This is a genomic window from Streptococcus sp. HMSC061E03 (genome assembly GCF_001813505.1).
GTDB lineage: Bacteria > Bacillota > Bacilli > Lactobacillales > Streptococcaceae > Streptococcus.
Genome location: NZ_KV812801.1, coordinates 34,316 through 91,986, shown reverse-complemented (window position 1 = coordinate 91,986; position 57,671 = coordinate 34,316). Strand labels below are relative to the sequence as shown.

The 57,671-nt window shown below is 43.1% G+C and carries 55 protein-coding genes, 1 tRNA gene and 1 other RNA gene (1 of these 57 cut by a window edge); 13 read left to right on the top strand and 44 right to left on the bottom strand.

The features are described from left to right. The 3 genes from essA to HMPREF2917_RS09305 all read right to left on the bottom strand — a co-directional run. Positions 1-390: the 5' portion of a type VII secretion protein EssA gene (gene essA / locus HMPREF2917_RS09315; RefSeq protein WP_045759059.1), read on the bottom strand. The gene continues 66 nt to the left of window position 1, outside the view; 390 of the gene's 456 nt are visible here — the first part of the coding sequence; it begins with the start codon at positions 388-390; its stop codon lies beyond the left edge, outside the window. Beyond that, positions 387-3,410, bottom strand: a complete 3,024-nt coding sequence (gene esaA, locus HMPREF2917_RS09310; RefSeq protein ID WP_070590419.1) for a type VII secretion protein EsaA — start codon at positions 3,408-3,410, stop codon at positions 387-389. The genes essA and esaA overlap by 4 nt, the downstream gene beginning before the upstream one ends. Before the next feature lie 131 nt (positions 3,411-3,541). Next, the gene (locus tag HMPREF2917_RS09305; RefSeq protein WP_031576577.1) at positions 3,542-3,829 is read right to left on the bottom strand and encodes a WXG100 family type VII secretion target; all 288 of its coding nucleotides are present in this window, start codon (positions 3,827-3,829) and stop codon (positions 3,542-3,544) included. Between the two features lie 477 nt (positions 3,830-4,306). On the opposite strand from HMPREF2917_RS09305, the gene HMPREF2917_RS09300 reads away from it, so the two are divergent. Next, complete coding sequence (locus HMPREF2917_RS09300) at positions 4,307-4,858, top strand: hypothetical protein (RefSeq protein WP_070590417.1); 552 nt, start codon at positions 4,307-4,309, stop codon at positions 4,856-4,858. Between the two features lie 54 nt (positions 4,859-4,912). Here HMPREF2917_RS09300 and HMPREF2917_RS09295 read toward each other — a convergent pair whose 3' ends face one another. From HMPREF2917_RS09295 to HMPREF2917_RS09195, 21 genes are all read right to left on the bottom strand, one after another. Beyond that, positions 4,913-6,763, bottom strand: a complete 1,851-nt coding sequence (locus HMPREF2917_RS09295; RefSeq protein WP_003009975.1) for a proline--tRNA ligase — start codon at positions 6,761-6,763, stop codon at positions 4,913-4,915. A gap of 15 nt (positions 6,764-6,778) precedes the next feature. Next, a complete protein-coding gene (rseP, locus tag HMPREF2917_RS09290) occupies positions 6,779-8,038 on the bottom strand; it encodes an RIP metalloprotease RseP (protein ID WP_070590414.1) in 1,260 nt (419 codons plus the stop codon). A 36-nt stretch (positions 8,039-8,074) separates the two neighbouring features. Next, on the bottom strand, positions 8,075-8,878 hold the full coding sequence (locus tag HMPREF2917_RS09285; RefSeq protein ID WP_023919527.1) for a phosphatidate cytidylyltransferase: 804 nt from the start codon (positions 8,876-8,878) through the stop codon (positions 8,075-8,077). 9 nt (positions 8,879-8,887) lie between these two features. Continuing rightward, a complete protein-coding gene (locus HMPREF2917_RS09280) occupies positions 8,888-9,637 on the bottom strand; it encodes an isoprenyl transferase (RefSeq protein WP_003009971.1) in 750 nt (249 codons plus the stop codon). Between the two features lie 154 nt (positions 9,638-9,791). After that, entirely contained in the window at positions 9,792-10,118 is a 327-nt protein-coding gene (gene yajC / locus HMPREF2917_RS09275) for a preprotein translocase subunit YajC (protein ID WP_003004444.1), read from the bottom strand. A 156-nt stretch (positions 10,119-10,274) separates the two neighbouring features. Further along, a complete protein-coding gene (locus HMPREF2917_RS09270) occupies positions 10,275-10,520 on the bottom strand; it encodes a hypothetical protein (protein ID WP_003009969.1) in 246 nt (81 codons plus the stop codon). Between the two features lie 225 nt (positions 10,521-10,745). After that, complete coding sequence (locus tag HMPREF2917_RS09265; RefSeq protein ID WP_023919529.1) at positions 10,746-12,875, bottom strand: AAA family ATPase; 2,130 nt, start codon at positions 12,873-12,875, stop codon at positions 10,746-10,748. A gap of 354 nt (positions 12,876-13,229) precedes the next feature. Then, positions 13,230-13,529, bottom strand: a complete 300-nt coding sequence (locus HMPREF2917_RS09260; RefSeq protein WP_070590413.1) for a hypothetical protein — start codon at positions 13,527-13,529, stop codon at positions 13,230-13,232. An 18-nt stretch (positions 13,530-13,547) separates the two neighbouring features. Beyond that, positions 13,548-13,928 carry a type III secretion protein gene (locus HMPREF2917_RS09255; RefSeq protein ID WP_070590411.1) on the bottom strand — a complete coding sequence of 127 codons (381 nt, stop codon included), beginning with the start codon at positions 13,926-13,928 and terminating at the stop codon, positions 13,548-13,550. Then, on the bottom strand, positions 13,907-15,523 hold the full coding sequence (locus HMPREF2917_RS09250; RefSeq protein ID WP_070590407.1) for an alpha/beta hydrolase family protein: 1,617 nt from the start codon (positions 15,521-15,523) through the stop codon (positions 13,907-13,909). The genes HMPREF2917_RS09255 and HMPREF2917_RS09250 overlap by 22 nt, the downstream gene beginning before the upstream one ends. Before the next feature lies 1 nt (position 15,524). Continuing rightward, positions 15,525-15,911, bottom strand: coding sequence for a DUF1310 family protein (locus HMPREF2917_RS09245; RefSeq protein ID WP_003013650.1), 387 nt, complete (start codon positions 15,909-15,911; stop codon positions 15,525-15,527). Positions 15,912-16,077: 166 nt separating this feature from the next. Then, positions 16,078-16,467: a DUF1310 family protein gene (locus HMPREF2917_RS09240; protein ID WP_070590405.1), complete on the bottom strand. Its 390-nt coding sequence runs from the start codon at positions 16,465-16,467 to the stop codon at positions 16,078-16,080. Between the two features lie 14 nt (positions 16,468-16,481). Then, positions 16,482-16,889, bottom strand: a complete 408-nt coding sequence (locus tag HMPREF2917_RS09235; protein ID WP_070590402.1) for a DUF1310 family protein — start codon at positions 16,887-16,889, stop codon at positions 16,482-16,484. A 21-nt stretch (positions 16,890-16,910) separates the two neighbouring features. Then, positions 16,911-17,309 carry a DUF1310 family protein gene (locus HMPREF2917_RS09230; protein WP_070590398.1) on the bottom strand — a complete coding sequence of 133 codons (399 nt, stop codon included), beginning with the start codon at positions 17,307-17,309 and terminating at the stop codon, positions 16,911-16,913. Between the two features lie 108 nt (positions 17,310-17,417). Then, the gene (locus HMPREF2917_RS09225) at positions 17,418-18,182 is read right to left on the bottom strand and encodes an amino acid ABC transporter ATP-binding protein (RefSeq protein ID WP_003016067.1); all 765 of its coding nucleotides are present in this window, start codon (positions 18,180-18,182) and stop codon (positions 17,418-17,420) included. Between the two features lie 19 nt (positions 18,183-18,201). Next, complete coding sequence (locus HMPREF2917_RS09220; RefSeq protein WP_013904552.1) at positions 18,202-18,888, bottom strand: amino acid ABC transporter permease; 687 nt, start codon at positions 18,886-18,888, stop codon at positions 18,202-18,204. A 3-nt stretch (positions 18,889-18,891) separates the two neighbouring features. After that, entirely contained in the window at positions 18,892-19,584 is a 693-nt protein-coding gene (locus HMPREF2917_RS09215) for an amino acid ABC transporter permease (RefSeq protein WP_003004525.1), read from the bottom strand. A gap of 66 nt (positions 19,585-19,650) precedes the next feature. Next, positions 19,651-20,529 (bottom strand): transporter substrate-binding domain-containing protein, encoded by an 879-nt coding sequence (locus HMPREF2917_RS09210; RefSeq protein WP_003004175.1) that lies wholly within the window; start codon positions 20,527-20,529, stop codon positions 19,651-19,653. A gap of 27 nt (positions 20,530-20,556) precedes the next feature. Continuing rightward, a complete protein-coding gene (locus HMPREF2917_RS09205; RefSeq protein ID WP_070590395.1) occupies positions 20,557-21,558 on the bottom strand; it encodes a uroporphyrinogen decarboxylase family protein in 1,002 nt (333 codons plus the stop codon). A gap of 98 nt (positions 21,559-21,656) precedes the next feature. Next, the gene (locus HMPREF2917_RS09200) at positions 21,657-21,857 is read right to left on the bottom strand and encodes a hypothetical protein (protein WP_070590392.1); all 201 of its coding nucleotides are present in this window, start codon (positions 21,855-21,857) and stop codon (positions 21,657-21,659) included. Between the two features lie 17 nt (positions 21,858-21,874). Continuing rightward, the gene (locus HMPREF2917_RS09195; protein ID WP_070590389.1) at positions 21,875-22,876 is read right to left on the bottom strand and encodes a uroporphyrinogen decarboxylase family protein; all 1,002 of its coding nucleotides are present in this window, start codon (positions 22,874-22,876) and stop codon (positions 21,875-21,877) included. Between the two features lie 435 nt (positions 22,877-23,311). Between HMPREF2917_RS09195 and HMPREF2917_RS09190 the strand changes: the two genes are divergently transcribed. Then, on the top strand, positions 23,312-24,169 hold the full coding sequence (locus tag HMPREF2917_RS09190; protein ID WP_049491025.1) for a 5'-nucleotidase, lipoprotein e(P4) family: 858 nt from the start codon (positions 23,312-23,314) through the stop codon (positions 24,167-24,169). A gap of 58 nt (positions 24,170-24,227) precedes the next feature. On the opposite strand, the gene glmS is transcribed toward HMPREF2917_RS09190, so the two are convergent. The 10 genes from glmS to HMPREF2917_RS09140 all read right to left on the bottom strand — a co-directional run bounded on the left by glmS (position 24,228) and on the right by HMPREF2917_RS09140 (position 38,162). After that, a complete protein-coding gene (gene glmS, locus HMPREF2917_RS09185; protein ID WP_070590387.1) occupies positions 24,228-26,036 on the bottom strand; it encodes a glutamine--fructose-6-phosphate transaminase (isomerizing) in 1,809 nt (602 codons plus the stop codon). 373 nt (positions 26,037-26,409) lie between these two features. Beyond that, positions 26,410-27,795, bottom strand: a complete 1,386-nt coding sequence (locus tag HMPREF2917_RS09180; protein ID WP_070590385.1) for a glycoside hydrolase family 1 protein — start codon at positions 27,793-27,795, stop codon at positions 26,410-26,412. Between the two features lie 134 nt (positions 27,796-27,929). Continuing rightward, positions 27,930-28,625 carry a gamma-glutamyl-gamma-aminobutyrate hydrolase family protein gene (locus HMPREF2917_RS09175; protein WP_070590382.1) on the bottom strand — a complete coding sequence of 232 codons (696 nt, stop codon included), beginning with the start codon at positions 28,623-28,625 and terminating at the stop codon, positions 27,930-27,932. Between the two features lie 178 nt (positions 28,626-28,803). Further along, positions 28,804-30,324 (bottom strand): ABC transporter permease/substrate-binding protein, encoded by a 1,521-nt coding sequence (locus HMPREF2917_RS09170; RefSeq protein WP_070590379.1) that lies wholly within the window; start codon positions 30,322-30,324, stop codon positions 28,804-28,806. Next, the gene (locus HMPREF2917_RS09165; protein WP_070590377.1) at positions 30,317-31,045 is read right to left on the bottom strand and encodes an ABC transporter ATP-binding protein; all 729 of its coding nucleotides are present in this window, start codon (positions 31,043-31,045) and stop codon (positions 30,317-30,319) included. Before HMPREF2917_RS09165 ends, HMPREF2917_RS09170 begins: the two co-directional genes overlap by 8 nt. Beyond that, positions 31,045-31,893, bottom strand: coding sequence for an SDR family oxidoreductase (locus HMPREF2917_RS09160; protein WP_070590374.1), 849 nt, complete (start codon positions 31,891-31,893; stop codon positions 31,045-31,047). The genes HMPREF2917_RS09165 and HMPREF2917_RS09160 overlap by 1 nt, the downstream gene beginning before the upstream one ends. Positions 31,894-31,911: 18 nt before the next feature. After that, positions 31,912-32,361, bottom strand: coding sequence for a MarR family winged helix-turn-helix transcriptional regulator (locus HMPREF2917_RS09155; RefSeq protein WP_070590371.1), 450 nt, complete (start codon positions 32,359-32,361; stop codon positions 31,912-31,914). 333 nt (positions 32,362-32,694) lie between these two features. Then, on the bottom strand, positions 32,695-33,366 hold the full coding sequence (locus HMPREF2917_RS09150; protein ID WP_070590368.1) for a DUF4352 domain-containing protein: 672 nt from the start codon (positions 33,364-33,366) through the stop codon (positions 32,695-32,697). Between the two features lie 194 nt (positions 33,367-33,560). Next, complete coding sequence (leuS, locus tag HMPREF2917_RS09145; RefSeq protein ID WP_070590365.1) at positions 33,561-36,062, bottom strand: leucine--tRNA ligase; 2,502 nt, start codon at positions 36,060-36,062, stop codon at positions 33,561-33,563. Positions 36,063-36,185: 123 nt separating this feature from the next. Then, positions 36,186-38,162, bottom strand: a complete 1,977-nt coding sequence (locus HMPREF2917_RS09140; RefSeq protein ID WP_070590362.1) for a peptide ABC transporter substrate-binding protein — start codon at positions 38,160-38,162, stop codon at positions 36,186-36,188. Between the two features lie 165 nt (positions 38,163-38,327). Here HMPREF2917_RS09140 and HMPREF2917_RS09135 point away from each other — a divergent pair, with 165 nt between their 5' ends. Beyond that, positions 38,328-39,650, top strand: a complete 1,323-nt coding sequence (locus HMPREF2917_RS09135) for a DUF1958 domain-containing protein (protein WP_070590359.1) — start codon at positions 38,328-38,330, stop codon at positions 39,648-39,650. A 58-nt stretch (positions 39,651-39,708) separates the two neighbouring features. On the opposite strand, the gene HMPREF2917_RS09130 is transcribed toward HMPREF2917_RS09135, so the two are convergent. Beyond that, positions 39,709-40,800 (bottom strand): glycerol dehydrogenase, encoded by a 1,092-nt coding sequence (locus HMPREF2917_RS09130; protein ID WP_070505338.1) that lies wholly within the window; start codon positions 40,798-40,800, stop codon positions 39,709-39,711. Between the two features lie 399 nt (positions 40,801-41,199). Beyond that, positions 41,200-43,095, bottom strand: coding sequence for a M13 family metallopeptidase (locus HMPREF2917_RS09125; RefSeq protein ID WP_049491044.1), 1,896 nt, complete (start codon positions 43,093-43,095; stop codon positions 41,200-41,202). Positions 43,096-43,243: 148 nt separating this feature from the next. Between HMPREF2917_RS09125 and HMPREF2917_RS09120 the strand changes: the two genes are divergently transcribed. From HMPREF2917_RS09120 to tpx, 4 genes are all read left to right on the top strand, one after another. After that, a complete protein-coding gene (locus HMPREF2917_RS09120; protein WP_003009916.1) occupies positions 43,244-43,966 on the top strand; it encodes a metal ABC transporter ATP-binding protein in 723 nt (240 codons plus the stop codon). Continuing rightward, entirely contained in the window at positions 43,963-44,805 is an 843-nt protein-coding gene (locus HMPREF2917_RS09115; protein ID WP_049491045.1) for a metal ABC transporter permease, read from the top strand. The genes HMPREF2917_RS09120 and HMPREF2917_RS09115 overlap by 4 nt, the downstream gene beginning before the upstream one ends. 11 nt (positions 44,806-44,816) lie before the next feature. Beyond that, entirely contained in the window at positions 44,817-45,746 is a 930-nt protein-coding gene (fimA, locus tag HMPREF2917_RS09110; RefSeq protein ID WP_023919586.1) for a metal ABC transporter substrate-binding lipoprotein/fibrin-binding adhesin FimA, read from the top strand. Between the two features lie 78 nt (positions 45,747-45,824). Continuing rightward, a complete protein-coding gene (gene tpx, locus HMPREF2917_RS09105) occupies positions 45,825-46,319 on the top strand; it encodes a thiol peroxidase (RefSeq protein WP_049491046.1) in 495 nt (164 codons plus the stop codon). 34 nt (positions 46,320-46,353) lie between these two features. Here the strand turns inward: tpx and HMPREF2917_RS09100 are convergent, their stop codons facing one another. Next, positions 46,354-47,379, bottom strand: a complete 1,026-nt coding sequence (locus tag HMPREF2917_RS09100) for a DUF3114 domain-containing protein (protein ID WP_070590357.1) — start codon at positions 47,377-47,379, stop codon at positions 46,354-46,356. Between the two features lie 124 nt (positions 47,380-47,503). On the opposite strand from HMPREF2917_RS09100, the gene HMPREF2917_RS09095 reads away from it, so the two are divergent. Beyond that, the gene (locus HMPREF2917_RS09095; protein ID WP_031574880.1) at positions 47,504-48,157 is read left to right on the top strand and encodes a metal-dependent transcriptional regulator; all 654 of its coding nucleotides are present in this window, start codon (positions 47,504-47,506) and stop codon (positions 48,155-48,157) included. A 21-nt stretch (positions 48,158-48,178) separates the two neighbouring features. Here HMPREF2917_RS09095 and dtd read toward each other — a convergent pair whose 3' ends face one another. The 7 genes from dtd to HMPREF2917_RS09060 form a co-directional block, all read right to left on the bottom strand. Further along, a complete protein-coding gene (gene dtd, locus HMPREF2917_RS09090; RefSeq protein ID WP_031574877.1) occupies positions 48,179-48,622 on the bottom strand; it encodes a D-aminoacyl-tRNA deacylase in 444 nt (147 codons plus the stop codon). 311 nt (positions 48,623-48,933) lie between these two features. Continuing rightward, positions 48,934-51,153: a RelA/SpoT family protein gene (locus tag HMPREF2917_RS09085; protein WP_070590355.1), complete on the bottom strand. Its 2,220-nt coding sequence runs from the start codon at positions 51,151-51,153 to the stop codon at positions 48,934-48,936. Between the two features lie 162 nt (positions 51,154-51,315). Continuing rightward, positions 51,316-52,059, bottom strand: coding sequence for a 16S rRNA (uracil(1498)-N(3))-methyltransferase (locus tag HMPREF2917_RS09080; protein ID WP_070590352.1), 744 nt, complete (start codon positions 52,057-52,059; stop codon positions 51,316-51,318). Position 52,060: 1 nt separating this feature from the next. After that, positions 52,061-53,011 (bottom strand): 50S ribosomal protein L11 methyltransferase, encoded by a 951-nt coding sequence (gene prmA / locus HMPREF2917_RS09075; RefSeq protein WP_070505334.1) that lies wholly within the window; start codon positions 53,009-53,011, stop codon positions 52,061-52,063. A gap of 137 nt (positions 53,012-53,148) precedes the next feature. Next, positions 53,149-53,622, bottom strand: a complete 474-nt coding sequence (locus HMPREF2917_RS09070; protein ID WP_070590347.1) for a GNAT family N-acetyltransferase — start codon at positions 53,620-53,622, stop codon at positions 53,149-53,151. Beyond that, complete coding sequence (locus HMPREF2917_RS09065; protein ID WP_070590345.1) at positions 53,619-54,059, bottom strand: NUDIX hydrolase; 441 nt, start codon at positions 54,057-54,059, stop codon at positions 53,619-53,621. Before HMPREF2917_RS09065 ends, HMPREF2917_RS09070 begins: the two co-directional genes overlap by 4 nt. A gap of 12 nt (positions 54,060-54,071) precedes the next feature. Next, positions 54,072-54,542, bottom strand: coding sequence for a DUF3013 family protein (locus HMPREF2917_RS09060; protein ID WP_045759019.1), 471 nt, complete (start codon positions 54,540-54,542; stop codon positions 54,072-54,074). Between the two features lie 114 nt (positions 54,543-54,656). Between HMPREF2917_RS09060 and HMPREF2917_RS09055 the strand changes: the two genes are divergently transcribed. From HMPREF2917_RS09055 to HMPREF2917_RS09035, 5 genes are all read left to right on the top strand, one after another. Further along, the gene (locus tag HMPREF2917_RS09055) at positions 54,657-55,928 is read left to right on the top strand and encodes a replication-associated recombination protein A (protein WP_070590342.1); all 1,272 of its coding nucleotides are present in this window, start codon (positions 54,657-54,659) and stop codon (positions 55,926-55,928) included. Positions 55,929-55,994: 66 nt separating this feature from the next. Then, a non-coding RNA gene (gene ssrS / locus HMPREF2917_RS09050) (6S RNA) lies at positions 55,995-56,187 on the top strand. Between the two features lie 5 nt (positions 56,188-56,192). Continuing rightward, positions 56,193-56,265, top strand: a tRNA-Lys gene (locus tag HMPREF2917_RS09045). Between the two features lie 95 nt (positions 56,266-56,360). Further along, complete coding sequence (locus HMPREF2917_RS09040) at positions 56,361-56,774, top strand: helix-turn-helix domain-containing protein (RefSeq protein ID WP_227038370.1); 414 nt, start codon at positions 56,361-56,363, stop codon at positions 56,772-56,774. Positions 56,775-56,996: 222 nt separating this feature from the next. After that, positions 56,997-57,512 carry an HdeD family acid-resistance protein gene (locus HMPREF2917_RS09035; protein ID WP_042361342.1) on the top strand — a complete coding sequence of 172 codons (516 nt, stop codon included), beginning with the start codon at positions 56,997-56,999 and terminating at the stop codon, positions 57,510-57,512. Positions 57,513-57,671 lie beyond the last annotated feature (159 nt).

The following is a 57,671-nucleotide window of genomic DNA, read 5'->3' as shown; positions in this document are numbered from 1 at the left end:
AGCCAGCATTTGCAAGGCTGGAATAAAATCCGACAAACTGGCCGAATTGTCCTCCACATTGGACTCGAATTTAGATAATTTTTGATTTTCAGGCTGGAACAGGTCCGCTTCAGGCCCCGTTTTTTTCTTTCCCTTTATAGCAGAAAACAACTGGCCGTCTGAATCGGTCAATTGTTTCTCTTGCTTGCGTTTTTCATCTGCTAATTTTTTCTGATCCTTCTCATTGAAAAGAGACTCAGTCGCATCCAATTGGCCCCCAAGTGTCTTTTCCTGCTCTGTCTCAAGACGTGAGTTGTTGACCTGCAGACGATTATCAATAAAATCATCTGCAGAAACAACAGCTACTGGCAAGAGACTAAAGACAAAGAGAAGATACATCATTTTTTTCATAAGCTTGATTCAATTTCCTTTGTTTGAGTAAACTTCTTTGGAATGAAGATATTGGCAACCGCCAAAAGGCCGAAGAAGACCAACAATCCGAAGAAGACGCCGATACCGGCTGTTTGTCCATCAAAGTAACCCGCAAACTGTCCTTCTAAAATAGAAAGGAGGTTGACATTTTTCACCAGTGCTGGAAGGCCTGATAAGGTCGCGGTCGTTCCGATCGCACTTGATAGGTAGACATAGCTGATCAACATGAAGAAGGCCAGTCCCATTCCGATCACACGGAAGTGTTTCAAGAGAAGGTATTGCAGTTGTACCAAGACAAAGCTTGCTAGAACCGCTAAGAATACCCAAGAAGGTACATATTCACGACCAACAGAGAGTTGAATACTTGAAATCATTCCGATCACCAGTCCAAGGATGAGAGATAGTCCCACAAGGACACCGACAGACAAGAGATCTGATTCTTGCAAACGATCCAATTTGAAACGATCCTTAACCTTACGGATGATTGGCTGAGTCGCAAAGAGATAAGCTGTAAAGAGGCTCAAGACTTCCAACATAAAGATCCAGATAAATGGACGGTAGACGTTGATGGTCGCTTTCACAGAAGACGATTTCTCTGCAACTGGATTTGACAAGAAGTCGAGCAAGACTTCATTTGGCACTCCGTTTTCATAGGCATTGTTGAAGACCTTACGGAAGGCTTCGACGAAGTTCCCATTTTCAGACAATTCCTTGTCGAATTCACCCATCAAGCTCTCTGCATTGCTAGACAATTTCTCTGTATTGCCTTGGGCTTTTTCCAATTCTTTGTTCAATTGACTAAAGATTTCATTGGTAGAGTTAGCAGCTTCTACATTGCTACGAGATGAGCTCTTAACACCTTCTGTCGAGCTCAATAATGACGTGTATTCAGAACCAAGAGCTGACAAATCTGCATCGGTCTTGGTTTGAGCCTGTGTCACTGTTTCTTGTGATTTTGAGATCTCTTCTAAACGTTTTTGAAGCTCTGCATATTGCGTCAATTGATCGTTGATATTTTGGGTTAGATCCTTGTTGGTGTTTTCGATCGCTTGAAGATTGGCCTGCAATTGTGGTCCCAAGTCTTGCAACTGTTGGAGTGTACCATCTAACTGGGCTTTCACACTCTTCGTTGCATCCCCAGATTCATCCGTTTCAATACTCTTACGGTAGTCCTTCATATTACTTGAAACGGCAGCCTTCACGACATCGACCAAAGCATCTGTCAAATCCATATCTTCGATCGGATCATAGAGCGAATGACGATTTTCCTTTTCATCTTTTGGATAGTAGGCATCGATCAATGCTCCCGCTCGTTGATAATCCAAGGCAATTTCACTAGCTTTCGACGCATAGTTAGCGACAGCTGTTTTCAAATCATCTGCAGATACGGTCACACTGGTTGAAGAAACTCCATTCACAAGAACTTCAACATCAATCGCGCTTGGCATAGCTCCTCCATCTTCAACGAGGTGAATTTGAATTTGTTTACCATCTTTCAGTTCGACTTCCTGCTCACCACCACCTGCATAAGTCTGTCCATCATAGGTCCAAGTATCAACCTTGACCCCTGCAGGGACATGAATACTAACTTTCTGTTTTCCAGATTTAGCATTGAGGACATCCGCAACTGCCGTTGATTTGGCATCCACTTCTGCAGCCAATCGTTTTAATTCATCGGCATTCCCTTTTGCTTGCCCCTTCGTACCAGCAAAAGCACTATCAAAATCAATCGCTGCGTTGAGATTTCCATACTTATTCAGATTCAGACTAGCAGGATCTAAAGACGGAAGTTTTTCAATTGCTTGACGAATGTCATCATCCGCTTTATCTCGAGCCTTGCTGATAGTTTCGATTTTTGGCTTTCCAAGCAAGGTACGAAGAGTGACTTTGTCTCCTTCTTTTAGCCCATAGTAGTCAAAGATCTTCGCTTTTACAGAAGAGTCGATGTTCTTTTCGTGCTCATCTAATTTGTCGCGTTCTGCCTTGATCCCTTTTTCGAGGTCTGCCACACGATCATTCACATCTTTTGTCAAGCCTGCATAGGTCTTGGTACCTGAAGCATCTCCTTCGGTTTCAGTTGGTTGACTCAATTGTTTGGTAATTGCTTCTTGGTTTTGTTGTAGATTCTTATACAACTCTTGGGTCTTTTCACTGACAACAGACTGGTTCATAGACATCAGCTGGTTCATGAACTCTTCATGGCTGATCTTATCCTCAGAGCGTTGCTTGATCAATGTGTCGAAGTTTTGACCGTACTGATCCTGAGATTGGGTCAATTGATCAAAAGCCTGTGTATAAGACTCAAGGACTGTCTTCAAGGCATTGTTCGACTCGACAGAAGACGTAGACAAGCTATAGAGACTTGGGAAGATATTCTTGGAATCCAAGGCCGAATCCAGCAAGTTGCTTCGGTAAGAACCAATGTTGGTGGATTGAATTTTGTTACTTGTTTCCACGTTCTTTTGAGCTGTATAAAGGTTGCTCAAAATGCTGACCATATACATATCAACCAACTGGCTATTCAAGTCTGAAACGATATCTTTAGCGACTTTATTGGCCTCGTTCTCAACCTGAGAATTTCCAGCCGCATTGACCTTATACGTCACCGTGGTCTTCTCTGCATTAACCGCGTTCACTTCCAAGACCTTCTCTGAGAAGTCACTTGGAATGACAATCATCAACTGGTACTTGCCATCTGCAAGCCCTGACTCAGCAGCTCCACGAGGGAGTACAGACCAGTTTTGCGAATTATCCCGTTCGATATTCTTTACATAACTAGCCCCAAGGTTATATTCTTTATCATTCAGTTTGACCGCCTTGTCTTCATTGACAACCGCAATGTTGAGCTTGGTGTTTTCTGTCGTTTGCACGGTCTTGGCTTCGTTTTGCTTTTGGTCCTTTTGAACCGTCGTATAAAGACCCACTACAGATCCCATCAAAAGGAGCACAACCGCACTCTGACCGATGTATTTTAACCATTTTTTATTTTTAACTTCCATACCTTTTCCTTTTTCTAATTCATAGATACAAAATAGGGGTTAGGAATTAAGAATCTAACCCCTATTTTCTATATATCAAAAGACAAAAGGGTGATCTACCTACAAGAAGTAAGATCACCTCCAAGACTATCTTAGTGGATTTGTGCAGCGATATCTTGGTCAGTTTGTTCAACGATATCAGCAACTTTGATCAATTGAGCGTTGATGTCTTCCAACAATTGAGCGAATTGTTTGATTTTTGGAGACAATTCGTTGAATTGTGCTTCAAAGCTATCAAATGCAGATCCATCCCAGTTTGCGTCGATGACTTGTTGTTCATGAGTCAAAGTGTTAAGGATTTGATCGATTTCTTGAGAACCTTGTGCATAGCGTTGTGCTGATTGACGTAGTTCTTCTGGAGTTAATTTAATTTGAGCCATATGTTTCTCCTTTTGGGCTGATACCCTTATATTTTTTTCATAAACAATACATTTTAGTACGAATTAGTAAAATGCCAGATAACTGTATATTTTACCTTTTGCTCCCTTTTTGTATTATTTACTTAAAAATATCTTAATGAAATATTGCCAGAATGTCAAGTTTAGAGGGCTAACTGATAAAACATTGTAACTTTGTTACAATTGTGTAACATTTTGTCATAAACCTGTAATATATTTTCTGAATTCCTTGCCCCAGTAGTCTCCAACTAGTATTATTTCTGAGAAGAAAAGAAGACACTCTGTCCTTTTATATTAACTCAACACATAGATAGAAATTGTTGATTTTAGGTGTTTTTAAAAGCAAATTTTGAAGATTTTTGTATATTTTTTCATTTTTAAAACTTTTATGGTATAATGAGAACTGTTTAGAGCTTGTTTTATACAAGATCGAACACCATTAACCTATAAGGAGTATATATGAAAAAATTTCTACTTGCCTCTGTCTGTCTGCTAGCTCTTACCGCTTGTAGCCAAGGCCAACAAGGCAAAGGAACTACTGCCGCTTTTTCCAAGCAAGAAGCCACTCAAACCAAAAAGGAGCAAGTCCAAACCAAGACCTTTGTTAGTGACCTCGGCGATCACCACCAAAACAAAATTCAAATTGGCTACAAGAATGATGAGATTGTTTCCATGACCATCATGGGAGTTGCACCAATACCGGATGATATGCAAAAATCAGATGTCGCTGAATTGAAGGAAGTCTATCAAGAGGAAGCTGATAAAGCAAATTCCAAACACGGTGTTAACGGACAAGCTGGAATCAACACAAGCATCAAAATCGCTGATGATAAACAGACCTATACAAACGTTATGCATGTTGATTTTACTCAAATGAAAAAAGAAGATTTTGTGAAATTACTGGCTGATCAAGGGGAAGAAACCAACACTACCATGTTGAAATATCTAAAAGGCAAACCTCAAGATCTCTTTACCTATTTCAAAGATCAAGGCCTCAAAGAAGAAAAATAAAAAGAGCTTCCTGAGTTTCATCACCATACTGGTGAGAGCTCAGAAAGCTTTTTCTTATTTGTTCAGGATTGAAAGAGTTTCAAGGAGATTGTCCGCATGAACCTCGATGGTATCTCCTGTTGCTTTGATTTTCACTTCTACGATACCTTCAGCTGCTTTTTTACCAACTGTTACGCGGATTGGAAGTCCAATCAAATCACTATCGCTGAATTTGACACCAGCGCGTTCATTTCGGTCATCCACCAAGACTTCGTAGCCTTTATTCACCAAGGCTTCTTCGATCCGATCGGTCAAAGCAAGGCTTGCTTCATCCTTAACATTGACTGGAATCAAATGCACATCAAATGGCGCCAATTCTTTAGGGAAGTTAATTCCCCAAGCGTAACGGTACTCCCCTTTTGGAGTCTTATTGACAAAGAGGCGAGCATGTTGCTCCATAACGGCTGAAAGAAGACGGCTGACACCGATACCGTAGCAGCCCATGATGATTGGAACCGCACGACCGTTTTCGTCCAAAACATCTGCTCCCATGCTAGCGGAGTAGCGTGTGCCGAGTTTGAAAATGTGACCGATTTCGATCCCACGTGCAAAGTTCAAGACACCTTTCCCATCTGGTGAGATTTCGCCTTCACGAACTTCACGGATATCGACGTATTCTGCAGTAAAGTCACGTCCTGGGTTGACACCAGTCAAGTGGTAGCCTGTTTCATTGGCACCGACTACTGCATTACGGCTGTCTTGGACCTTGCGGTCTGCGATAATCTTAACATTTTCAGGAAGATCAACTGGACCGAGAGAGCCAAAATCAGCTCCTAATAATTCTTTCACTTCCACTTCGGTTGCAGGTTCAAAGAAGTCTGCGCCGAGGTGGTTTTTCAACTTCACTTCATTGAGCTGATCATTACCTACGAGAAGGGCAACAACAGGCTCACCATCTGCGATGTAAACCAAAGTCTTGATCGTAGCTTCTTCTGGAACATTCAAGAATGCAGCTACTTCATCAATCGATTTGACACCTGGTGTTTCCACGCGCTTCACTTCTTCTTCCGCTACGACACGGTTACTTGGCTTGTATTCGTTAGTAGCCATTTCCAAGTTCGCAGCATAGGTTGATTCACTTGAATAGGCAATGGTATCTTCACCAGAGACCATCCATTTGAGCAATTCTGCTTTGATTTCTTCTTGGACTTCTGCTGGGATCTCATCAAAGGAAGCCACTGATTTGTCTAAAACAACCCAACGGTCCAAGTCTGTACGAGCAGGCGTAACAGCCATAAACTCTTGGCTATCTTTTCCGCCCATGGCACCACCATCACCGATGATAGCCTTGTAGTCAATGCCACTGCGGGTGAAGATCCGCTCATAAGCTGCCTTGTATTCATCATAAGTGACATCCAAGCTATCGTAGTTAGCATGGAAGCTATAACCGTCTTTCATGATGAACTCACGGGTCCGAAGAAGACCGTTCCGTGGGCGTTTTTCATCGCGGTATTTTGGTTGAATTTGGTAGAGATTCAACGGCAATTGTTTGTAAGATTTTACTGAGTCGCGCACAATAGCGGTAAAGGTTTCTTCGTGAGTTGGACCTAAGATAAAGTCAGAGCCTTCACGGTTTTTCAACTTATAAAGATCTTCCCCGTAAGTTTCGTAACGACCAGATTCACGCCAGAGATCCGCACTCAAAAGGGCTGGAGCAAGCATTTCTACTGCTCCAATTTTTTCGAATTCTTGGCGCATGATGCCTTTTGCTTTTTCAATTACTCGATTTGCTAAGGGCAGATAAGAATAGACCCCCGCTGATACTTGGCGAACATAACCTGCACGCAACATCAAAGCATGGCTAATGACTTGGGCATCGCTTGGCATTTCGCGAAGCGTTGGAATCAACATTTTACTTTGTTTCATGGACAATATCCTTTTCTATTTCAAAAATAATTTCATAATATCATTCCAGGTGACAGCAATCATCAAAATAACCATTACAGCTACACCTGCAAGCGTCATATAGGTTTCTACTTCTTGTTTCAGTGGCTTTCTCCGGACGACCTCGATCAAATTGATCAAGATTTTTCCTCCATCCAAAGCGGGAATCGGGATTAGATTGAAGATCCCAATATTAATAGAGAGCATAGCCATAAGAGATAAGACTGCCGGAATTCCTAATTGAGCAGCTTGTGAGCTGGCATTGTAGATGGCAACCGGTCCACCCAGTTTATTGAGACTAAAGTGGAAAATGATATCTTTCAAAGCTCCCAAAATCCGTGTCGCTGTATTCCAGGTATCTGTAAAACCAGACAAGAGTTTATCCACAAATCCTGTCTTGAGGCCATTTGTCACACCCAAATAGTAACGATTCCCTGACTTGGTTGGCTTCACTTTGACTTCTTTTTCTTGGCCGTCTGTCTTGACCTTCAGGGTCAATTCAGGAGCCGTCTTGCTGTCCTTGGTTGCTTTCTCAACAGCGTCTGTCAGCTCATCCCAGTTGCTAACGGTATCGTTGTTGACTTGAAGGATCTGAACAGTGCTTTTGACACCGACCTTAGCCAGCGCCCCATCAGGTGCCACCTGAACATTGTTGCTGTAGTAGTCAATCGCACCACCACGCATAAAAGCTAGAAGTGAGTAGACGACAATACTGAGGATAAAGTTGTTCATAGGACCCGCAAAGTTGGTGATTAATCGTCCCCAAATGCTGGCATTCTGATACTGAACATCTCTTGGTGCAATCCGCACTTCCGTCCCATCTTCTTCAACGATAGTCGCATCATGATCGACATCATAAGTCTTGGTCTCATCGAGAACCAAGCCTGTAATTTCCAGTTTGTCTTCAAAGTCAAACTGGGTAACATTCATGGGAAGGGCTGTCTGATCCAGATTCTTTCCTGAAAGATTGATCCGGACAACCTTACCAGCCTCATTTAGTGTCAAGCTAACAGGCGTTCCGGTTTTAATCTCCGTTGTATCTTCACCCCAACCAGCCATACGCACATAGCCACCTAAAGGTAGAATGCGAATCGTATAAGCTGTTCCATCTTGACCAATATGGGCAAAGATCTTGGGACCCATCCCGATCGAGAATTCTCGCACCAGGATGCCCGATTTTTTTGCAAAATAGAAATGACCAAACTCGTGAACGAGAACGATCACTCCAAAAATAACAATAAAGGCAATAAACTGCATCGTTCTATACGTGGTTTCCTTTCTATCTCTTCTGTCTTAGAACAAGCCCAAGAAATGCATCAAGGGAAAGACAAAAATCAAACTATCAAAGCGGTCTAGAACACCACCATGTCCTGGAATAAATTTCCCAGAATCTTTCACACCGAAGTGGCGTTTAATCGCACTCTCTACCAGATCTCCAAACTGACCTGCAATACTAAAGAGGATGGTAAAGAAGATCATAGCAAGAAAACCATGTCCACCTGCCACAGAGCGATCCACGATCATATAGATCACAGTTACCGCAACTGCAGACAAGATTCCCCCAAGACTGCCTTCAATCGTTTTATTAGGAGAAACCGCAGGCATGAGCTTGCGTTTCCCAAACCGGCTTCCTACCAGATAAGCACCTGAATCTGTAGCCCAGACAATAAAGAGGGCTAACAAAACCTTATCAATACCAGCAATTCGCGCATCTACTAAGGAATGGAAGCCGAGTCCAACATAAAAGCTGGACGCAATGGGGTAGACCACATCTTCATAATTATAATTCTGAGCAAGAACAGTTGTCCCCATGAGAATCAAGACAACCAGACCATAGGCAATCATATTGCCATCTGCTGGAAGGTAAGGGAGGTAGTCCTCAATCGGCAAAGTCAGGACGAAGGCCGCCAACATGGCTAGCGCTCCTTCAAAAGTCGCTGTCTCAAGTCCCTTCATCTTGAGCAATTCATGAACCCCTAGCATGGCGATCAAGCCAATCACAATCTGGAAGAACACCCCTCCAACCATTACTGTTGGAATGAAAAAGAGCAGGGCAATTCCTCCAAAAATCACACGTTTTTGTAAATCTTTCGTCATCATTTTCTCCTAAACACCACCAAATCTCCGATGGCGATGGCTATATTCTACTATGGCACTTCTTAGTGCTTCCTCTCCAAAATCTGGCCACATCACATCTGTGAAATACAACTCACTATAAGCAGCCTGCCAAGGAAGGAAATTACTCAAACGGATCTCTCCGCTGGTACGAATAATCAAATCCGGATCCCTTAGGACGCGTGGCAAACTCTCGGTATAGAGAGAATCTGCGATCATCTCTTCTGTGATATCTTCTGGACTGAACTTCGCATCCAAGACTTCTTGGGCGATCTGCTTCACGGCCTGGGTGATCTCAGCACGTCCACCATAATTGAGCGCGAAATTCAGGATCAAGCCTGTATTGAGATGGGTCATCGCTTCTGCTCTTTCCAAAGCCTCCAGCGTTTCTTTTGGTAATTTCTTGGTATCACCGATCATTTGAATCTTGACATTGTTGCGATGCAATTCGGGGACAAAACGATCATAAAACTCAACCGGCAAGTGCATGATGAACTTGACTTCATCTTCAGGGCGTGTCCAGTTTTCCGTAGAAAAGGCATAGACAGTCAGGACCTGAACCCCCATATTTTTTGCTGCAATCGTCACTTCTTGGAGAGCTTCCATCCCTGCCTTATGACCGAAGACGCGCGGTTGCATCCGCTTTTTCGCCCAGCGACCATTGCCATCCATAATGATCCCAATGTGTTTCGGGACTTCTAAAGGTATCTCGATTTTTTCTTTTTTCTTAAAACGAAACATGTTTTTCTACCTATTTCAATATTTATCGCTTCATTATACCATAAATCCCCATAAAATAGGGACTCTGGCCTCTTTTTTGAACCAGCAGGACTTTCCTTCATCACATCGTCCTATTTGCCCACCAAAAAAGAGGCCCTTGCCTCTTCTTTGATGATTATTCTTCGATGGCTGAATCGGCATCTGAGCTAGCACCTTCTGTAGCAGTGGCTGAGATTCCTTCTGATACAGGAAGAACTGTTTTGATCGCTCCCAATTCAAAGGTCAGGTAGACACCATCAACATCCAAGACAACGGTCTTGCGGTCTGTGTCGACTTCATCGATGGTTCCGTACAAGCCACCAATCGTGATGACTTCATTTCCTTTTTGAAGTTTATTCAAACTTTCCATCCGTTTTTGGTACTGTTTCTTTTGGCTACGGCTCATGAAGTACATCAAACCGACCATAAGAACGAGCATAATTAGCAAACTTCCGCCTTGCATATGTTTCTCCTTTAATTTTCATATATGCTATACTATATCAAATTTCGCCCGTCTTTTCAAGTTTTCCCATCCTCTTCAAGTAAAATCAGACTCCAGCCTCAGAGAGGAGGCAAGTTTTGATGAAAAAGAAAAAAACCACGAAAAGTGGGCTACTGACTAGTCAATCGTAATGCCATACTTTTCATGATTCTCATCATACCAATCAATCAAGGCCAAAGCCGTTTGATAGGTAATATTTTTGATTTTACTCGTTCCCTTCGTCAAAGTCGCCAAGCTCATTTTGCTGATGTTTGTTTCAGTTGCGACACGATAGCTCGTCAAGCGACCGTCAACCATCAGTTGAACAACGGCTTCCACTTTTCTGTATTCGGGAGTTGAGTAGATATCAATTGTATTGCTCATCTTACTTCCATTCCTCAAATTTTATTCTTGTATAGATTATATACTTATTTTCTTTATTTATTAATAATTTTGCTCAAATTGGATTAATTTCACTAATTATTGATGTTTTTTTAGCCCAAATAGGAGGATTTTGGCCTTATACGGCGAATAATTTCCCCCAGGTGGGAAGAAAAAATAAAGACTGCTATATGATAGCAGCCTCTATTTTTCACAAACTAATTCGCCTTAGTCTGCTTGTTTATCAGTGTTTTCTTCCTTCTTTGTGTCTTTTTCTCTGATCACAAGGACACCATCTTCCATGTCAGCTTCAAGATGTTTGGCATCCAAGTTATCCAAGTGGAAGTCTGTGACTTTGTCACGGATTTGTTGTTCAACTACCCGACGGAGTGGACGAACACCCATCACTTCATCATAACCTTCTTCAGTCATGTATTCTTTAGCTGCATCGCTCACTGCCAAGTCGATTTCTTTCTTAGAAAGGGTCTTATTGACATCTACCAACATCAAATCAACAATCTTAGAAAGGTCTTCCTTGCTCAAGTGTGAGAATTCAATAACAGCGTTGAAACGGTTCAAGAATTCTGGACGGAAGTAAGGTTTCAAACGATCCATGAGTTCTGGTTTATCCGCATCTTCTGTCAAGTTGGCTTCGTAACCAAAGCCAGCGTTTGAAGTGGCGATAATCACAGTGTTCTTGAAGTTGACCGTGTTCCCTTGACCATCTGTCAAACGACCATCATCCAAGACTTGAAGGAGAAGGGTGATCACTTGAGGATCTGCCTTTTCAATTTCGTCAAGAAGGACGATTGAGTAAGGGTTACGGCGAACACGTTCTGTCAAAGTATTGCTATTGTCATCATAACCAACATAACCAGCTGTTGTACCAATCAATTTAGAAACGGCTGTGCGGTCGCTGTATTCTGACATGTCCAAACGGATGATGGCATCTTTGGTACCGAACATATCAAGAGCCAATTGTTTAGCCAACTCAGTCTTACCGACACCAGTAGGACCTACAAAGAGGAAGCTACCGATTGGACGGTTCCCTTCGTCAAATCCTGCACGGTTCCGACGGATAGCACGTGCCACTGCTTCAACGGCTTTATCTTGACCGATAACCTTAGTTTGCAAACGGTGACCCATATCTTTCAACCGTTCGATATCAGTTGCACCCATTTGTGATACTGGAATACCCGTCATCCGTTCTACAGATTCAGCCACATCGTTGATTGTCGCTGTTACTTTATGGTCTTCCGTATGGTTTTCAATTTTCTTTTCAAGTTCTTCGATACGAACTTTTGCTTTCAAAGCTGCTTCGTAATCTTCTTTAGCTGCAGCTTCTTCTTGTTTGGTTTTTTCTTCTTCAATTTCATGTTCCACAGCATGAACATCCGTTACTGGATGTTGGGCTGCCAAGTGAGCAGCTGTCACATCGACCAAGTCAATGGCCTTATCAGGCAAGCTACGTTGTGGAATGTATTGGATCGAATAATCAACTGCTGCTTTCAAAACTTCATCTGGCAAGATGACATTGTGGTGTTTTTCATAAAGATCACGGATCCCTTGGAGAATCTTGAAAGTATCTTCAGCTGATGGAGCATTGACCTTCACTTCGTTGAAACGACGAGCAAGAGCCGCATTCTTCAAGATAGTGTTACGGTATTCATCTTGAGTAGTTGCCCCAATGACTGTCAATTCCCCACGTGAAAGGGCAGGTTTGATAATATCCGCAAGACCTTTAGAACCTTGACCATCACCTGTGCTACCTGCACCAAGAATTTGATGGATTTCATCAAAGAAGAGAATAACATTTCCCATAGCCTTGACTTCTTGGATCAGATTTTGAATATTTTCTTCAAAGCTACCACGGTATTGCGTACCAGCTTCTAGACCAGAAATATCAATCGAGATGATTTCTTTGTTCTTGATAGCAGCCGGAACATCCCCGTTCACAATAGCTTGTGCCAGACCTTCTACAACTGCTGTTTTACCAACACCAGCATCCCCTACAAGAACAGGATTGTTCTTGGTACGACGAGACAAGATTTCAGCAGTTTCTTGAATTTCTTTATTACGTCCGATGACCGGATCCAATTTTCCTTCACGAGCTTCTTCGGTCAAGTTGCGACCAAGTTTTGCAAGGATCCCATCTTGTTTCATTCCTTTACCTTGATGGTGTTGCACTTGCTCGCTTCCTTCATTTGGAAGTTGACCAGTTTGGCGGTAAATAGCGAATTCTTCTGGTGTCACTTCACGACCGTTGATCATGTAGCGACGGCTTTCAGAACGAAAACCACCCATGTTTCCCATTAGTTGATTGAAAAGATCATCCATATTGTTAAAGTTGTTATTCATATTGTATACCTCTAATTTACATAATTTTAATTCATTCTTGAAAATTAGCAGACCAATTGGCTGCTGTTTGATTGTTTACATAATTTTAATTTATTTATTTAATAATAGCCCTACAGGCTAACAGTTTCTATTTTCCTTTTATCAATTAGTTGTCTTAATTCTGGAAATAGCATATCACCATCTCCTTTCCACTATTGATCTTGTAAACCAGTAGGTTTTTCAACCTCTTTTTGTTTACATAAATTATTATAACGTAGACTGATTTCTTTGTCAACACTTTTTTACATAATTTTTAAAATTTATTAAAAAAATCTGGAGTCACTCCAGATTCCATATTTAAATAGAAGTTCTTGGCTAGATAGATTTAAATTTCCCAGCTTTTTCTTGAATAGCCGTCTGTACATTTTTAGCAAATTGACCCACCATGGACTGATCCAGTTGCTTTCCAACTACCTGGACGCCTTCTTCGGCTACTGTTGTAATCGCCGTCAATCCATCATTGTAACGCTTCTCAACTCCTGCCTTGCAGGTCAATAAAACGGGGGCATAGACAACACGGATTAAATCTTTTTCAAGTTTCTTTCGGCTTTCGATGATCCTCATCTTATCTTTCATATCTAAATCAAAGAAATCTTTAACTGGACTATCACCCATACTTCCTCCTCTTCTATACTATGAAACTTTATCTTGTGCAAACTCCTCTTCCAGTTGGCGTCTATCTTTCCGGTAGGATTGCCATAAATTCTCTTCCTCGATTTCGATCTGTTTTAAGGCTACTTGTGCAGCTTCTCTAGCTTCGAGATCATACTCTTCTATACAGCGATGGAGGGACTCCCATCCACAACTGTTATCAACTTCCTGCTCTTGTAAGAAGGAAGCTGCCATCGCATACTCTTCTTCCAGCATATGGGTGAAGAGTTGCTGTTTTCTTTCTACTAGGCAACGCTTTTCATCTAGCTCCAAGCGCGCTTTTTGGAACTCTCTTTCCAAGTGATCTAGTTTCTTTTCCTTTTTTGAAAGAGTAGATGAAATTAATAAGCTAGTTGTTCCCACTGGTTCATTTCTCCTGCTATTTCTTGATCTTTTGCTTTTAAGAGTTCAATTCCTGCATTCACTTGCTCATTTAAAGCATGGAATTCATTCGATAAGGACTGATATGCAGCCAAACGATTGTCAAACCTTTCTCTTACTTCAGTGACAACTATTTGCCTTGTTGCACCAGCCTGTGCATAGGCCTCTTCTACTTCCGCAAGATTGAGAATGAAGCCTTTCGGAACGGTCTGTAATACTTTCTCCAAAGCTTCTAAATCCGTATCCAGTTGTACCTTAGATTTCTGAGCTTGCTCCATCCCTTCATCCACTACTCGAATCAGCTCATCAGAAGCCAAGCGCGCCTGCAAAGCATCCAGATAGATCCGTTCACTTGAGCTCAGTCCACCACCTGTTTTTTGCAATTTATCCTTTAGGCGATAGTAAACCTTCATCCGCTCTTCAATGATTTCCTTGCGAGTGATGGCTTCCGTTCCCTTTTCAAGAACCAAATTCCCGTCCTTATCATAGATATAACCATGCATCATGTGCTGAAGGCCCGTATTTATCAAATTCTTAGTTTTGAGGTGCTTGACAATCCCACTGGATTCCTTGCTTCCAGAATCCTGATAGCCCAAGCTAACCAAATCTTTATGGTCAATGTGGTTGTAGATTTTGTACTTCAGCGAATCTATACGCACTTTTTGCTCAGGTGTTAAGATAGGATAGGCATTAGGGCCATTATATAGGTGTACGGTCCCAATATGAGAAGCTTCCTCTTCCGTCAAACAGGCAAGCGCATACTGAATATTCATAGAACCCAGAGAGTGACCGTATAGATCGATTTTGGCATTGGGGTATTTTCGGATCACCTCTTTCAAATGAGCTGCAGCATCTTTAAACTGCGGAGGCGGGAAAGTACCTCTATCTTTGTTGTACTCTTTTAAAATGGTAGCCCCAATAAATACTGGAAACTTTGCTTGACTATCAATTAGAATATCCGTTCCCATACCATATAGATTTGCTTTCGCCTCACGATAAGCATTTGTTATTGGATTACTTCTAATACTCTTGACAAAGCTTTTTACATTATTTCCAACATTTTTATCGAGTAAACTAAACGGATAACTAATAAGCTCCGAAATATTAGAATCGGCAGTTTCATCCCTTTTTTTCAAATTCTCCTTAATCTTATCTCTGGTGAATCTTTTCGCATAATCTGTCGCATAGTTCGCCGCTCCATTGGGACCAAGAATGTTAGAAGCAGCAGGCAAATCTGTCTTTACCCAATCCGTAAATGTATCATGGAGTAATTTTTGTGTACTTGTTTCAGTTTCAGATCCCTTCATCAAAACTGTCACGTCATGGATTTGGGCACGTTCTTCATCTGAAGCAGTATAGGGGACTGGATCTTCATTAATTCCCATACCATTATTTGTTAATACAAAAACTTGTTCTTCATTTCCATTGGTACTGTCATATATATGAGAAACGTGACCAATGTACTCTTCATTCTTGGGTCCAATATCGAATTCCCGTCCAACTTTTATATCCTTTTCATACTCAAGTAATGCAGTTTTAACATTTTGTTGATCATTAAAATTTAAATTTTCAGCCATTTCAATTTCCCTTCAGAAGGTCGTTCAATTCCTTTGTTTTACCATAGTATGTCTCTTCATACTTACCAGTAACTGAATCTTCTTGTATAGTTGTACTTAACAATAAATTTTCATTGTCATTGATAATGATTTTGATCATAAGCCCTCCCATCGGATTATAATCTAAATCATCTTTAGAAATTTTATATGATTTTATTTTTCCTTCTGGAGTAAGAGCTTTAGGGTCTAATTTTTTCAACATATTTTCAATCGCCACTTTCATCTTCGTACTCTCTGCAATTTGAATCATTTCTTGTTTTTTGGCAGATTGTCCATTAAAAAAGCTACAGCCTCCTAAGCTCAAGCTAAATACTACCATTATCAACACAATTAATTTACTTTTTTTCATTTCTTCCCATTTCTTTCTCTAGTTTTCTTAAAATTTATTATACAAAATTCCATCAACGTCTGAAATGTTACTTTTGTTAAAAAACATTGCCAAAAGGTTACAAGCACTACATATTGATGTAACATACTTGGCCCAATGAATAAATTCTATAAAATAGATGAGGTTGCTATTGCTTGTCTCTTTCTATTAATTTCGTTAATTCTTTAGGCGTTCCTGATGTGGCAACAAGATATTCTCCTGAATCCTCTTCTATGACCGTCATATCAATCGTCAACCGATCATCCCTATTAATGACAATTTCGACAATAATTCCTTCCATTGGATTATATTTTAATTTATCTTTTAAAATTCTATAAGACTTTATTTTCCCATTTGGAGTTAATGCCTCTGGATCCAGATTTTTTAAATAGCTTTCAATTGCTACTTTCATCTTCTGACTCTCTGCGATTTGAATCATTTCTCGTTTCTTTGTAGATTGTCCTGTAATAAGACTACATCCTCCTAGAAGTAGCCCTGACAAAATCATGATTACGGCCACACTGTATCTTTTTTTCATTCTCTAGCAAGTCCTTATTTAGCATTTACTAATTTCTTGGATAATTCCCCTGAAATGACTACTCCATTCTGTTCCAGATGCCCATCAGCCTCCTGGGTTAGAGTTGTCGTAATGGTTAAATTCTTATCCTCGTTAATCACCATTTCTACCGTCAATCCTCCCATAGGGTGATATCTCAGCCGGTGGGTATTAATTTTATATGACTTCACAATTCCCTCTGCTGTCAAGGCATGGGGATCTTCTTGTCTCAATATATTTTCGAGAACTCTTTTTGATTGCTTACTCTCTGCAATCTCTAGCATTTCTCTTCGTTGCTCTGATCGTCTAGTAATAACACTACATCCTCCTAGGCACAAAGTGATTAGCAATAACCATAACGTCCATCTTATTTTAGTGTTCCTATTTTCCTTTGATGCTTCCATGAACGGCTCCACTGAATGAGTTTATTTCCCAGCCTCTTCTGCTTCACTTAACAGATCACTTAATTTTGCTGAAATACCGTAACTACCTGCTTCAAACTGTCCTGAATCTTTCATTTGAACAGTCGTATCGATCGTTAACTTTTTATCGCCATTTTTAACGAGAGTGACATTCATCCCTCCCATTGGATTGTATTCCAATTCACCTTTTATCAGGGTATAGGAGTGAATGACTCCTTCTGAAGTGAAAGCTTTCGGATCGATACTGATTAACAAGTGTTTTATCGCTCGCTCCATTTTCGTGCTTTCTGCGATCTGAATCATTTCCCTTCTCTCAGCAGCTTTATCCGTAAATAGACTGCAACCTCCTAGAAACAAAGTCAGTAAAAATAGTAGCATTAATCGTTGTTTTTTATCAGTCATATGTTCCCTCTCACTTATATTATTCGTAATGATTTTTAAAAAATGACCCAATTTTTAAAAATTTTTTCCAGAATCCAAAAAACACACCCTTACTGGGTGTGTCTCTTGTTAAATCATGTATTCGACGCTATAAGTGGCATCGGATAAAATCCGTGAAAGGAATTGTTTGGTTCGCTCTTCCTTTGGACTATTAAAGAATTCATGCGGTTCATTTTCTTCGATGATGTGTCCGCCATCCATAAAGATAACGTGGTTGGCCACATCACGCGCAAAGCCCATCTCATGGGTTACGACAACCATGGTCACTCCTTCTTGGGCCAATTGCTTCATGACATCTAAGACGTCACCAACCAACTCTGGGTCTAGCGCTGAAGTCGGCTCGTCCAGCAAGATCACGTCTGGTTTCACTGCGATGGCACGCGCGATTCCGATCCGTTGCTGCTGGCCACCTGACAATTGAGAAGGATAGTAATCCTTGTAAGCGAGGAGACCAACTTTTTCAAGGGCTGATTCTGCCCGTTGGATGGCTTCTTCTTTTGGAATCTTACGAGCTACAACCAGGCCTTCTAAGATATTTTCAAGCGCTGTTTTGTTGGCAAAGAGATTATAATGCTGGAAGACAAAGGCTGTCTTTTGGCGGATTTCTAGAATCTCTTTTTTGCTAAGTTTTGAGAGGTCGTACTCTTTTCCACCCAGGGTGAGGTGCCCTGTATCTGCCTTTTCCAAGTGATTGAGGCAGCGAAGGAAGGTTGTTTTTCCTGATCCAGATGGACCCAAAATAACGACGACATCCCCTTGGTTGACCTTGAGATTGACATCTACCAGGACCTGGTGGTCCTTAAATTTTTTCGATACGTGTTCTACTTCTAACATCTTCTTATTTCTCCTTCTTCTATGCGAGTGTCAGGCGTTTTTCTAAGCGATTGAATCCCCATTGAATCACCCCACAAATGACAATATAAAGAATAAAAATCACTAGATAGGATTCAAAATATTGATAGCCATAAGAGGCTTCGACCTTGGCAATGGCGGTGATATCCTTGATGGTCATGACAAAGACAAGGGAGGTTCCTTTGACCAAGTTGATAACTAAGTTACACAAATTGGGAAGGGCTGAACGCAAGGCTTGTGGAAAAACAATGCGGATATAGGCTTGGCGATTGGTCAAACCAATGGCTTGCGCTGCTTCTAGCTGGCCCTTATCCACCGTCAGAATGGCTGACCGGAGAATTTCAGCCAGACTCCCTGTTGTCATCAAGCTAAAGATGATAAAGGCATAGTAAATGGGATTGATCTCAAAGACATTAAAGTGACTGCCAATACTCTTAAAAAAGCTATTTAAGAGGCTGGGAAAGAGACTATAAAAGAAGAGAATCAAGAGAATCGGAGGCGTCGCGCGGATAAAGGCTAAGTAAATCACTGAGAAACTGCGAACACCTTTGACCTTATAAATCTGACCGAGTGCTAAAAAGAGGGCCGGAAAAAAACTCAAGAGAATCGATACGACCATGATCAGAAGGGTCACTGGAACACCACCCAAGGTGGCTAGAAATGCTTTACTAATAAAATTGAAATCCATAAGCTACCTTTCTGTTACACTGAGTCGTTTCTCAAGGAGTTGAGCGGAGAAGGAGATCACAAGGGCAATTCCCCAGTAGATCACTGCGACGGCTGTATACGTTTCGAGGGAATAATTCCCAAGATTGCGGCTGATCAAGTTGTTGCCTGCTCCCATGATATCGATAAAGCCAATGGTATAAGCCAAAGCGGCATCGCGCATGAGGTTCAAGATGGCAGTCGTCATATTGGGAAGAGCCACGCGAAAGGCTTGGGGAAGGACAATTCGCCAAATGGTTTGAGCTGGCGTCAAGCCGATACTCAAGCCCGCTTCCATCTGACCTTTTGGAATGGCCAAATAGGCTGCCTTGAAGACCTCAGAGATCATAGCGGCAAAGAGAAGAAACATGGCAACAAGGACAAAGACAAACTTGGACCAGTGGTCAATGTCAATGCCCAACCACCAGTTCAAAAATTGGGGAAGTCCATAAAAGACCAAAAAGAGCAAGACAATCGGAGGGGTACAACGCAAAGTAAAGACATAACCTTTTGCCAGACCTGCTCCTACCTTATCTTCTGATACTTGTGCCCAGGTCAAAACCAAGCCAAATGCAGAACCGAGAACCGTCGTTAACACCATCAAAGCTAGGGTCGCTGGTAGAGCTTGGACCAAGGTTGGAAGAAATGACCAGACCTTGGAAATGTCGTATGAGACCATGTTTCTTTTCCTTTCTGTATCCGTATAGAAATAAGGAAGCTGGGGCTATACGCACCCAGTTTCATCTTATTTCTCTTTATCTACATAACTGAAGACATCTTCACCGAAATATTTTTTCGACAATTTAGCAAGTGTGCCATCTTTTTCTAATTCTTTGATAGCCTTGCTGTATGCTTCCGCAAATTTTTCGTTTTTCTTATCCTTATGGATCAATGGGTAAGTTGGAATTCCTTTGTAGGCAAACCAGCTCAGTTTGTCCGCATATTGGTGGTAAGAACCATCTTTATCTGTGACAGCTTTTTCAAAGGAAAGTTTGATGTCAAAGAAGGCATCGTAACGTCCTTCAAGAACCCAAGCATAGGCATCTGCGACTTTGAAAGATTCCGCAGCTGTTAATTCGATTTGTTGGTCCTTATGCTTTTCATTGTATTCTTTAATAACATTCCACTGCGCATTTTGTGGTGAAATTGGAACCAATTTTCCTTTTTCTTTAGCGAAGTCATCGATGTTCTTGTATTTATTCGCATCTTCTTTCCGTACGGTAAATCCGATGATACTTGCTCCGATTGGTTCTTTTGGAATGATAAATTTCTTGGCACGTTCTTCGGTATACCAAGCTCCTTTGGTTCCGATATCGTATTTACCAGATTCTAGACCGATCAAGAGATCGTCATCACTTGTTCCAGTGTACTCAAACTTGTAGTCTGGTAGTTTTTCGTCAATGGCTTTGAGAACGGCTACTTCATAGCCATCTGATTCTCCTTTTTCATCAACGAAATCATACGGTACATAGTTTTGAGTGTGGGCTACTTTCAAGGTTGTCACCTTGTTCGATCCTGTTGAGCCCTTGCTGTCGTTTGCATGGTTCAAGCTCCGTCCAAGAATGGTTGCTCCTGCAATGGCAAGTACTGCCACCCCACCGATAATCCATGTTTTTTTACTCATACTCTGTTCTCCCTCTTTCTATTTTCCTTATTCTGCTGCAGCTTCACGAACCCATTCGATTCGTTCTTCATCAATGTCACTTGGAATGGTACAATCGGCACCGATGACCAAGCCTGTGGTTCCTGTTTCTTCGATGATGCGTTTGGTTTCTGTTTGGATCGCAGCCTTATCTCCTGTGTAGAGAAGACCATTTTTACCATTTTCAAAGCCACCAAGAACCGTGCGTCCACCGAAGATTTCGCGTCCTTCTGCTAGGCTGATTCCTTCTGGTCCGACTGCCCAGTTAATGACTTGGGCTGGGTAGTCTGTGAAGAGATGGATATCATTGCGAGCTCCTTCGTAGCCACAGATATGAAGAATATTTACGCCACCGGCTTCATTGGCCGCCTCTAAGACATGGAGTTCACTCGGTGCAATAATGTTTTTATAGACTTCTTGTGTAACCCGCGCATCTTGGATACTTTGAACACTGAGGTAGATCCCGTCTGCTCCTGCTTCTTTAATAATTCGTTGGCTCAAACTTGCAATATCTTGGCCAATTGTATCCAATACTTTTTTAAGAGTTGCTGCATCTTGATCGATAAAGTTGGCGATCAAGTCATCTCCTCCTGAAACTTCTCCGACCAACCATTTGAAGTAGGTCACTGGAGCAAAGATATTGTAGATAGCCACAATGTCTTCTTCAAAACCGGCACGGATTTTTTTAACGAGCTCTACTTGCTCTGTGATCCATGGATGATCTGCTCCGAGTGGTTCAATCCCTGCTAAGTCAGAGATATTTTCAAGGCCTTTGTGAATGGCTGGATTTGGATAAGCAAAGTAACCATCACTCATGAGTTTGACAAAGTCTGGTTTGACCTTGTGAAGGAAGTTTTTATGGCCATTGAGGTTTTTTTCAATAATTTCCGGATTTGAAAATCCTTTCAACCATTCTTCTTCTGTTGTAAAATGATGCCAAAATCCAACTGGCACACGGTCGACTGCTTCTCCTTTAAAAGCTTTTAAGACTAATTCTCTTTTTGATGACATGTTCTTACCTCGTTCTATCTTTTCTTGTTTGTTATCTTATCACTTCAATGATGCTTTGACTAATATATATTTTTTATCAAGCTCTTCATCTTTTTTTATCACTGATCTTCGAGAAGAAGAATTCCTGCTAGATCAGACGGGCGAAGGAGGGAGAGGCTATGAGCTGGAATCTTCTCCAGTCTTGCCATATCTGGATCTTTTTTTGCTTTCCCCTGACTACTTGCTAGAGCAGCTTTACTAAGCCCTAGAAGCAAAAACAAAACGGTTACCACGATACACCATACATTGATCTTTTTCATCTCCCTCTCCTTTCTTCTTACAACACAGCTGCTTGACGTACCCAATCTAAGCGTTCCAATTGGAAATCATCTGGCACAGTACAGTCTGCTCCAAGGATCAAACCGCGGCTTCCAGCTTCTGCCACCAAGCGACGCGTTTCTTGCTCGATCGCTTCTCGTTCCCCTTGGTAGAGCAAGCCTTTCTTGCCATTGACAAAGCCACCCAAAACGGCGCGATTGCCGAAAAGTTTACGACCTGCGGCTAGACTAAGGCCTTCATGATGGGTCGCCCAGTTAATGACTTGAGCTGGATAATCCTTGAAGAGTTCCACTTCATTGCTGGCCCCTTCAAAACCACAGATATGAAGGATATTGATGCCTCCCGCTTCATTGGCAGCTTCTAGGACTGCGATGTTACTAGGCTCAATGATCTTACGGTATTCTTCTTGGGTTACGCGCTCATCTTGGACCTGCTGGGTTGAGAAGTAAATCCCTTCAACACCTGCTTCTTGGATTAAGCGGCGACTAAGAATGGCGATATCTCCTGCAATGACATCAAGAACATGGGCCAAGGTTTCTGGATCTTCCTTGATAAAGTCTGCAATCACTTGGTCTCCACGGGATTGATCCGTCCGGAACCAGCGTTTCAAATAAGAAATGGGCGAGAAGATATTGTAGAAAGAAGCAATCTCTTCATGGAAATGGGAACGAATCTCCTTGACCACTTCGATTTGTTTTTCAATCCAAGGATGATGCTCCCCAATCGGTTGAATATCCTTCAATTCTCGGATCGATTTGATCTCTCTCGAATAAAGTGCACTCGGATAGCGGAAGAAGCCATCGCTCATGATCTTGACAAAATCAGGTGAAATTTCTTCTACATAGTGTTGGTGGCCCTTAATACTTTTTTCTACTACAGCCGGATTGTCTAGACCCAATTCTTTTTCTTCTTGGGTCACATAATGGAGCCAAAATCCTACAGGGATTCGCTCTACTGTTTCGCCTCGAATGGCACGAAGAACCAATTCTTTTTTACTCATACTGTACATCCTCCTCAATATTTCTCCAACAGAAAGACTGACTGCTTTCCTTCTGGAATTTGTAACCATGATATCACCTCGAAAAGTAGCTGACTAATATATTTTCCCTATCAAGGCCTTAAAATTTCTTTATTAAAAAAGGTATCAAAAAAACGCAAGTCCTTGAAAATAGGGACTTGCGAGTATCTTTCTCGATTGTTTCATTTTAGAAGAAAAGGGATGCTTTGATGTTTTCTTGATCCGGTTATAGCATAAAACTATACCCATTCTTTTAAAGGAAAAAATAGCATATATTGATGCGAAGAAACCTTTCATAGCAGCATTTTTCCTTCTTTTTTCTTTTCACCGATTTCTAGACACCTTCTTCTCTTTCTTGTCAGGCAAGATTGAAAGGAGTATAATTTTTATAGAATAATTTTAAGGAGTGTACGGTTTATGAAAACAACAAAAACCACCTTTACCATCGTTTCTGCTCTTGCTTCTGTCATTTTACTGACGAGTTGTGGAAGCAACACCACTAAAACGCAAGAGACAAAAGCAAGCAGCACTAAAAATCAGGTAACAATGACCTATGATCAACAGCGCTCACAAGAAAATACCATGTCTGTTCTCTGGTACCAAAAGGCAGCAGAAACCAAGGCTTTGTATTTACAAGGCTACAATGTCGCTACTGACCGTTTGAAAGAGATCCTCCAAACTCCTTCTGATAAGCCTTATTCCATCGTCTTGGATTTGGACGAAACTGTTTTAGACAACAGCCCTTACCAAGTTCAAAACGTCAAAGATGGTACGGCCTTCAATCCTAAAGATTGGGATGTTTGGGTGAAAAAAGCAGCCGCAAAAGCGGTGCCAGGTGCCAAAGATTTTCTTCAATATGCGGATCAAAACGGGGTTCAAATCTACTACATTTCTGACCGTACAAGCTCTCAAGTAGATGATACCATCAAGAACCTTGAAAAAGAAGGCATTCCTGTTCAAGGACGTGACCACCTCATGTTCTTAGAAGATGGCGTCAAATCAAAAGAAGGCCGTCGCCAAGCTGTACAAGAAAAGACCAATCTTGTCTTGCTCTTCGGGGACAACCTGGTTGACTTTGCAGATTTTTCCAAGACCTCTGAAGCTGATCGCGACAAGAAATTGGACGAATTGCAAAAAGAATTTGGTGAAAAATTCATCATCTTCCCAAATCCAATGTATGGATCATGGGAATCTGCTGTTTACCAAGGTAAAAAACTAGATGCCAAGGGACAAACAGAAGAACGCCTCAAAGCCTTGCAAGGTTTTGACAAATAAAGCAAACATCCTCGCTAGGAAAAACCTAACGAGGATGTTTTTTTCTACATAGATAATTTTATTCAACGGTTACAGACTTAGCAAGGTTCCGTGGTTTATCAACATCGAGCCCACGATGAAGGGTTGCAAAGTAGGCAATCAATTGGGTTGGCACCACCATTGAGATTGGAGAGAGGTAAGGGTGAACCGCTGTCAAGACCAAATCATCTGTCTCTTTAGCGACATTTTCCTCTGCAATAGTTAAAACATGAGCCCCACGTGCTGCCACTTCTTGGATGTTCCCACGTGTGTGGCTGGCTAGGACTGGATCAGACAAGAGGGCAATGACCGGTGTACCGTCTTCGATCAGAGCGATGGTACCGTGTTTCAACTCACCCGCAGCGAAGCCTTCACATTGGATGTAAGAAATTTCTTTTAGTTTCAGACTGGCTTCCATGGCAACATAGTAATCTTGGCCACGTCCAATATAGAATGCATTGCGGGTTGTTTCCAACAAGCCACGAACTTTTTCGTCGATCACTTCTTTTTCTGAAAGGGTTGATTCGATCGATTGGGCAACGATAGACAATTCGTGCACCAAATCAAAGGCTTTGGCCTTCTCATTGCCATTGGCTTCCCCAACAGCTTTCGCCAGAAAGGCAAGGGCTGCGATTTGAGCCGTATAAGCCTTAGTAGAAGCTACCGCAATTTCAGGACCAGCATGGAGCAACATGGTCATGTCTGCTTCACGTGAAAGAGTTGAACCCGGAACATTGGTTACTGTCAAGCTTGGAATGCCCATTTCATTGGCCTTGACCAACACTTGGCGGCTATCGGCCGTTTCACCAGATTGGCTGATAAAGATGAAGAGTGGCTTCTTGCTAAGAAGTGGCATACCATAGCCCCACTCAGATGAAATACCGAGTTCTACTGGGGTATCCGTCAACTCTTCCAACATTTTTTTAGATGCAAATCCAGCATGGTAAGAGGTACCAGCCGCAAGGATATAGATGCGGTCTGCTTCTTGAACAGCCTTGATAATAGCTGGATCTACCACTACTTGACCAGATTCATCTGTATAGGCTTGGATCAGCTTACGCATGACAGTTGGTTGCTCATCGATTTCCTTGAGCATGTAGTATGGGTAAGTCCCTTTTCCAATATCAGAAAGGTCAAGTTCAGCCGTATAGCTAGCCCGTTCTTTGACGTTTCCATCATAGTCTTGCACTTCAACGCTATCAGCCTTGACAATCACCAACTCTTGGTCATGGATTTCCATGTATTGGTTGGTTTCACGAATCATGGCCATGGCATCAGAGCAGACCATATTGTAGCCATCGCCAAGACCGATCAAGAGTGGTGATTTATTTTTTGCCACATAGATGGTGCTTGGATCTTCCGCATCCATCAAAGCAAAAGCATAGGCCCCACGGATGATGTGGAGGGCTTTTTTGAAGGCTTCGAGCGTAGACAAGCCATCTTCTTCAGCAAATTTTCCGATCAAGTGGGCTGCGATTTCTGTATCTGTTTGCCCCTTGAAATGGTGACCGGCTAGGTATTCTTCCTTGATTTCAAGGTAGTTTTCAATCACCCCATTGTGGACCAAAACAAAGCGACCTGTTTCAGAGCGGTGTGGGTGGGCATTGTCCTCAGTTGGTTTTCCATGAGTGGCCCAACGGGTATGTCCAATCCCAGCTGTCCCTTCGACACCTTCTGCCTTAGATGACAATTCTGCAATACGGCCAACTGCCTTTACCAATTGGCTCTTGCCTTCACTAGCCAGGAAAACACCCGCAGAGTCATAGCCTCGGTATTCGAGTTTTTCAAGTCCTTGAATCAAAATATCAGTAGCGTTTGTATTTCCTACAACACCAACGATTCCGCACATAGTTTTTACGATATAGCCTTGCTATACTTTCCCCTTTACTTAGTCAAGCGACCCATGGTCGATTTCTCAGTTGCTTTAAAATTGGTCTAGTCTAATTTGACCAAAAAGCAACCAGCGGAGTCAGTATACAATGCTTCTTCTAGTTTGTCAACTAGGAAATTCAAGAAAATTGGTCTAGTTAAGTTAGGGTTAAGATTAGAGACAAAATCATCTAAGAAAATTTCCACTGTAAGAAAAATGCCTGAAACAGAATAGTTTCAGACATTCGGAATGATTGAGAGTCAAACCGTTTGGGAAACTGTTTGACTCCAATCTTTAAAACGACAATGCGAGGAGACTCAAATTGAACGGAACACAGACTGCGGATTTTGATTTAGTCTTCAAATCCATTCTGCTGGCTCAACCCACGGAACCAATGACCGGATTTTTTGAGGGTGCGTTTTTGGCTTTCGAGGTCCAACTCAACTAAGCCATAGCGGTTCTTGTAGCCATTGAGCCATGACCAGCAGTCAATAAAGGTCCAGATCAAATAGCCTTTACAGTTGGCACCATCTTGAATAGCCCGGTGGAGCTCACGAAGATGGTCTTTGACAAAGTCAATCCGGTAGTCGTCTTGGATCACTCCGTCCTTGCGGAATTTTTCCTCTCCTTCAACCCCCATTCCGTTTTCGGTCAGGATCCACTCGATATTGCCATAGTTTTCCTTGATATTTTGGGCAATGTCATACAAGCCTTGCTCATAGATTTCCCAACCACGGTGGGGATTGATCTTGCGCCCTGGCATAACATAAGGTTCATAAAATTGTTCAAAGAGTAGGGGAGATACTGGATTTGGAGCATAACGAGGAGCTGCCACACGAAGTGGTTGGTAATAGTTAACCCCTAGGTAATCCACCGTATTTTCCTCGATCAAGCGCAATTCAAAGGGATCATAATCCGGCAAGAGATCACGCTCCCGTAGGATCTCCACTAATTCTTCAGGATAATGACCAAGAACAGATGGATCTAGGAAGGATTTGGCTTGAAAGAGCTCGGCAATACGCGCAGCTTTCACATCTTCTGGATGCTGGCTCCGAGGATAGGCTGGTGTCAAATTGAGCACAATCCCGATACGGAAATTAGAATCCACCTCGTGACAGGCCTTGACCGCTAGAGAGCTTGCTAACTGGGTGTGGTAGGCTACTTTAACAGCTGCTGCTGCGTCTACCTTATGAGGAAAATGGGCATCATAAAAATAACCAAACTCCACAGGCACAATGGGTTCATTAAAGGTGATCCACTGATCGACCAGATCCCCATAGGTCTTGAAACAAAAACGCGCATATTCCTGGTAAGCATAGGCGGTTTCTTTATTTTCCCAACCATCCCCTTGCTCTTGAAGAGCCATCGGTAAATCAAAATGATAGAGGTTGACCAAGAGGTGAATCCCTTTTTCCTTTATCTTTTCAAAGACACGACGGTAGAAATCAACGCCTGCTTGATTGATCTCCCCTCGTCCTTCTGGGAAAATACGGGACCACTGAATAGAGGTTCGAAAGGCGGTGTGCCCAGTTTCTAACAAGAGGTCCAGATCTTCTTCCCAGTGTTCATAAAAAGTCGATGTTTTCTCTGGTCCTTGCCCTTGATAAAAGCGGTTGGGCTCGATCCTATACCAGTAATCCCAGAGATTGTCTCCCTTTCCATCCTGGGCGAAACGTCCTTCCGTTTGAGGGCCCGAGGTCGAACTCCCCCATAAAAAATCCTTTGGAAATTGATACATGTCCTAATCCTCCTCATTCTACTAGCTCTATTGTAGCGAATCCTTCCCCAAAACCTAGGCACAATTTACAGTCTTTCTTACGCAGATTAAAGAAAAAGCCCCTTAGGAAAAATTCCTAAGGGGGCTGGTCCTCTTTACAATTGAGTCACGACATATTCAAAGAGCTTACGATCTGCTGGACTCTTGTCAAAACGTAGTTCCGGGTGCCACTGAACGCCGAGGAAACGACTCTTATCTGTGGACTGAACGGCTTCTATGACGTCATCTTTAGGATCCCGCGCGATCACTTCTAAGCCATCTGCCAAGTCTTTAATACTTTGATGATGGAAAGAATTGATGCGACTGGTCTTACCATAGATCTCTTGCAGGATCGTCTGATCCTTGGTCACCAACTCTTGGCTGGTGTACTGACCTGGATTGTCCTGCCAGTGGTGTTCAATGTCTTGATGCAGAGTTCCCCCTAGAGCGACATTATAGAGCTGGGTCCCACGGCAGACGGTAAAGATAGCTTTTTTAGCCGCACGCGCTTCTTCAATCAAGGCCAACTCAAAGAGATCGCGTTTCAAGAGATAGTCATCACTGTCGATGGTGATTTCTTCTCCGTAAAACTTGGGCAAGACATTTTGTCCACCGGTGATGATGAGCTTATCAATCATCGATATATAGCCTTTAGCCAAGGCCGCATCTCCAATTGGCAAGATCAAGGGAATCCCTCCTGCCTCTTTGACCGCTTCGACAAAACCAGTCGCCGCATAACTCATATTCGCGTCTGGATCATCCGGGAAGGGTCTTTCATTTCCTGTAATTCCAATCACTGGTTGCTTTTTCATACTTTTTTCCATATACTTTCATTCATTTTCAAGGCTTATTGTAACACAATTTGAAGCCAGACTCAATGGAGATTTTTTTGAAGGAAGGTCTCCCCTTCTAACCCAAAAGCTTGCTGAAAGGATATAAAATTGCTTTCTATTAAAAAATTCTCAAGTGCAAAGACTTGAGAATTGTTTGTTAATTTTTGATAAATCCTTCTTTTACCAAAAAGTCACGCGCTACTTTAGCAGCAGGCTTGCCTTCTACTCCGACTTGGTAGTTCATCTGGCTCATTTGGCTCTCAGTGATTTTACCAGCTAGCTTATTAAGCACACCTTCCAATTCGGGATGTTTCTTAAGAAGAGCTTCTTTCATAAGGGGCGCCCCTTGATAAGGTGGGAAGAGTTGTTTGTCATCTTCAAGGACCACCAGGTCATAGCGAGCAAGTTCAGCATCTGTTGAGTAGGCATCCGTTATTTGAATATCCCCAGACTGGATCGCCTGGTAGCGAAGGGCTGGCTCCATGGTGGAGACTTGTAAGTTGAGACCATAGATCTTCTGCAAGCCTTTGTTTCCGTCCTCTCGGTCGTTAAACTCAAGCGTAAAGCCCGCCCTGAGTTGTCCTTCCACCTTTTTCAAATCTGAAATAGTCTTGAGTCCATACTCTTGGGCAATCTTCTTAGGCACTGCAACAGCATAGGTATTTTGATAAGCCATAGGTTTGAGCAAGGCTAGGTCGTCTTGTCGCTTGATCCCATCTCGAGCAGCTTTGTAGACTGCTTCTGGATCATGACTGACTTGTGGTGCCGGCTTGAGGAGACTTTCGGTCACCGTACCTGTAAACTCTGGATAGATAGCGATATCCCCTTTTTTCAGGGCTTCATAGAGGAAGGTGGTCTTCCCAAAATTCGGTTTGACAGTCACTGTCATATCCGTATTTTTCTCGATCAAGATCTTATACATATTGGCGAGAATTTCAGGTTCTGGTCCTAACTTCCCAGCAATGACCAGGTTTTCTTTCTTCGGTTTTGGAAGAAGACTTGGCGTATAAGAAGCTCCTAATCCAATAACCATCACAGCAAAGGCTGCAAAGATGGTCCGCAATTTGGCCTTTTCCATCCATTTGAGAAGAAGGTTAAAGGCGATGGCCAAGAAGGCAGAGGACAGGGCACCGATCAAAATCAGACTGGCATTATTGCGGTCAATCCCTAGGAGGATAAAGGAGCCAAGTCCCCCTGCTCCAATCAAGGCAGCTAGGGTAGCTGTCCCAATAATCATCACGGCTGCCGTGCGAATCCCAGACATAATGACGGGCATGGCCAAGGGAATCTCGAACTTCTTGAGTCGCTCCCACTTGGTCATTCCAAAGGCGATCCCAGCTTCTTCCAAACTTGGATCAATCCCCTGTAAACCGGTGATGGTATTTTGAAGGATGGGGAAAATGGCATAGATGACAAGAGCTGTTAAGGCCGGAAGCGTCCCAATCCCCATAATGGGAATGAAAAGCCCCAAAAGAGCCATGGAAGGGATGGTCTGGAAGATACCAGCTAGCTGTAAGACCCAGTTGCTTGTTCTTTTGTGGATACTCAAATAAATAGCTAGAGGAACAGCTAGAAAAATCGCAAGGAGCAAGGTCAGTAATGACAGTTGCAAATGTTGCCCCAGTGCAGTGAGCCAGTCCCCAAAGCGTTCTTGAAAGGTTGCAAGTAGTTTAGACATGGTGAGCACCTCCAAATAGATCTGCGACAAAGTCGTTGGCTGGCTTGGCAAGAATGGTCTCAGAATCCGCTACCTGTACAATCTCTCCTTCTTGCAGTACTGCAATTCGATCGCCTAATTTCAAAGCCTCGTCTGTGTCATGGGTCACAAAAATAGTGGTCATACCGAATTCTTTGTGCAGTTCTTTGGTAAGTGCCTGCAACTGCTTTCGAGAGATGGCATCCAAGGCTGAAAAAGGTTCGTCCATGAGTAAGATTTTTGGTTCCCCAATGATGGCGCGCACAATGCCAATCCGTTGTTGCTCCCCACCCGATAGCTCGTTTGGTAAACGATGGGCATAGTCTGCCGCAGGGAGACCAACCTTGTCTAAGAGTTCTTCTGTTTTCGAAGTGATTTGCTCCTTGCTCCAGCCCTTCATCTCAGGAATCAGAGCAATATTTTCCGCAACGGTCAAGTTAGGAAATAGGGCAATGGCTTGAAGGACATAGCCGGTACTGAGACGTAACTCCCGTTCATCATAGTCCTTGATGCGTTTCCCATCCATATAGATATTGCCGTCTGTCGGCTCCAAAAGACGGTTGATCATCTTAAGCATGGTGGTCTTTCCAGATCCTGAAGGACCCACTAGCACCATGAATTCTCCATTTTCAATGCGGAGATTAACATCTTTTAAAATGTTTTTATCCGTGTAGCGCAAGGCTACATGTTTGTATTCAATCATCAATCTTCCTCAAGCAACTGTCTTTCTTTCAAAACATCTATTAAACTCATAGCTGGACGTCCTAATACCTTTTCGACATCTGTAGAAACCCCAGCTTGTTCCCCAGCTTTAATCGCTGTATAGGTGCTGACCCAGGCATCGTACTCCCAAGTTTGTGCTGACCATTTTTTCCGAGACTCATAAGCTTCTTCTACTGATTCGTCTACATACGTGATGGTCTTACCGGTCTCTTTTGAGAGAATCTCTACGATTTCTTCCATAGAAAGATCCTCTGGTCCTGTTAGATTCAAGGTTTGATTTTCCCATTTCTTAGCATGTAAGAGAATCTCTGCAGCAACACTAGATGTGTCCTTACGGGCAACTGCTGACACACGGCCCCTGCCAGCCGGACCACGAATTTCTCCATTTTCAAGAGCAATATCTATCAAGAAGTCCAAGTAAAAATTATCTCTCAAAAATGTATAGGTGAATCCTAACTTCTTGATATAGGCTTCCGTCTGGGCATGATCTCGAGACAAGGTGAAAGTTGCCTTCTCATCTGCCCCATAAAAGGAGGTATAAACAATATGCTGCACCCCCGCTAGCTTTGCGGCATCTAAAAACTCCTTGTGCTCCTTGACACGCTCTGGATTTTCCCGAGCAGAGACCATCAACAAGGTATCGATCCCCTTTAAGGCCTCAATCACTTTTGGAGTATTGGTATACGACATTCTACGGATTTCCGCTGACGCGTAAACTTTTGCACGCTCTGGGCTTCTTGCCAGATGGATAGAAGCAATTCCTTGCTGATCGACAAGATCCGCTACATAAGAGCCTAATTTCCCTGTTACACCTGTAATTCCAATCATAACTGTTGCCTCCTTTCCCTAGATGTCATTTTCTTTAGCCTTTAGATTTGAGATAATTCTCTCTTGATAGGCTTCAAATTCTCGGATTTCTTGATTGGAAAATCCTTGGTAAAAAATCTCTCCAAGTTCTTTGCTGACACGGTCACCGATTTCTTTTTGCGCCCAACCAAGGTCTGTCAAAGAAATATATTTTTTCCTTTTATCCTGCGTACAAGGTTGAATCGTAACCAAGCCTTGTTCTTCCAATTTCTTAACCATACTGGTCAATGTATTGTTGGCTAGACCCGTCGCAAGAGCGATATCGGTCGCAGTAGCGCACTCCAACTCTTGCTTCCACAAAATCGTTAAAATTTTCCCTTGTTCACTTCGGTATAGGGCATCTGGTTCCTTACTCAGCAGTTTTTGAAAGATACGCCCATTTAACAAGCGTATCTGTAAAGCTTGATAGCCCCCTTGCATCTTGTCCATTTTGTCTCCTTTTTATTTCTATATCGAAATATCAAAGTCATTGTACCACTGCTTATTACATCTGTCAACTATTTCGATATCGAAATAACATTTTTTTCTAAGATGGTCTTCAAAGAATTCTTGAAGACCTCAAAATTGCCTGACTTTTTCTCTTTTTCACAATTTTTCTTGGAAGAAGAGCAACATTTAAACTCCTTGTAGAACAACACTGAGTTTTACATCTGTTCACTGTAATGCAGAATGAAATTTATTAAAAAGCCTCGGTAGGGTTCTTCCTACCGAAGCTTTTTTTATGAAAGAGATAAGGGTTAATGTCTACACATAAACGATTTATCAATCCAAGTTTATTTTTCCTTTTTGTGTACCCCAAACACCTGTTTGTACTTGTAATACAAGTCCTGATGCATTAGCAGTTTCTGCATTCAGGTCGAAAACCACATTACCAGTAATGCTGTTTTCCGGATTTAACTCTGAAAGAAAGAATTTCCCTTCCTCATTAGCATACATACCAGCTACACTATCAGTTTCATACTCCGTATCACCTTTTAGCAGTTTAAAGAAATCATTCGTAACAGTAATTGATTTTTTCCCTGAATTTTTTACCGTTACATTCAAAATCAAATAACTACCATTTGCTGTTTTTCCGTACTCTCCCCCAACATTTTGAGAAACAGATTTAGAATTTACAATATATTCAACATCTCCCACTTTAGTAACTTCACCAATTTTGGGCATAGCTTGTGCTACAGATTTCTTCTCGGTAGACTTACTCTCTTCTGATACTGCCGTTTCCCCTTTTTTATCATTAGTTGCTTGATCAGTGGAACTGGTTGTTTGTGTTGCTGTTGAGTTACTTGTTGAATTATTTGAAGTTATAGAGCCTCCACCCTTCGTTACAGCACCATAAGCAATTAGCACTACAAGCAAAATAAACCACCATTTCTTGTAGAAAGGTGTCTTTTTCACATAAACGTTTCCGTTTTCATCCTTGATTTTCTTAGACATAAGAAATCTCCTTTAAACTTTTTCTTTGATATAATTATAATGTATTCGCTCAAAAAATAAAAGCATTTTGAGGGATAAAACTAAAAATTTCTTTAAATAGTGATTTATTTCCATAAAATTATGTAGAAATATTTATTTTTCCTCCAAATTCACTCAAAAATCCTCCAGAACTTAGCTCTGAAGGATTTTTAAATTTATTTCGTTACAATATTTACAAGCTTGTTAGGTACACTAATCACTTTCACGATTTCTTTGCCATCGATCTCTGCTTTGACTTTTTCATCAGCCAGAGCGACTTCTTGCAATTCTTCACGAGACAGATCTTTTGCGACCATGAGTTTAGCACGAACTTTACCTTTGATTTGAACGACGATTTCAATTTCGTCTTCAATCAATTTGCTTTCGTCCCATGTTGGCCAAGCCACATAAGAGATAGACTCGCCTGTTGCTGCCACTGTTTGCCAGAGTTCTTCTGCCAAGTGAGGTGCAAATGGAGCGATCAATTGGATAAAACCTTTGGCATAATCCACATAGAGTTTGTCTTCCTTATTCGCCGCATTGACAAATACCATGAGTTGAGCAATGGCTGTGTTGAATTTCATAGACTCGATTTGCTCTGTAACAGCCTTAACAGTTTCGTTGTAAACCTTGTCTAGAGCGCCATTGTTTTCCGCAACGATTTCTTTACTTGTGATCAAACGGTACACACGGTCAAGGAATTTACGGCTTCCTTCCAGACCTTCTTCAGACCAAGCGATGGAAGCATCAAGTGGTCCCATGAACATTTCATAGACACGAAGGGTATCCGCACCGTATTGTTCCACCACATCGTCTGGGTTGACCACGTTCTTGAGAGATTTCGACATCTTAGCTGGCGCTTGCTCCAACTCTTCTCCTGTTTCCACATGGAAGAAAGAACCGTCACGTTTTTCAACCTTGTCAGTTGCCACAAGAGCACCACGGTGGTCACGGTAGCTAGTTCCCAAGATCATTCCTTGGTTAAAGAGTTTTTGGAATGGCTCCTTAGTTGGAACGACACCTAAATCATAGAGGAATTTGTGCCAGAAACGAGCGTAAAGCAAGTGAAGCACGGCGTGTTCTGCACCACCCACGTAGATATCAACTGGCAACCATTGTTTGAGAAGGTCCTCGTCAGCCAATTTCTCTGTGTTGTGTGGATCGATATAGCGGAGGTAGTACCAGCTTGAACCTGCCCATTGTGGCATGGTGTTGGTCTCACGACGACCTTTGACTCCATCTTCACGAGTCACTTCCAGCCAGTCTGTCAAGTTAGCCAATGGACTTTCCCCAGTACCTGAAGGACGAATGTCCTTGGTTACTGGCAAGACCAGTGGGAGTTCACTTTCTGGAACGGCTGTCGAAGTTCCATCTTCCCAATGAATGATTGGGATTGGTTCACCCCAGTAACGTTGACGGCTAAAGAGCCAGTCGCGGAGACGGTAGGTCACCTTTTCTTGACCAAAGCCTTTTTCTTCTAGCCAAGACACGATTTTAGCAATCGCTTCTTCTTTGTTGAGACCGTTCAAGAAGTCAGAGTTGACGTGAAGGCCATCTTCTGTGTAAGCAGCCTCTTCAACATTCCCACCTTCAAGTACTTCTACGATTGGAAGTCCAAACTGTTTAGCAAATTCCCAGTCACGCTCATCGTGGGCAGGTACGGCCATAACAGCACCTGTACCGTAGCTAGCAAGGACATAGTCGGCAATCCAGATTGGAATTTCTTTGCCATTGACAGGGTTGATAGCATAAGCACCAGTCCAAACCCCTGTTTTTTCCTTGGCAAGGTCTGTACGAGCCAAGTCTGATTTAAGGCTAGCTTGGTGTTTGTAGTCTGCTACAGCTTCAGCTTGTTCAGGTGTCGTGATGGCATCTACTAGTTCATGTTCAGGAGCCAAAACAGTGAAGGTCGCACCGAAAAGAGTATCTGGACGAGTCGTAAAGACGGTAAATTCCTTGTCAGTCCCTTTTACTTTGAAGGTGACATTGGCACCAGTTGATTTTCCAATCCAGTTGCGTTGCATGTCCTTGATAGACTCTGGCCAGTCCAGATCATCCAAGTCGTTGAGCAAACGTTCCGCATAGGCAGTGATTTTGAGCATCCATTGGCGCATTGGTTTACGAACAACTGGATAGCCACCACGCTCAGATGTTCCATCTGGAAGAACTTCTTCGTTGGCGATAGCTGTGCCTAGTTCCTCAACCCAGTTTACTGGCACTTCCGCTTCATAGGCTAAACCTTTTTCGTAAAGCTTGGTGAAGATCCATTGCGTCCACTTGTAGTAGTTCGGATCTGTCGTATTGACTTCACGGTCCCAGTCATAAGAGAAGCCAAGCGCATTGATTTGGCGTTTGAAGTTGGCGATGTTTTCCGCTGTGAATTCCGCTGGGTCATTCCCTGTATCCATAGCGTATTGCTCTGCAGGCAAACCAAAAGCATCCCATCCCATTGGGTGAAGGACATTGTAACCTTGGGCACGTTTGAAACGGCTAAGGATATCAGTCGCTGTGTAGCCTTCTGGGTGTCCTACGTGAAGACCCGCTCCAGATGGGTAAGGGAACATGTCCAAAGCATAAAACTTAGGTTTTGAAGCGTCTGTTCCTGTCTTAAAAGTGTGATGGTCAGCCCAGTATTTTTGCCACTTAGGCTCGATTTCTTTATGATTGTAAAAACTCATAGCGTCTCTCCAATTTTCGTGATGCTCCTATTATACCATTTTTAGGCGATTTTTAAAGGTTCAGACAAAGAAAAAGACAGGTCCCATACGGGACCTGTCTCTCCTGTTTTCTTCAAGAAAAGTCTATTTCACATGCTTTTCAAGTTCTTCTTGCGCTTTTTTATTGGATTTTTCTTTTTCTTTCTTCCATTGATCACGCGCTTTGTCGTAGTCTTTAGCCGATACGACCTTGTCTTGAACTTCCAAATATTTATAGTTGAAGGATTGACCCTTGTGGCCTGTCCAAGCAAAGGCTGCGGAGTATGGTACAGTCTTACGAACACCTGGAGAAGCTCCATCTGAATGGATCGGAATCAAGAGTGCACTATCGGTCAACCAAGCTTGAGCGGCAGCATATTTTTCGTAACGCTTGTTCACATCTTTGGTTTCATTGTGCGCATCTTCGATCAATTGATCGTATTCATCAAAACCAGCTGCTTTTGCGGCCGCATTATCCGTACCAGCATCGAATCCAAAGTAGGCATTGGCATTTTCGCCAGATTTACCACTAGTGATATCAATGTAAGAAGATGGGTCCGTATAGTCTGGTCCCCAACCCAAGTTATTGTTCAAATCCCAGTCTTGTTGCGATGCATTTTCAGCAAAGTAGGTAACCCGTTGCAGGTCATCATCTGAGATCATTTTCAGATCAATAACAATATTTTCTGCTCCTAAAGTTGACTCGATCGACTGTTTGAAGGATTGGGCTTGTTTGATTCCTTCTGTATAAGTTGAAGAAGTTGGAAGGTCCAAATGAATTGGGAATTCAACTCCTTGAGCCTGCAAATCTGCCTTAGCTTTGGCAAACTCTTCTTTGGCCTTGGTTGGATTGTAGAGGGTATCTTTTCCATCTGCGACAGAGACCCCTTTCCATTCATCCCCATAAGCTTCCAAGTCTTTTTCTACTGCATCCCCAAATTGTTGGCCATCGATTTGGACAAAGTTTGGTGGCGTAAAGGTATTACGGATGACCTTATTGGCAGCAGCTTCCCCGTTCGCCTGAGCTACATATGCCTTACGGTTGAAGGCAAACATAATGGCTTGACGGAAGTCTTTATTTAAAATTGCTTTCTTAGTTGAAGTCTTTTGAGCATCTGTGGTCTTGGCTGTAATTTCATAAGACTGACGGTCAATGTTGAAGGAAAGGTTGTAGGTTGAGGAACCTTGGTCACTAAAGACGATATCGTCTTTGTGCTTCTTCTCTACACTCTTATAGTTAGAGCCACTTGGGAAGACACGGGCAACCGTATAGTCGCCTTTATCAAATCCACGGATCAAGGATTCTGAATCTTGTCCATCATAATAGGTCAACTTGACTTTACTGATCTTGACATTATCCGCATCCCAATATGTTGGGTTCTTTTCCAAGGTCGCAGAAGATTTAGAAGTGATGGACTTGATCAAATAAGGACCGCAGTAGAGGATACTAGATGGAGAAGTTCCTTGACCATAGTCATCTCCTTTAGATTTCAGGAATTCTTCGTTAACCGGCATCAAGATCCCCATCGTAGTCTTAGAATTCCAGAAACTTTCCGGTTGGCTTAAGGTATATTGAACGGTATAATCATCAATAGCCTTTACTCCAACAGTTGAGAAATCAGATGTTTTCCCTGATACATAATCATCCAAGCCTTTGACAGATTTTTGGACCAAGTAAATCGCTTGTGATTTCTTGTCTGCCGCGTGTTTGAGGCCTGTGACAAAGTCTTGGGCTTTGACTTCTCCATATTCTTCCCCTTCAGAAGTCATCCATTTGACCCCTTTACGGAGTTTATAAGTATAGGTCAAGCCATCCTTGGAAACAGTCCAGTCTTTAGCAAGCGATGGGATCAAGTTCCCGTACTTGTCCACTTCCAACAAGCCATCTATCGCATTTCCTGTAAACTCGGAAGTCGATTTTTTATTGGAAATCGAGTAGTCTAAGGTATCCGGATCCTGGGTATAGACATAGCTAAATGTCTGACCACCAGAGCTACTAGATTTCCCTCCTGAGCAGGCTGCCAGTACACCAGCTGATAAAAGCAGAGCGCTGGTAGCTAAGAGTACCTTCCCTTTGTTCATATAAATCACCTCATTGTAAAAAATGTTATACTCAATTTAAATTATAGCACTTTCTAGGGAAATGTAAACGCTTTTACTGCGAAATTATTCTATTTTTCCTTTATTTTTTCAATTTCTACTTTTTCTAAAATTTTTTCAAGTTGAATCCCTGGCCTGTATGATATAATGGAATCTATGAATTATGTGAGACATTTACACAAACGACTAAAACACAGCCTCTTGTCCCTCCTTGTAGGAGTCTTGACATTAGGCCCTATTTCCACTGCCTTTGCGGACGACATCTACCAGCAAGAAGATGTCATGAAAATCGCAGCTGATGCTGGACTGGTATTGGATGATTTTTACAAGCCTAAGGCTGACATCGTCATCGACGCCAATACTGGAGCTATATTGTACGGAGACAATATCGACACGGTCCGGGACTCAGGAAGCATGGCCAAACTCATGAGTGCCTATGTAGTCTTTCGGGCCCTCAAAGAAGGCAAGATCAAATATGATACCGTGGTTACAGCAACAGAGGCAGACCAAGCCATCTCGGAAAACAATCTGTTAAGTAACTCACCTATTGTAGCTGGTGTTGACTACAAAGTATCTGAATTGATCAAGATGCTCTTTGTTCCATCTTCCAGTGCGGCCGTGATTATGCTGGCCAACGCCGTTACTGACAATGATCCCGATAAGTTTTTGGACTTAATGAATCAGTACGCACAAGAAATGGGGATGAGCCATACCAAATGGCACAATCCAAATGGAGCGATGATCTCGGTGCTTCAGGGCTACTACAACCCTCAGCGCTACGATGTCAATGCGAATAACGAAATCACAGCGCGGGACATGTCTATTCTGGCTTATCACATCGTAAACGACCTGCCAGAAATGTTGGAATACACCAAGCAAGCTCACACTACGATCATGGAAGGAACCCCCTACGAGCAAAGCTACGATAACTACAATACTTCGCTCGAAGGTGGAAAATTCGCCCTTAAAGGAACAGATGGACTCAAAACTGGATCTAGCCCGACTGCTGACTACAACTACACCGCGACTACCAAGCGGGGGAAACAGCGGATTATCGAAGTCATTTTGGGGGTTGGGAACTATGATGTCGAGATCGCCGAAAGTTACCGCAATCAAATCGGGAATACCTTAGCTGAGAAAATGTTCGCAGACTACCAGTATAAAAAAATCCTTTCTGCAGGGGAACACACCATCGACGGGAAGACCATTCAACTGAAGCAAGACTTCTATGCGACCGTTAAGAAGGGGACGAAGCCAGCCCTTAAACTAGAAGACAACCGCCTAGTCGTCCAGAACGGCTTGCAACAGGTATCTCCAAGCATTAAACCTGGGGTGGCTGTAAGTGAGTCTAAAGCAACGACCTCTAGCAGTAAAAGCAAGGGACTCGATGTCATGTGGCTCTTCTGCTTCCTGCCTGCCGGAATTTTATACCTGATCTTTAAACAAACCGATCCAAAAAGAAGAAAATAGAAAAAGAACTCCCATTACCATAAGGTATGGGAGTTCTTGGTTTGTCGACAAAGTCATCTTAGGCCAAACCTTGAACGTAGGCATCTACTGCTACGATGGCTTGGGCAATATCAGAAGCCTTCACTTCAAATGGCATTTGATGGATGGTTTCTCCTTCGATGGTGGCCTGTTGGCCAACCTTGAGAAGATCTTCATAACTTGCAGTTTCAAGATGCATTTCTTTCAGAGTGGTTGGCATACCGATTTGTTGATAGAAACGAATGTATTTATTCAATTCTTCCTTAGGACGGTTTTCCAAGAACAATTGAACCAAGGTTCCATAAGCTACTTTTTCACCGTGAGTCAAATGGTGGATGTCCCCAGTAAGGGCTGTAAAGCCATTATGGATGGCATGGGCAGCAGCTAATCCCCCACTTTCAAACCCAATCCCACTAAGAAGGGTATTGGCTTCAATGATGTTTTCAAGAGCAGGGGTTACGACTTTGGCTTCACAAGCAGCCATGGCTTGGAGACCATCAGCAAATAAGGTTTCTTCACAACGTTGTGCAATGGCGACACCCGCTAAGGTTTGTCGTTGACCCAACATGGTTTTTCCATTCGCTTGCATCACTGCACGCGCTTCTACCCAAGTTGCTAGGCCATCTGCGATACCAGAAGCGAGCAAGCGTTTTGGTGCTTGAGAGATCACTTTGCTATCCACCAAGACCAATTCTGGGTTCTTAGAATAGAAGATATAGCGCTCAAAGGCACCCTCATCCGTATAGATAACCGACAAGGCGGAAACGGGAGCATCTGTAGAGGCGATGGTCGGAGCAATCACAACTGGTGATTTTAGAAGATCAGCAATAGCTTTTGCACTATCGATGGTTTTTCCTCCACCAAGTCCAATGACCAAATTACAGCCATTTTCTTCTGCCAGACTAACCACACGATTGATTTCGTTGTCAGAAGCTTCTCCATTAAAGAAGACTGGCAAAACCGTGAGCCCATTTTGACCAAGGTATTCTTCAAAACGCTTCCCTACGATATCATAGACCACTGAATCACATAGCAAAACAGGGTGATTCCCTAATTCTGAAATAGATTGCGCATTTTCAAATAAGGCATTCTCACCTTGAATGTAACGTGACGGACTTGCAAAATTTCTCATAGTCTGCTCCTTTAAAATTTATTTAGTTCACACTCATAGTAGCATTTATTTCTATGAAATTCAAAGAATTATACAAGGCTCTAATCAATTAAATTTATCTATTCACGCAGTCATTGGAAGCGCTTCGTTTTTATTTGATGAATCTTATTATCAAAAATCCCCAAAGCTAGTTTCAGTAGATTGAAACTTGGCTTTGGGGATTTTTATTTTTTTACAAGCATTGAGAAAATCAATCACTTAACTGAAGTCGAGACTACTTCCTTTGATCAACAAAACTAGTATCGCGAAATTGAACTCGCCCTAAAAGCGTCGAGAAAAAGAGAGATTGACTGGTGGGCCTGGCCCACATGGTCAATCTCCTATTTTCTTCTCGCTTTTTTACGGGCTTAGTATCTTAAACTACCAAATGATCACACGATCTTCTGGTGCGCGCCACATGCCGTCGCCTTCTTTGACATCAAAGGTTTCAAAGAATTCGTCAAAGTTTGGTAATTGGACATTGGTGCGGAGTTTTCCTGGTGCGTGGACATCGACACTTGCGAGGAGTTGCATGTACTCTGTCCGAGCTTTCATGCGCCAGATGCGAGCAAAGTTGGTGAAGAATTCTTCTGCTGAGAAATCTTCCTCTTTCTTAGCGGCTTCAAGGGCTGCAGCGATACCACCGAGGTCTGCTACGTTTTCAGAAACGGTCAATTTCCCGTTGATCTTGGCACCGTAAGAGTCTTGACCTTCGAACTGATCGATGACTTTTTGCGTGCGAGCGGTAAAGGCTTCGTAATCTTCTGGTTTCCACCAGTCTTTCAAGCTACCGTGCTCGTCAAAGGATGCTCCATTGGTGTCAAATGCGTGGGAGATTTCATGGGCAATGACTGCACCGATTCCGCCGTAGTTGGCTGATGATGATTGGTGAAGGTCATAGAAAGGTGCTTGTAAAATCGCTGCTGGGAAGACGATTTGGTTTTGTTGCGGATCATAGTAGGCATTGACCAGGTGGGCTGGCATGTGCCATTCGCTTCGATCAACCGGTTGGTTCCACTTGCTCCAAGTATGGGCAATGGAAATTTCGTAAAGGGCTTGAGCATTTTCAACCAAGGTCTTGCTTTCGTCGATGATCTTTTTGGCGTATGTTTCTGGTAATTTTTCAGGGTAGCCGATATGTGGTGTGATGACATTGAGTTTGACAATGGCTTTTTCACGAGTTTCAGGAGCGAGCCAGTCTGCTTTTTCTAAGCGCTCCTTATAGACGTCAATCATGGTCGCTACTTTATGCTCTACGTCTGCTTTTGCTTCTGGTGAGAATTTTTCGCCCGCATACCAGAGTCCAAGTGCTTGGCTATAAGGTCCTTCTGCCAAGGCCAGAGCTGCTTTTTCTTTTGGACGAGGTTCTGGAATCCCCGTGATGATCCGTCCATATTCACCAGACAAGACACGGATTTCTTCCGTCAAGAAAGACGTCCAATCTAAAGCTGCACCAAGTTTCAATTTGGCATGAATGGTTTCCCAGTTGGCTGCCGAGTAGTATTTTGGTGCGAATTCCTTCCAGAAACGCTCTTCTGGAACGATGATTTTATCTGGTGTTTGTCCGATCACTTCAGTAAAGAAGGCATCGAGTGGCAATTCTGGGACCAAGGCCTTGAAATCTGCCCACTCATAAGGATGGTAGAGTTTGTTGTACTCGGATCTTTCTTCGTTTGATAAGACATATTTGGCCAATTCTGCATCCGCCACAATGACCTTATCCAGGATATCCTTGATTTCTTCCTCTGAGAATTCAAATTTAGGTAAGAGTTTTTCCATCATTTGGCGCCAGATAGCCAGTAATTCTGGGCCTTTTTCGTTACCTTCTTCATAGTAGGTCGTATCTGGCAAGATGAGAGCAAGAGACTCTCCCCACAAGACATTCATTTGGGCATTCATAAAGTCTGGTGACACGCTAAATGGCATGAGATTCGGTTTGCCAGCTAGTTCATAGGTGCCTAACTTGCTGGTATAGTCTTCAAAAGAAGACAGAGCCTTGATTTCATTGATCAAAGGCATGACTGGTGCCACACCAGCTGCTTCTCGCGCATCAAAATCTGCCACCATTTTATGGTATTTGACAAAGTTTTGCAGAATGCTGTCTTCAGGCAGCTCTTCTCCCCGTTGCCATTTTCCAGTGATATCCAACATCAAGTTTTCGATATCTTGGATCAAGTCCATAAAACCACCAGTTGACGGTTTGTCATCAGGAATCACAGCTGTCTCAGCCCATTCCCCATTGACGTAATCATAAAAATCATCTTGTAAACGTACCATGATCTTCTCGCTTTCATTCTTTTCTAATAACCTTATCAAAAATAGGAACTTTTTTCAATGATTACAAGTAAGTTAATCTAAATCATTTTAAAAATTAACTTGACTTAATTTTTTTATTTATGTATATTAATAGTAAAGGAGAAAAATCATGATTCAAATTGAACATCTAAGTGTTGCTTACCAGCAAACACTGGCCTTGGAGGATCTTTCCCTCACCATCCAGGGTCCAACCATCCTAGGCATTCTTGGACCCAACGGAGCTGGAAAATCAACCCTGATCAAGGCCATGCTAGGACTTCTCCCTCATTCGGGAAAGGTCCTGCTCGATCAAAAAGATCTCGGCCAAGCTCTTCAACGAGTGGCCTACGTCGAACAGAAATCCGCTATTGATTTCCACTTCCCCATCACGGTGCGGGAGTGTGTCTCACTGGGCCTCTACCCCCATCTTTCTATCTTCAAGCGAAAAAGTAAAGAAGATCTCCAAAAAGTGGAAAATGCCTTGAAACTTGTCAATCTTCTTGATCTAGCAGATCGCCAGATCGGCCAGCTTTCGGGAGGGCAATTCCAACGGGTGCTAATCGCCCGCTGCTTGGTCCAAGAAGCAGAGGTCATCTTTTTGGATGAGCCCTTCGCAGGGATTGACTCCGTCAGCGAAGACATTATCATGCAGACCCTTCAGACCTTGAAACAAGAAGGCAAGACCATTCTGATCGTCCATCACGATCTCAGCAAGGTCCCAGCTTATTTCGACCAGGTCCTCCTCCTTCACCGCAAGCTGATCGCTTTTGGAAAAACAGAGGAAACCTTTACCAAGGAGAATCTGCATGCAGCCTATGGGCATGAACTCTTTATAGGAGGTGGAGTCGGATGATTACAGAATTTATCGATGGATTACAGCAATTCCACTTCTTACAGAATGCCCTGATCACAGCCATTGCCATTGGTATTGTCGCTGGAGCTGTCGGATGCTTCATTATTTTGCGAGGCATGTCTCTCATGGGAGATGCTATCTCGCACGCAGTCCTTCCAGGGGTGGCCCTGTCCTTTATCCTTGGCATCAATTTCTTTATTGGCGCCATTGTCTTTGGACTTTTAGCTTCCATCCTTATCACTTATATCAAGAGTAACTCCATCATCAAGAGCGACACTGCAATTGGGATTACCTTTTCTTCTTTCCTCGCCTTAGGAGTCATCCTGATTGGAGTCGCTAAAAGTTCCACCGACCTTTTCCACATCCTCTTTGGGAATATCTTGGCCGTCCAAGACCGGGATATGTGGATAACCATCGGTGTTGGTGCTGCGGTCTTGCTGGTGATTGTCCTACTCTTTCGACCCTTACTGCTCACATCTTTTGATCCTGTTCTGGCTCAATCCATGGGCGTCCGGGTCAAGGTCTATCACTACCTCCTTATGGTGCTCTTGACCTTGGTTTCTGTCACTGCTATGCAGAGTGTCGGAACCATTCTCATCGTCGCCATGCTCATTACACCCGCTGCGACAGCTTATCTCTATACCAATAGTCTCTGGTCCATGATGCTCCTTTCATCCGGATTAGGTGCTCTTGCATCCATCCTGGGACTCTTTATTGGCTATAGCTTAAACATCGCCGTCGGGTCTTGTATTGTCCTCACTTCTGCTGTCTTCTTTCTCATCAGCTTCTTTATCGCTCCTAAGCAGAGAAAGAATAAGCACGCTCTTTCATCTCATTAAAGGAGAAACACATGAAAAAAACCGCTTCTATCCTCGCCCTCTTTGTGGCGCTCTTATTTGGTCTGTTGGCCTGTAGCAAAGGCTCTTCTTCTGGAGCTTCTGGTAAATTGAAAGTGGTCACCACCAATTCAATCCTTGCAGATATAACTAAAAATATTGCTGAGGATAAGATCGATCTGCACAGTATCGTTCCTGTCGGCAAAGATCCTCACGAGTACGAACCGCTTCCAGAAGATGTCAAAAAGACTTCGCAAGCAGACCTCATCTTCTACAACGGGATCAACCTCGAAACCGGTGGCAATGCTTGGTTTACTAAATTGGTCAAAAATGCCAATAAAGTTGAAAACAAAGACTATTTCGCAGCTAGCGACGGAGTCGACGTCATCTACTTGGAAGGCCAAAACCAAGCTGGAAAAGAAGACCCTCACGCTTGGCTCAATCTCGAAAACGGGATCCTCTACGCTAAAAACATTGCCAAACAATTGATCGCAAAAGATCCCAAAAATAAGGACTTCTACGAAAAAAATCTAGCAGCCTATACTGAAAAACTTAGTAAGCTCGACCAAGAAGCCAAACAAAAATTCAACAATATCCCAGAAGAGAAGAAGATGATTGTAACCAGTGAAGGCTGCTTCAAGTACTTCTCCAAAGCCTACGGCGTCCCATCTGCCTATATCTGGGAAATCAATACGGAAGAAGAAGGGACACCTGACCAAATCAAAACGCTGGTAGAAAAGCTCCGGCAAACCAAAGTACCGGCCCTCTTTGTCGAATCCAGTGTCGATGAGCGTCCTATGAAAACTGTGTCTAAGGATACCAATATCCCGATCTATGCAAAGATCTTCACTGACTCGATTGCCAAAGAAGGAGAAAAGGGCGATAGCTACTACAGCATGATGAAGTGGAACTTAGACAAGATCGCAGAAGGATTGAGTCAGTAGACCATTCAGATTTCTAAACAAATCAGTGGTCCCTCCACCGGTATTGCGGTACAATAAAAACAAAAAAGGAGTCTTTTTATGGCAACATTTTTAGGAAACCCTGTGACCTTTACCGGATCTCAACTTCAAGTAGGGGAAATGGCCCATGATTTTTCATTGATCACTCCAGCTCTTGAGAAGAAATCTTTAGCTGATTTCGCTGGCAAGAAAAAAGTCCTCAGCATCATCCCATCTATTGACACTGGTATCTGTTCCACTCAAACACGTCACTTCAATCAAACCTTATCAGATATGGAAGACACTGTCGTCTTGACGGTCTCTGTCGACCTTCCTTTTGCTCAAGGTAAATGGTGCGCTGCTGAAGGGCTCGACAATGCCATCATGCTCTCAGACTACTACGACCATTCCTTCGGGAAAGCATACGGCCTCTTGATCAATGAATGGCACCTACTTGCGCGTGCTGTCTTGGTCTTAGATGCGGATAACAAGGTTACTTACGTTGAATACCTAGAAAATATCAACAGCGAACCAAATTACGACGCTGCAATCGAAGCCGTCAATGCGCTTGGATAAATGAAAAAAGAGGTCTGCGACCTCTTTTCCATTGCTATAAAATCCGATGAAGTCCATTCTGTAGGAGGACGCGCCAGCGTAAGCGAGGGATGCCTCTGAGGAAACTCCGCACGCGCTGTGCCACTTGTTGCTTGTAGCTCTTGCCTCCTTGTGCAAAGACCCCTTTTCGACTCCAGTAGCCTTCGACACTGCGATCATTTTTAGGGGCTAGATAGCGAATACCTTGGCGATAAAGGACCTGCTTCCGAAAGGCTGGGTCCCAAGCTTTGACGGGGTCAATATCTAAGTCCTTATGGGTCCGTCCCCTAGCCAGCCCGTAGTTAAAACTAGCCCCATTGACAATGCCATTTTCAGAAACTTCTACTGGATCGACTTCATTGAGAAAACGCCCGGCTTGATCGAGAATATACTCCGTATGAAAATTTAACAAGACCTTGAAATTGACTTGTTGGGAGGCCCCTGATGGATAATGAAGGTGACCATCTGGCCCTAGGGAGACCTTATTGTGAAGGCGGGCAGCCGCATAAGCATCCACCGTGACCGCTCTAGCCTTTTGTATGTAAGCTTGTAAGGCCTCCTCGTCAGTCTGTCCAGCTCTGGCCTTATGCGTCCGAATCCATTGGGCTTGGTAACTTGAAAGTAGGTAGCGTAACTGGTGAACCTGGCGTTTCAAGAGCTGATCTCCCGACTGATCTGCTAAGGGATCCTTTTCAAAGGCGATTTGCACGACGTGTGAAAAAGCCTTCCAAAAGTCGGAACCTGGCGGACAATCTGGAGACATCCTACTCAGAAGAAAGGCTGTTTCTTCACAAGTTCCGGACAGGTCACTTGGCATAAGAAGAATTTTCATGACTCCCCTCAGCAAGTCTTGGGCAGCCGTTTCCGTTAGATCTTTGATCTCTTGAAACCACATGTTTTGAAACAGAGGACTGGCAAAGAAAAAGACAGACTGGTATTGTTCTTGGTAGGCTTGTGGATCTTTCAATCCCTGCAAGTGCTTCTCTAGATAGGCTAAACTACTCTCTCTCCAGCCTAATCTCACTAATTCCCGTCTGTTCATAGTGCCGTCCTTTCTATGCTACTATACTACCATCTTTTGGAGCTTGAGACAATTCTCATTACTCCACTAGCGTTTTTGAGGATTTTTTTGATATACTAGAAGTGAGCGAAGAAAAGAGGAAAGCATGACACCAAACAAAGAAGATTACCTCAAGTGCATTTACGAAATTGGCACAGAAGTAGAAAAAATCAGTAATAAAGAAATTGCCAGTCGCATGCAGGTCTCTCCACCCGCTGTGACCGAGATGATTAAGCGTATGATCTCTGAGGGCCTCTTGGTGAAAGATAAAACCCATGGGTATCTACTAACGGATCTAGGATCGCAGTTGGTCTCTGATCTCTACCGCAAGCACCGCTTGATCGAAGTATTTCTTCTGGAAAAACTTGACTATACAACTGAAGAAGTCCATGAAGAGGCAGAAGTTCTCGAGCATACCGTTTCTGAACATTTCATTGACCAGCTGGATCACATGCTTGGAACTCCTAAGACCTGCCCTCACGGTGGGACAATTCCAAAGAAAGGCGAAAGGCTTGTCGAAGCCTACCAAGACCGTCTCAGCGAAGCGACCCAACCTGGTCTGTATATTCTGCAAAGGGTCCATGACACCTATGAATTGCTAAAATTCTTAGACCAGATCCATCTCCAGATTGGGAATACTATCGCGTTTCAACGGTATGATGACTACACAGGCCTCTATCACTTAGTCATCCATGGACAAGAAATTTCTATCAACCAAGTGATCGCCCAACAACTCTATATCGAAAAACATGCAGTCTAATCCGACTGCATGTTTTCTTACTTATGGATTTTTTGTATCTAACAAAATCGTCACTGGACCATCATTGATCAATTCAATCGCCATATCGGCCCCAAAGATCCCTCGTTTGACAGGGACTTCTTTTTCTAATTGATCATTAAAGGCATCATATAACTGACTGGCCATATCTGGCTTGGCAGCCCCTATAAAAGCAGGACGGTTGCCTTTTTTTGTCTCCGCAAAGAGGGTAAATTGAGAGATTGACAAGATTTCTCCTTGGATATCTTTGACCGAAAGATTCATCTTATCTTCCTCATCTGAGAAAATACGCATCTGCGATACCTTGCGGACCGCATAATCTAAATCCTTCTGGTCATCCTCAGGTCCTACTCCCACTAAGAGTAGAAGCCCATCCTGAATCTGACTATAAACTTGACCGTCAATAGAAACCGAGGCACTCTTGACCCGTTGAATCACTAATTTCATTTTATTATCCTATTTTAACAATCTATTGAGCATTCACTGCTACCTTCAAAGAAAATCGACATCAGACAAGGCAGTGAGACGCAGGCAGACTATCCGAAAACCAAAGGCTGTTCAGTTGCTTTTAGGGCAAGGCAGCGAGACGAAGACAGTACTGAAGTACGGCAAGGCGAGCTACCAAGCAATAAAAGAGTTCTGACCACGCTTCTCAATCTTCAAAGAAAATCGACATCAGACAAGGCAGTGAGACGCAGGCATAACTGTAGTTAGGCCAGTCGAAACTAACGCAGTATGAAGTCGATTTTCGTAGAAGACTAGCCGTTGGTACGCTTAACAGAGTACACCTCCGGCACACTCTTAATCTTATCCACAACCGTTGTCAACATAGACAAGTTTGGAATCCCAAAGGAAATGTGGATATTGGCAAATTTCATATCTTTGGTTGGTTGGGCATTAACGGTTGAGACCATCTTAGCTGTATTGGAGAGGACTTGTAGTACATCGTTCAGAAGTCCGGCACGGTTGAATCCGTAAATATCGATGTGGGCGATATAGTCTTTGGTCGTATTGTTATCTTCCCATTCCACATCAATCAAACGTTGCTCGTAGTTGTCTTGGGCACGTAGGTTCATACAGTCCTGACGGTGAATGGCAACACCGCGTCCTTTGGTAATATAACCGACGATTTCATCACCTGGAACTGGATTACAACACTTAGCAATCCGAATCAAGAGTCCAGAAGCACCTTGGATGACCACGCCACCCTCGTGACGGACCTTCAAGGTGTCTTTTTTATTTTCAACCTTGACCTCGCCACCTTTGACTAGCTCTTCTGCTTCTGCGCGTGCCTTAGCCCGCTCTTCTTCCCGGCGTTCATCCTCCGTCAAGCGGTTAAAGATGGTAATAGCCCCAATCTCTCCAAAACCAATCGCCGCAAACAAGGCTTCTTCTGTCTTATAACTTGATTTTTGTAGCACTTTGTCCATGTGCTTTTTGTCCATGAACTTATTGGCTACCAAGTCATGCTCGTGGAATTGGGCCATCAAGAGGTCCCGACCACGGTTAATCGACAATTCCTTGTCTTGATTTTTAAAGAATTGACGGATCTTGTTGCGCGCCTTGCTAGTTTTAACAAGGGTCAGCCAGTCACGGCTCGGACCAAAGGAGTTGGCATTGGTGATAATCTCCACCTGGTCTCCCGTCCGAAGTTTGGTATTGAGGGGCACCATCCGGCCATTGACCTTAGCACCAATCGCTTTTTCCCCAACCTTGGTGTGGATTTCATAGGCAAAATCGATCGGCCCAGAATCTTTCGGAAGCGAGCGCACGGTTCCATCTGGTGTGAAGACGTAAATCTCTTCTGCCAGGATGTCTTCTTTTACATTTTCAACAAATTCTTTGGCATCGCCTGACTGGTCTTGGAGTTCCATCATCTCCTTGATCCAGTTCATCCCAATAGCCGATTCCTTGCTGTTGACCTGACCCTTGATCCCTTTTTTATAGGCCCAGTGAGCCGCAACCCCGTATTCGGCAACCTCGTGCATTTCCTTGGTTCGGATCTGGAATTCAATCGGCCCTTTAGGACCATATACAGTCGTATGGATGGACTGATAACCATTGGCCTTCCGGTTGGCAATATAGTCCTTAAAACGCCCTGGCATTGGCTTCCAGAGCTCATGGATGTAGCCTAGCATAGCATAAACATCACTTGGAGTATCCAGGATACAGCGGATAGCAATCAAGTCATAGATTTCATCAAAGCGTTTCTTCTTATCCTGCATTTTGCGATAGATCGAATAGATATGCTTTGGTCGACCATAAATTTTTCCATGCAGATGGCGTTCCCCAGCATAGGTCTCAATCTTGTGGACAACCTCTTCCACCAACTCTTCTCGCTCGCGACGTTTTTCCTTCATCATATGGGAAATCTTGTAGAATTCGACTTCATTCAGATAACGGAAGGACAAATCCTCAAGTTCCCATTTGACGCTGGAAATCCCGAGACGGTGAGCTAGTGGTGCATAGATCTCCATGGTCTCACGCGAAATGCGCTCTTGCTTATCCTTGCGCAAATGCTTGAGGGTACGCATATTATGCAAGCGGTCTGCCAATTTGACCAAAATGACACGGATATCTTGAGACATGGCCATGAGCATCTTGCGATGGTTTTCCGCCAACTGCTCTTCATGGGACTTGTACTTGACCTTCCCGAGCTTGGTCACCCCATCGACAATCACGCGCACATCATGACCAAATTCGCGCTCTAAATCATCTAAAGTCGCATCCGTATCTTCTACGACATCATGCAAAAAGCCACAGGCGACCGTCACAGCATCCAGTTTCAGCTTGGCAAGGATTCCTGCTACTTGAATTGGGTGGATGATATAAGGCTCGCCAGACTGACGGAATTGCCCATTATGGCAATCAACCGCATAGACCAAAGCCTTTTGCACAAAAGCAACATCTTCAGGTGATAAATATTTTTTTGTAAGGGCAACGACTTGGTCCCCTGTTAAATTCTCTTCTTTCGGCATGTATTTTCTCCAGTTTCTTGGATACTATTTTAACACTTTTAGAAGCAGATGGGAACCAATGAAGCTACTTTAATATACGGATACTTCTCGAAGATCATTCTGGGATCCACCTTGCTTTCATCATTCTTGTAAAAAAACTAACGAAGCGATTCCTTCACTTCGTTAGTTCATTAATTCTGTAACAACACTCACGGCACTGAGAGCATAGAGTGGGGCCGTTTCCGCTCGTAGGATGCGAGGCCCAAGCCCTACTAACACTGCTCCTTTAGCTGTAAAACTTTCAATTTCTGCAGGGGAGAGGCCTCCCTCTGGCCCAAAGATAAAGAGCAATCTGCTTCCAGCTTCCAATCCGGTCAGAGACTGAAGTAAAGCTGCTGCCTCTCCTTCTTTAGCCGACTCTTCATAAGCCACCACTATCCGATCAAACTGGTCGAACTGATCCAAAAAGTCTGCCTTTTTCTCAAAAAGGGTAATGCTTGGGACCAAATTCCGCTTGCTTTGCTCGGCTGCTCCAAGGGCGATTTTTTCTAGTTTTTCGACCTTTTTACCCAATTTCTTGCCGTCCCACTTGGCAACGGACCAGTCAGCAGGGAAGGCCCAGATCTGGCTGGCACCGAGTTCCGTCACTTTTTGAGTGATAAACTCGAGCTTGTCTCCCTTGGGAAAGCCTGATGCGATGGTCACTTGGACTGGCAGCTCCACATTGTCAGCCAATTCTTTGATTAGTTCCAACTGACGGGCTTCCACATTAACCACGCGCGCCAAACGCTTGATCCCATCATCAAAGACTAGAGTCACCTCATCATCCTCTTTCAAGCGCATGACCTGAAACATGTGCTTGCTGGTTTCCTTGTCCTCGATGGTGACAGGTGAAATTGCACTCCCTTTAACAAAATACTGTTGCATGCTAGCCTCCAATCACACCGGAGACATCCTTGGTCTTCTTGAAGACGCAGGCATTCCATTCCCCTTGGATCATGTGGGTTTCAAGGAAAAATCCAGCTGACTCAGCCGACTCACGTACCATGTCCCATTTGTCCTTGATAATGCCACTCATGATCAGGTAGCCTTCGTCCTTGACCAAACGATAAGCATCATCCGTCAGATGGATAAGGATATCCGCCAAGATATTAGCCACGATGACATCTGCCTCAATCTCCACGCCCTTGAGCAAATCGCCTGGGGCTACATGAATGTTTTCCATGCCAGGATTGAGCTCAATATTTTCCTGAGCGACGCGAACCGCCACATCGTCGAGATCATAGGCGAAGATTTCTTTGGCACCTAGAAGGGAGCTAGCGATAGAAAGGACCCCTGAACCAGTTCCCACATCTAGCACCGTTTCCCCACCACGAAGGACCTGCTCCAAGGCAAAAAGACTCATCTTGGTCGTCGGGTGAGTTCCTGTCCCAAAGGCCATCCCTGGATCTAGCTTGATAATCTTCTCGCCAGCAGTTGCCTCATAGTCCGTCCATGACGGAACGATGGTCAAGTCATGAGTGATACGAGCTGGTTCATAGTATTTCTTCCAATTATCTGCCCAGTCTTCCTCAGCCAAGGCGGTCGTCCCCATCTTGACCTCTCCTAGATCCATAAAATCCGTCAATTCTGCTAAGCGAGCCTGCAAGTCCGCTTCAACCGCTGCTACATCAACCGTTTCCGGGTAGTAGGCCGTCACCACGATTTCTTCTTGCTGCTCGACATCAGGAAAAATCTCACCAAAGCGGTCGACATTGCCCACATAGTCCATGCTGTCTTCGATTGCGACCCCTTGGGCACCTAACTCGATCAAGAGGTTGGAGACCAGCTCCTCCCCTTCACGCTTCACTGTAACTTTTAACTCTTGCCATGTTTCCATCATTAAGATACCAAGCCCGTAAAACACAAAGCCAAAATAGGAAACTCTCTGAAGACACTTGTGTCTATGAGAATTTTATCTTTTTGGTATAGTGTTTAGGGCGGGTTCAGTTTAGAAATTTAACCGAACCGTCCTTTCTATTTCTCTATCAATTTTTTCATGTAGACCATATCCATGCCTTCTTTTTCAGGCTCGATATGGGTTTGATGGTAGCCATTCTTCTCGTAGAAGGCGACCATGCCTGCATCTTGTAACACCGTACACAAATCCCATTGTGTGATGGTTGGAAATTCTTTTTCCAGCAAGCTCAAACCTTTAGATCCATACCCTTTTCCCTGATACGGAGGCAGAATCGCTGCGGTCCCCAACCAAGCTTCCGTTAACTCTTCATTGGTATGAATTCGTAAAAAACCAATCTTCTCTTCGTCTTCTTTCACAAAGTAGTAATAGCTATTGGGCCGCTCAACTAATTTCCATTTGATTCGCTCGCGATCTTCTAGATAGGGATCATATTCATCTTGGTATTTGTCATAGACTGCTTTAAAACTGGCTCTTTGAATGGCAATAATGGTTTCTAAATCCTCTGCTCCTGCTTTCTCAAGTCTTATCATAAACTTTCCTCCACATAATCTCTCACCCGTTCTTGCAATTGAGGAACCACTCGATCTGAAATTAAAAACTCTTCAAAGCTCACTAACTTATAGCCCTGTCCCTCATCTCCAAAGTCAATGTGTTCAAACTCTTCTTGGGCTAGATTGCCAACTAGAAAAACGAACTGTTTCTTCTCATCCAAGATGCCAGGATAGATCTCGGACCATATCACTTCCTCTTTCGACAGTTGAATATTCAATTCCTCATAAACCTCACGCGCCACACACTCAAAAGGTGTCTCATTTCCTTCCCGACCACCACCTGGCAAGTCCCACATATTGGGGTAAGGAATCGTTTCTTTATCATCGCGCAAGATGGTCAAAATTTGCCCCTCACAAATCAAGGCAATTTTACAACCCGTAAATTCGAATCGTGCTTCTAAGCAATCCTCAAGCATGAGCTTTCCCTCTTAATATCTCGGATAGGGATAAAAGGTGCTTTCTTCTAGGCCAATCTTGCCTTCTTCAAAAACTTCTTGGTTCCAGACGATCTCAAAGCTCTCTGCTTCTTCGTCTGCTAAGAAATCCATGAGCTCATCCAAGGCCAACTCAGCTGTATCTCGGAGGAAAGTCGCAAAATAGGCTAGAAACTCACGAGACAAGCCTTTTTTAGGCTCATAAGGAATCGCCGTTAAATAGGCATCTTCTTCCACATGAGACTTGGCTGGATTGTAGAAGAGCACGGCTTCTTCAAAGAAAATATCCTCATCAGACTCTTCACCGGCTTCATCAACCAGTGCAACCCCGCCTGTGTTTTGCGCTTCCAAGAGAAAAGCCACTTCTACCGCATGGTTTTTCTTATCCCAATTGATCTCAAAATCAAAGGGAAAAACCTTGTCCATCTCCTCTTCTAAAACATCCAAAAATCCGTATTTAGACATAGCGTCCTCTTTCTAATTTCCCACTCTTAGAGCGGAATATGATACAATAGTTACTACAATCTTACCATAAAAACCGTCTCTTTGAAAGGAGACAAAGCTAGAAAGGAGAAGGAAATGCCCGACAATCTCGCACTCCGTATGCGACCACGAACGATCGATCAAGTCATCGGTCAACAGCACCTGGTTGGAGAAGGCAAAATCATTCGTCGCATGGTCGAGGCCAATCGTCTGTCCTCTATGATTCTCTATGGACCTCCGGGGATCGGAAAGACCAGTATTGCTTCTGCGATCGCAGGAACGACCAAGTATGCTTTTCGGACCTTTAATGCAACAGTTGACAGTAAAAAACGCCTCCAAGAAATCGCAGAGGAGGCCAAATTTTCTGGTGGCTTGGTCCTGCTCTTGGACGAGATCCATCGCCTCGATAAAACTAAACAAGATTTTCTCCTGCCTTTGCTCGAAAGTGGTCTGGTCATCATGATCGGTGCAACGACTGAAAATCCCTTTTTCTCTGTCACACCCGCTATTCGTAGCCGCGTACAAATCTTTGAGCTGGAACCGTTGACGACGGAGGAGGTCAAGCAAGCTCTAAAAACGGCGCTGGACGATCCCGACCGTGGCTTTGATTTTCCAGTCGTGCTCGATGAGGACGCTTTGGATTTCATCGCTACCTCAACCAATGGAGATCTTCGCTCTGCCTTTAATTCTCTCGATCTGGCGGTGCTGTCGACCTCTGAAAATGCAGAAGGAATTCGCCATATTACGCTAGAGATCATGGAAAACAGTCTCCAGCGCAGCTACATCACCATGGACAAAGATGGAGACGGCCACTACGACGTGCTCTCTGCTCTGCAAAAATCTATCCGTGGTTCGGATGTCGATGCTAGTCTCCACTATGCAGCTCGTTTGATCGAAGCCGGAGATCTACCCAGCCTAGCTCGTCGCTTGACTGTCATCGCTTATGAGGATATCGGTCTGGCCAATCCAGATGCGCAGATTCATACCGTGACAGCGTTACAAGCAGCTGAGCGCATCGGCTTTCCTGAGGCCCGCATTCTCATCGCCAACATCGTCATCGATCTAGCCCTTTCGCCGAAATCCAACTCAGCCTACGTTGCCATGGACAAGGCGCTGGCTGATCTTAGAAGTTCTGGCAACCTTCCTATTCCTCGCCACCTCCGCGATGGTCATTATGCTGGAAGCAAGGAACTGGGAAATGCACAAAACTATAAATATCCCCACAACTACCCCGGCAACTGGGTCAAGCAGGACTACCTGCCAGACAAGCTCAAACACGCGTCCTACTTTATTCCCAATGAAAATGGCAAGTACGAGCGTGCTCTCGGAGCCACCAAGGAGAAGATTGATCAATTCAAGAAAAAGTGACATCGGTTTCAAAAAATTGAGATTTTCCCTTGAAATATTTTCAAAATGTGGTATCATATACATATAGAAACGCTGTGGTGTACGACTTCACACTTAAGTGTTGACCGACTATTTTTTGTATTATTAGGGAAACAAAAGACTTCTGGCAGTATGCAGGCCGTTTCACGCGGAAGCAGCTAAGTCAGAGCGAGTTGCCCACCTGCTTAATTGCGCGGGTTCAATACAAATCGTGAAGTTTCGGCACCAATACAGCTTTTTATATTTGCCTCCTTAGCTCAGTTGGTAGAGCAGTAGACTCTTAATCTATGGGTCGCAGGTTCGAGCCCTGCAGGGGGCATCTAAATCAACAGGAAAAAGCCTTGATTTATAAGGCTTTTTTGCTTGTCTATAACTGATTTGCCCCATCATTTGCCCCACATTTTTTTATGAGCAATCTTTCCAGACATCTCTGATTACGAAAAACAAAAAAGCTATCCTACCTTTGCAAATTTGGATAAGATAGCAGAATATTTTAATGCAACTCCAACCCAACTCTTTGGAACGAGTAAAGAGATTGAGTTAGAAAAGAGTGTTCTTGAATCTAATGAATACTCTGATAAAGTAAGTGAAATCTTAAAAGCTGTCAAATACATCGAGCATTTCCTACATACTGATGGACAGTACTTAGAGGATTTACTTTACTTAACAAGAGGCAACCAACTATACACAGAAGATGGAGATGAGTTGTATATTGATCCAACTTCTCAGAAAAGAACACTTCATAACCAATATGAACCTGGTTTTATTGAAGCAAGGGATAAATCTCCACTAGAGCTCTTAATTGAAAATAAGGAGCTATTAGATTAAATAAAAAAAGCGAGGATATCCTCGCTTCAGATTGAAGTTAAAATCTTTAGAAGACACTTTTATAAGGACTTTGTCTTAAATCTGTGAAAAGGAGTGAAAACTCCTTTTCTTTTTGTAAGTCAGACTGAAACTTCCAAATTGTTTATTTATTTTATTGACATTTTCTATAAAAATAAGTATAATAGTTTTATTAGAAAACTATACTATATAGGGGGTATTGAAATGAAATTTTCTAATCGTTTACTGCTATTCCTTGCAGGAGTTGTTTTTGTCCTTTTAGGACTTTTCCTATTTACAAACCCAGTAGCTAATCTTGTTGCTTACAGCTGGTGGATTTCATTTGGTTTACTGGTTTCTTCTATAGCAGCTATTTTAGGCTATTTCTCTGCACCAAAAGAGCTTCGCTCACCTGTTTATCTTTTCCAAGGATTTGTTAGTCTTCTCTTAGCTCTTTACCTCGTTGCTTATGGCTTTGTGACCCTGCCGGTCGTCATTCCGACCATTGTAGGAATTTGGTTAATTGTAGAAGCCATTATTGCTTTCTTTAAAGGCAATCGTCTAAGATTGAATTTCCCTATTATTGGTAGCAATATCACGTGGGTAGCCTTGCTTGAATTTTTACTAGGTCTAGTGATTCTGTTCAATCCAGTGGCTACAGGTGTCTTTGTCGTTTATGTCATTGCCTTTTCAGTTTTAGTTACTGGCTTCACCTACATTATTGAGGCCTTTCGTAAATAGTCTAGTTGCTATTTCTATCGCATTCAAAAAAGCTGGGAAATCATATTCTCAGCTTTTTTGTCTCTTTAATTATCACTTTTTCGCATTCCATTCTGCGTAGAAATTTGTTTTTCCATTTTATTCTCCAATTTGATCTCGCACTGACATTTATTTATAACA

What these genes read in the sequence shown, in the direction of transcription:
- dtd (WP_031574877.1), bottom strand. Translation starts at nt 48,622, where the DNA reads ATGAAATTAGTGATTCAACGGGTCAAGAGTGCCTCGGTTTCTATTGAC.
- HMPREF2917_RS09200 (WP_070590392.1), bottom strand. Translation starts at nt 21,857, where the DNA reads ATGAAAAAGATCAATGTATGGTGTATCGTGGTAACCGTTTTGTTTTTG.
- HMPREF2917_RS09055 (WP_070590342.1), top strand. Translation starts at nt 54,657, where the DNA reads ATGCCCGACAATCTCGCACTCCGTATGCGACCACGAACGATCGATCAA.
- HMPREF2917_RS09230 (WP_070590398.1), bottom strand. Translation starts at nt 17,309, where the DNA reads ATGACTGATAAAAAACAACGATTAATGCTACTATTTTTACTGACTTTG.
- HMPREF2917_RS09060 (WP_045759019.1), bottom strand. Translation starts at nt 54,542, where the DNA reads ATGTCTAAATACGGATTTTTGGATGTTTTAGAAGAGGAGATGGACAAG.
- tpx (WP_049491046.1), top strand. Translation starts at nt 45,825, where the DNA reads ATGGCAACATTTTTAGGAAACCCTGTGACCTTTACCGGATCTCAACTT.
- HMPREF2917_RS09095 (WP_031574880.1), top strand. Translation starts at nt 47,504, where the DNA reads ATGACACCAAACAAAGAAGATTACCTCAAGTGCATTTACGAAATTGGC.
- HMPREF2917_RS09240 (WP_070590405.1), bottom strand. Translation starts at nt 16,467, where the DNA reads ATGAAAAAAAGATACAGTGTGGCCGTAATCATGATTTTGTCAGGGCTA.
- HMPREF2917_RS09170 (WP_070590379.1), bottom strand. Translation starts at nt 30,324, where the DNA reads ATGTCTAAACTACTTGCAACCTTTCAAGAACGCTTTGGGGACTGGCTC.
- fimA (WP_023919586.1), top strand. Translation starts at nt 44,817, where the DNA reads ATGAAAAAAACCGCTTCTATCCTCGCCCTCTTTGTGGCGCTCTTATTT.
- prmA (WP_070505334.1), bottom strand. Translation starts at nt 53,011, where the DNA reads ATGGAAACATGGCAAGAGTTAAAAGTTACAGTGAAGCGTGAAGGGGAG.
- HMPREF2917_RS09100 (WP_070590357.1), bottom strand. Translation starts at nt 47,379, where the DNA reads ATGAACAGACGGGAATTAGTGAGATTAGGCTGGAGAGAGAGTAGTTTA.
- HMPREF2917_RS09115 (WP_049491045.1), top strand. Translation starts at nt 43,963, where the DNA reads ATGATTACAGAATTTATCGATGGATTACAGCAATTCCACTTCTTACAG.
- HMPREF2917_RS09195 (WP_070590389.1), bottom strand. Translation starts at nt 22,876, where the DNA reads ATGAGTAAAAAAGAATTGGTTCTTCGTGCCATTCGAGGCGAAACAGTA.
- rseP (WP_070590414.1), bottom strand. Translation starts at nt 8,038, where the DNA reads ATGCAGTTTATTGCCTTTATTGTTATTTTTGGAGTGATCGTTCTCGTT.
- HMPREF2917_RS09130 (WP_070505338.1), bottom strand. Translation starts at nt 40,800, where the DNA reads ATGAGAAATTTTGCAAGTCCGTCACGTTACATTCAAGGTGAGAATGCC.
- esaA (WP_070590419.1), bottom strand. Translation starts at nt 3,410, where the DNA reads ATGGAAGTTAAAAATAAAAAATGGTTAAAATACATCGGTCAGAGTGCG.
- HMPREF2917_RS09180 (WP_070590385.1), bottom strand. Translation starts at nt 27,795, where the DNA reads ATGTATCAATTTCCAAAGGATTTTTTATGGGGGAGTTCGACCTCGGGC.
- HMPREF2917_RS09035 (WP_042361342.1), top strand. Translation starts at nt 56,997, where the DNA reads ATGAAATTTTCTAATCGTTTACTGCTATTCCTTGCAGGAGTTGTTTTT.
- HMPREF2917_RS09175 (WP_070590382.1), bottom strand. Translation starts at nt 28,625, where the DNA reads ATGAAAAAGCAACCAGTGATTGGAATTACAGGAAATGAAAGACCCTTC.
- HMPREF2917_RS09150 (WP_070590368.1), bottom strand. Translation starts at nt 33,366, where the DNA reads ATGTCTAAGAAAATCAAGGATGAAAACGGAAACGTTTATGTGAAAAAG.
- HMPREF2917_RS09080 (WP_070590352.1), bottom strand. Translation starts at nt 52,059, where the DNA reads ATGCAACAGTATTTTGTTAAAGGGAGTGCAATTTCACCTGTCACCATC.
- HMPREF2917_RS09220 (WP_013904552.1), bottom strand. Translation starts at nt 18,888, where the DNA reads ATGGATTTCAATTTTATTAGTAAAGCATTTCTAGCCACCTTGGGTGGT.
- HMPREF2917_RS09120 (WP_003009916.1), top strand. Translation starts at nt 43,244, where the DNA reads ATGATTCAAATTGAACATCTAAGTGTTGCTTACCAGCAAACACTGGCC.
- HMPREF2917_RS09140 (WP_070590362.1), bottom strand. Translation starts at nt 38,162, where the DNA reads ATGAACAAAGGGAAGGTACTCTTAGCTACCAGCGCTCTGCTTTTATCA.
- HMPREF2917_RS09305 (WP_031576577.1), bottom strand. Translation starts at nt 3,829, where the DNA reads ATGGCTCAAATTAAATTAACTCCAGAAGAACTACGTCAATCAGCACAA.
- HMPREF2917_RS09165 (WP_070590377.1), bottom strand. Translation starts at nt 31,045, where the DNA reads ATGATTGAATACAAACATGTAGCCTTGCGCTACACGGATAAAAACATT.
- HMPREF2917_RS09280 (WP_003009971.1), bottom strand. Translation starts at nt 9,637, where the DNA reads ATGTTTCGTTTTAAGAAAAAAGAAAAAATCGAGATACCTTTAGAAGTC.
- HMPREF2917_RS09225 (WP_003016067.1), bottom strand. Translation starts at nt 18,182, where the DNA reads ATGTTAGAAGTAGAACACGTATCGAAAAAATTTAAGGACCACCAGGTC.
- HMPREF2917_RS09135 (WP_070590359.1), top strand. Translation starts at nt 38,328, where the DNA reads ATGGAATCTATGAATTATGTGAGACATTTACACAAACGACTAAAACAC.
- HMPREF2917_RS09190 (WP_049491025.1), top strand. Translation starts at nt 23,312, where the DNA reads ATGAAAACAACAAAAACCACCTTTACCATCGTTTCTGCTCTTGCTTCT.
- HMPREF2917_RS09285 (WP_023919527.1), bottom strand. Translation starts at nt 8,878, where the DNA reads ATGACGAAAGATTTACAAAAACGTGTGATTTTTGGAGGAATTGCCCTG.
- HMPREF2917_RS09265 (WP_023919529.1), bottom strand. Translation starts at nt 12,875, where the DNA reads ATGAATAACAACTTTAACAATATGGATGATCTTTTCAATCAACTAATG.
- HMPREF2917_RS09250 (WP_070590407.1), bottom strand. Translation starts at nt 15,523, where the DNA reads ATGGCTGAAAATTTAAATTTTAATGATCAACAAAATGTTAAAACTGCA.
- HMPREF2917_RS09085 (WP_070590355.1), bottom strand. Translation starts at nt 51,153, where the DNA reads ATGCCGAAAGAAGAGAATTTAACAGGGGACCAAGTCGTTGCCCTTACA.
- HMPREF2917_RS09245 (WP_003013650.1), bottom strand. Translation starts at nt 15,911, where the DNA reads ATGAAAAAAAGTAAATTAATTGTGTTGATAATGGTAGTATTTAGCTTG.
- HMPREF2917_RS09065 (WP_070590345.1), bottom strand. Translation starts at nt 54,059, where the DNA reads ATGCTTGAGGATTGCTTAGAAGCACGATTCGAATTTACGGGTTGTAAA.
- HMPREF2917_RS09160 (WP_070590374.1), bottom strand. Translation starts at nt 31,893, where the DNA reads ATGATTGGAATTACAGGTGTAACAGGGAAATTAGGCTCTTATGTAGCG.
- HMPREF2917_RS09260 (WP_070590413.1), bottom strand. Translation starts at nt 13,529, where the DNA reads ATGGGTGATAGTCCAGTTAAAGATTTCTTTGATTTAGATATGAAAGAT.
- HMPREF2917_RS09125 (WP_049491044.1), bottom strand. Translation starts at nt 43,095, where the DNA reads ATGGTACGTTTACAAGATGATTTTTATGATTACGTCAATGGGGAATGG.
- HMPREF2917_RS09235 (WP_070590402.1), bottom strand. Translation starts at nt 16,889, where the DNA reads ATGGAAGCATCAAAGGAAAATAGGAACACTAAAATAAGATGGACGTTA.
- HMPREF2917_RS09070 (WP_070590347.1), bottom strand. Translation starts at nt 53,622, where the DNA reads ATGATAAGACTTGAGAAAGCAGGAGCAGAGGATTTAGAAACCATTATT.
- HMPREF2917_RS09270 (WP_003009969.1), bottom strand. Translation starts at nt 10,520, where the DNA reads ATGAGCAATACAATTGATATCTACTCAACTCCCGAATACAGAAAAGTG.
- yajC (WP_003004444.1), bottom strand. Translation starts at nt 10,118, where the DNA reads ATGCAAGGCGGAAGTTTGCTAATTATGCTCGTTCTTATGGTCGGTTTG.
- HMPREF2917_RS09205 (WP_070590395.1), bottom strand. Translation starts at nt 21,558, where the DNA reads ATGTCATCAAAAAGAGAATTAGTCTTAAAAGCTTTTAAAGGAGAAGCA.
- HMPREF2917_RS09210 (WP_003004175.1), bottom strand. Translation starts at nt 20,529, where the DNA reads ATGAGTAAAAAAACATGGATTATCGGTGGGGTGGCAGTACTTGCCATT.
- HMPREF2917_RS09295 (WP_003009975.1), bottom strand. Translation starts at nt 6,763, where the DNA reads ATGAAACAAAGTAAAATGTTGATTCCAACGCTTCGCGAAATGCCAAGC.
- leuS (WP_070590365.1), bottom strand. Translation starts at nt 36,062, where the DNA reads ATGAGTTTTTACAATCATAAAGAAATCGAGCCTAAGTGGCAAAAATAC.
- HMPREF2917_RS09155 (WP_070590371.1), bottom strand. Translation starts at nt 32,361, where the DNA reads ATGGACAAGATGCAAGGGGGCTATCAAGCTTTACAGATACGCTTGTTA.
- glmS (WP_070590387.1), bottom strand. Translation starts at nt 26,036, where the DNA reads ATGTGCGGAATCGTTGGTGTTGTAGGAAATACAAACGCTACTGATATT.
- HMPREF2917_RS09215 (WP_003004525.1), bottom strand. Translation starts at nt 19,584, where the DNA reads ATGGTCTCATACGACATTTCCAAGGTCTGGTCATTTCTTCCAACCTTG.
- HMPREF2917_RS09300 (WP_070590417.1), top strand. Translation starts at nt 4,307, where the DNA reads ATGAAAAAATTTCTACTTGCCTCTGTCTGTCTGCTAGCTCTTACCGCT.